Genomic DNA, 56,966 nt, shown 5'->3' with positions numbered 1-56,966 from the left:
ATCCCGCCGGTTATTTACTTTCGGCCATGCAGTTTGAAAAACAATATTTCCCATTAAAAGATCATCCGGCTCAAAGTAGAGCTTATTTGGCGTTTTTGGAACTTACTTACCAACTAGCCTTCGAGGCATACGAACGCAATCCAAATGACCAAGAAGCCGTATTTTTCTGCATCTCGTCCTTGGGATTTTTAGCCGCGTATGAAAATGATTATCAAAATTACGTGAAGGCAGTTAATCATACCCGAAAAGCCTATTCCCATTTGAAAATAGGCTTGCGAAATACGGATCGCCAACCAGAATTTTTGTATTCTGCGGGACTTTACAATTACTACCGCATCGTATATCCAGAATTACATGCCGCAATTCGTCCCTTTATGGTCTTTTTTGAAGATGGGAGTAAGCGCTTGGGTATATCTCAGCTAGAAGCAGCGATTAAGAAATCGGTTTTTGTTAAAAATGAATCGACCTTTTATTTAGCCTATGTATATAATAAATACGAAGGCACCCCAAGCAAAGGACTTCCCTACTCGGAAATGCTCGCGAACAAATACCCAAACAACCATTTATTTAACATGCAAAGAGCTGAGTTATTGACGCTTTCTGGTCAATATGAAGCTGCTGAAGAATTCATCCAAAAACTAGAGAAATCAAAATCCCCCTATATGATGGGGGCGGCGCACGTATTTCGTGGCATGCGCGAGGAATTTGAAAAGAAAAGATATAACGTTGCCGAAGCGCATTATGGCAAAGCCATGCAACATCCCTGGGAAGAACGATTTACCAAAGATATTCATGGACTAGCCCTCATGGGTATTGCTCGCATTGAAAAACGGAAAGGAAATGGGGCAAAAGCCTTGATTTGGGCCAAAAAAGCAGCTGAATTTGTCGAATATAAAAATTCGATCGACGAACAAAAAAGACTTGTCAACGCATATGGAAAGTAGAGAAGCAGGCATCGAACGCCTTTATCCGAAGATCTGGGGACGCATGTCCGCCCGCTATTATTACTTGCACCAGCTCCGCAAGCAACTCGAACGGGTTATCAGTTTATATGTGAGGCATTCGCCACATCAGTTGATTGCCGACTACGGTTGCGGAAATAAACCCTATGAACCCTTATTTGCCCCATTTGTGGAGCAGTATATCGGATTAGATTTGGCATTTAATACGAAAGCGGATGTCATTGTAGATCCCAAAGGTATTATCGATATGCCCAATGAGACCGTGGGTTTTGTATTATCTACCCAGGTACTCGAACACGTAGAAGACCCAAAAGCGTATTTAAAAGAGGCACACCGTATTTTAGCGAACGATGGAAACTTGATTTTGTCGACACATGGCTATTGGATGTTTCATCCGGACCCAACGGATTTTTGGCGCTGGACGTCGACAGGCCTGAAAAAAATCGTTCAAGAAGCTGGATTTGAAGTGGTTTATTTTGAAGGTATTTTAGGACGTTCCTCGATGGGCCTTCAGTTGTTTCAGGATGGCATTCTTTTCAAGCTACCTAAATTTGCTCGGCCCGTTTTATCCATCATCATGCAACCGCTCATTATCTTTTTTGATAAGATTATCGGATCAAAATCACGAAATGAAGATGCGTGTACCTTTATTCTCGTAGCGAAGAAAGTCTAGCTTGTTCGTACGCATAGGTTTTTTCGAATGCTTCAGCCAAAGGACTGAGCGTAAAAGAAATCATTGATTTCAGTTTGCTTATATCCAAACTTACTTGTTGGACATCCGTAGGCATCGCCTCCACAAATTCTACCTGAAAATGCGGTATGCGTTGTTTCACCAAATCGATGATTTGGACTAAGGAAAGTGTTTGGCCTGAACCGATATTAATGGTTTGATTTTTAACATCAGAAGCCATCAATTGCATCAAGGCCTGCGCAATATCCTCTGCAAACAAATAATCTTTCGCCTGGCTTCCATCGCCCCAAACCACAAATGTCTCGCCCTTCAAGGCCTTACGAATCGCAATGTTAATGACCCCTTGCGTTTCAGATCTGTGATGTAAACCAAATGGGTTTGATAAACGTAAAATCAAATAATCGATTTGATATAAATTCGCATATAGACGAATGTAATGCTCAACGGCCAATTTAATAATGCCATAGGAACTAATCGGTTGGCATGCTTGATCTTCTTTTTTATGACTCGGCTCCTCATTTCCATACACCGCACCACCCGAAGAAAGGTAAACAATTTGCGTACAACCAAAGGCCTTCATCACCTCCATCAAACCGATAGTTGGCAATAAATTTGTCTCTACATCGGCCTGAATATTCTGCGTAGACAACGCTGGAATAATCGAACTTGCAAAATGAAAGACATGTGTAAAGGGATGTTTTTCGAACAAATGCTGTAGCAAATCAGCATCTGCATAATCGCCTTTTACAAATATCACATCCGGAAATTGGATCGAAGATTCTGGGATTTCTTGGGAAAGAACAACAATCTCAGGCGCGCTACCTGCTTGTTTTTGAACAAAATCAAGCAAATTATACCCTAAGAAACCAGCACCGCCTACAAGTAGAATTTTATCCATGACCACAGTATGTAAAGCAAAAATAGGGTAATTTCGTAGAAAATACCCCCAGCTATATGAATTTGCTTATTGCCCGTTCGAATTTCCACTCCTATTCCGAGACGTTTATCGACGAACAAATCAAGCAATTACAACCGGTAGAAGTCCTGTATGAGGGCTGGCTCCCCAACCAAACCTATAGCGGAAAATCCATTTATCCATTTCCACTTACACAGCTAGCTGTTCGTGGTAGTTTGAGAAATCTAGTACCTGGGCTTTATCGAAAAATCTATCAGTATTACCTGAAAAGATTTTTACGCGTAAATCATATCGATGCATTTTTAGCCAATTACGGTCCCTTGGGAAGTAATATTTACGAAGCTTGCCTTGCGTTAGGGATACCCTACTCGATCGTATTTTTAGGCTTTGATGCCAATGAAAAAAAGACGTTGGATACCTACCGGGCCCACTATGCAGCAATGCTGCCGAAAGCCCAAGCGGTGATTGTTGTCGCGGCTTCCATGCGCGCAAATTTAGAAGCGATCGCAGGACCTTTGTCGAATTTACATGTGATTCCTTGTGGAGTAGATGTGTCTACATTCAAAACGGGAGGGTTAATATCAGAGCGATTCACTTTTATTTCAGTCGCGCGATTTGCCGAGAAAAAAGGACCTATTCATACGCTTCGGGCGTTTGAAATGGTGATAAAGCAATTTCCTGAAGCACGCTTACAAATGATTGGCGATGGTCCCATGTGGGAAGAGGCGAAGGCATTTGTTCGTGAAAAGGGATTATTGGAACATGTTGAATTTTTAGGCGCCATGTCGCAGGCTGAATATTTACCTTATTTACAAGCGGCAGATGTATTTGTCCAGCATTCCATTATTACAAAAGCTGGAGATTCGGAGGGAACACCGGTAGCGATTTTAGAAGCGGCGGCTTGTGGATTGCCAACGGTTTCAACCCGACATGCCGGCATACCGGATGCGGTAATTGAAGGTGAAACAGGCTTACTCACGGACGAACATGATGTACAAGGTATGGCGAAAGCGTGCATGTTTCTAGTTCAAAACAAAGAAGACCGTTTGCGCATGGGGGTGTCGGCTCAAAAACATGTCGAAATGAACTACAATGTTGTCAAGCTCAGTCAAAAAATCAAAAGTGTTTTAAAATTTGTAGTTTTGTAGCTTATTCAAATCATGCATGGGAATCGTCATTCGGCAAAGTCTTAAAGCCTCCATCGTCACCTACTTGGGTACCGCGATCGGGACGTTCAATGTCATCTTTCTCTATAATCAGTTTTTAAGTCAGTCGGAAGTAGGTTTGATCGCGGGCGCCTTAGTCAGCATTCCGCTCATTTTTGCCTCATTTACACAGCTGGGTATTCCGCATATAGCCGTTCGATTTTTCCCACATTTTGATGATCCTTCGAATGAGCATCGCGGGTTTTTCTCGTTTTTATTAATCTCTCCTTTAGTGGGCTGGGGACTTTTTACCTTAGGCTACATCGCCCTGCGGGGTACATTTAATGCCATTTACGCAACCAATTCCCCCCTATTGCCCCAATATTTTTATTACATCATTCCACTGACAGGAAGCTTTTTATATATGTCGGTGCTCGAATCCTACGCCCGCGTCCACCTACGCATCGTCGTTCCAGCCATCATTCGGGAGTTGTATTTACGTGTTGCAAATGCTTGTTTAATCTTGGGTTTTGGATTAGGCTATTTAAACTTTGACCAGTTGGTGCAAGGCATTACCGCCTCCTACCTTGTGGCGGTTTTAGCCTTATTACTGTACATCAAACAACTGAAGCGATTTTATACCAAATTAGATTTCTCCTTTGTACGAAAACCGATATTCAAGGAAATGGTGGCTTATGGCGGTTGGGTGATTTTAGCGGGAGCAAGTTTCACCTTGATTCAGCATGTGGAAAAAATCATGCTTCCGGCGTACACAGGTGGATTGGGGACGACAGCTATATTTGATATTAATTCCCGGATGGGTTTGATGATTGCGATACCACGCAACGTTATTGCGGCGATTAGTGCCCCGTTATTAGCCCAAGCTTGGAAGCGTAACGATACCAGCCAAATCGAAGACATCTACAAAAAGTCATCACTCAATTTACTCTTAGTGGGCTGCTTTTTGTTTTTGCTTATCTGGTGCAATTTAGATTTCATCTACCAAATCATCCCCCGGCATGAAGTCTATGAAGCTGGTCGCTGGGTGGTTTTAATGGTGGGCATTTCGAAGATTATCGATATGGGTACGGGCTTAAATTCGGAGATTTTGATTAACTCCAAATACTACCGATATGACCTTTTATTCTATATGATATTGGCGGCTGGTATTGTGGTGGGTAACTTAATTTTCATCCCCTTGTATTCGTACAATGGTGCGGCACTTGCCTCATTAATTGCGCTGGCGGGATATAATGCCATTAAGTATTTTTTCTTGTGGGCCAAAATGGGCTTGCAACCTTTTGAGTGGAAAACGGCCTGGATCGTGCTAATGAGTCTTGGGGTTTGGTATGTGGTGTCGATTATTCCCGTTTTAGGCGAGGGAGATTGGATCGCTTGGATTCTAAATTTAGGCGTGCGTTCTACTGCGGTTGGCTTGTTATTTTTCTTTGCCGGATGGGCACTGGATTTATCCCCCGATTTATCGGCTATGATTAAAAGTAAATTGAGCAAATGAAGTTGATGTCATTAGCGGGAGGTTTGCCGCATTATTACAATTTGGTCTTAAATAAACTTCAGCGCGAGATGGGTGTGGAGGTTTGTGTGGTAGTGCCCGCAAGTAAGGGGGCGACCTTGGGGGCTGGTGTTTTTGAGAGTAAAGATGGCATTGAGTTCAAGGTGTTTTATCAGGAAGAATATACGACCTATTATGGAAAGAAGTTTTTCCGTGGGTTAAAGGAATTGATATTGCAGGAGAAGCCAGATGTATTGATGGTCAATTGGCCTTACCAAGCTTCATTTGTCTTTTATCCAAGTTGGTATAATTTCTTACGCCGAAATAACGTGGCACTCATTTCCAAGGAAATACCATTTCAGGTACCTCATTACAACGAGGCAATTTCGTACTATTTACAAGGTGGAGGTGTGACGGAGAATAATCAGGCGCACCAACAAAACAAGTCGATTCTGGCGCGTGTCAAATTCATGATTGTACGGGAGACGCGTCGCTTATTTAGTAATCTAGTGGATGCGCATATTAATTATTTGGATGAGGCGGTGGCGATGCATGCGTCGTATGGCGTGCCGGCGGAGAAGGTTTTTGTGACGGCAAACTCACCGGATACAGATGCTTTATTGGCCACAGCTAATGAACTAAAAGATATTCAAGCTAACCCTTTTCGTCTGTTACACATCGGACGTTTAGTGAAATGGAAGCAAGTGGATGTGTTGATCGAAGCGGCCATTGCATTGCATGCAAAATATCCACAGACCGAACTTAGTATCGTGGGTGATGGACCTGAATCGGAAGCTTTAAAATCTCAAGCGGCAGGATACGATTTCATCCAATTTCATGGCGGTATTTATGACCCTACCGAATTAGGCAAAATTACGTGCGAATCAGGCATCTATGTCTTGGCCGGTATGGGTGGTTTATCCATCAATGAGGCGATGTGTTTCTCGAAACCAGTGGTTTGTTCCGTAGCAGATGGCACCGAAAAGCGTTTAGTTCGTGAAGGATATAATGGCCACTTTTTCGAGTCAGGATCTGTGGCTAGTTTAACATCGGTCATTGAAAAGCTTTTTGCAGACCCGGCACAAATCGCTGTGATGGGTAAGCGCTCACAAGAAATCATTGAAAAGGAAATCAATATTCATACGGTGCTGGGGAATTATATGGAGGCTTTTCATTTTGCCATCGCAAAGCGATAGTAAAATGAAAAAGTCCGAAGTCCGGAGGCAGCCGAGTTCCTTTGGCAATCCTACCAGGTTTGCCAAAGCTTGAGACGCGAATGCGTCGATTCCCTGGGCTGAAGCCTAGGGTTATAAATCATACAGAGTCGCATTCTTTGATAAGTAAGCCTAAATTACCCTGCTTAACTCTTAATTCTTCACTCTTATTTCTCAACTCATTTCCTTATCTTTGTCCCCATCATTTCCTACAAAGATTTCTAAATGAAAGTAATTCAGGTAGTCGGCGCACGGCCAAATTTCATGAAAGTCGCACCGCTGCATCGCGCGATTCAAAATCTTGCCAACTGGACTTCCAAAATAGTACATACCGGGCAGCACTTTGACGCTAAAATGAGTGATGTTTTCTTCACGCAACTTGAATTACCCAAACCCGATTTCTTCCTAGGTATCGGCGGAGGTACCCATTCCGAAGTAACAGCCAAAATCATGTTGGCCTTCGAACCTATTTTATTAGCGGAAAAACCAGATCTTGTCATCGTCGTTGGTGATGTCACCTCCACCCTCGCTTGTACCCTCGTCGCCATCAAAATGGGCATTCCATTAGCGCACGTGGAAGCTGGACTCCGTTCGGGAGACCGGTCCATGCCTGAGGAAATTAATCGGATTTTGACTGATTCTGTGGCCAATTACCTATTTGTTACCGAACAAAGTGGCATCGACCATTTGAAAAATGAAGGGGTACCCGACGAAAAAGTATTCTTTTCGGGTAACGTGATGATCGATTCACTTGTGCGCTACCAAGAAAAAGCAAAAACCAGCCCAATTTTAGAAGACCTTGGTCTAACGTCTAACGTCCAGCGTCCAACGTCTTATATAGTCATGACTATGCACCGCCCGGCCAACGTCGACACGGAGCAAGGACTGAAATCCATTTTACGCCTCATTGAATTAAGTACCTCGCAAACCAAAGTCGTTTTTCCCATCCACCCACGTACGCGTGCCCACATGGATAAATATGGTTTAAGTGAACAACTGAATAATAACCCGAATTTAATTTTAACCGAGCCTTTAGGCTATTTGGAATTCATCCAATTGATGAGCCATGCGCAAGCGATCTTAACCGATTCCGGTGGTATTCAAGAAGAAACCACCTACCTCGGGGTACCTTGTTTAACATTCCGCGATTCCACCGAAAGACCTATTACGGTAACCTTGGGAACGAATCAGTTATTGGCCGACTTAGACCCAGACAAAACATATCAAGCACTATTAAACATCTTGCAAGGAAATTGCAAACTAGGTCAAATACCACCACTTTGGGATGGAAAAGCCGCGGAACGTATCGCACAAACATTAGACGAAATCTATAAAGCCTAATGTCAAAAGCGCTCAATATCGTCCTCCTTTCCTACCACAACCAAAATGGGGGTGCGGGAATTGCTGCGGGCCGGCTCCAACAAGCGCTTCAAAAAGCAGGACACAACGTCACTTACTTGGTCCAAGAAAAATCAGGGGATGATGCGTCTGAATTGATTCGATCAGGCCTTTGGTGTAAACTTTGGAACTGGATTCGTTTCATCATGGAACGCCTTTATTTTCTTCCAAGTGAAAAAAGTAAAGCCATTCGATTTCTATTTAATACAGGATTATTTGGGCAGGATATCAGCCGACACCCCGCCATTAAAAATGCCGATATTATTCATTTGCATTGGGTCAACTTTGGTTTCTTGTCCATCAATAACATTGCGCAACTACTCAAACTTGGAAAACCCGTTGTTTGGACCTTACATGATATGTGGGCTTTTACAGGAGGCTGTCACCATAGCGGAGAGTGCGAGAACTTTCAAACCAATTGTGGGTCGTGTAAATTTGTCAATAAACCCGAGCGCTGGGATATTTCACATCGCATGTGGGCGCGTAAAATCTATGCGTTCGACTACCCCAATTTACACATCATTACCTGCAGCGACTGGCTAAAATCGCGCGCAGAAAGGAGCACCATTCTTGCCTACCACAAAATTGAATCGGTCCCAAATGCAATCAATACAGAAAACTTTCAACGCATTAGTGATGCCAAAAATATACTTCAACTCAACCCCTCAAAACACTACATTCTTTTTGTAGCGATGCGAGTGAATACGCCAACCAAAGGGTTTGGTTACCTAAAAGACGCACTAGAAATTTGGAAAAACGAAAACCCAGAAGCAGCAAAAAACACCGAATTGTTGCTTGTGGGTAATGTCTTAGACACCTCCGAAATCAAGGCACTTCCCCTACTGGCAACAAGCTTGGGCCATATCGCTGATCCAACGAAAATGCGTTCGGTTTATTCCGCAGCCGATGTATTTATTACACCGTCTTTGGAAGAAAATTTGCCCAACACCATCATGGAAGCGATGGCCTGCGGAACACCTTGCGTCGGCTTTCACGTAGGCGGCATCCCCGAAATGATTGACCATGAAATCAACGGCTATGTCGCAGAATACTTGTCGGCAAAATCACTCGCCTCCGGAATCCAATGGTCACTGAACCACACACCTAATGAGGCTGCACGTGAAAAAGTAATGCATAGCTATCAGGAAGATATTATTGCTAAAAAGCACAGCGATCTCTACCTCAAATACCTCTCGGATGGCCAAGCTTAGCATAATCACGATTACGTACCAGGCAGAGAAATTTCTGGAACGCACCATCCAAAGTATCTTGGAACAGGGGCACCGACCTGAAATTGAATATGTTATTGTGGATGGAGCTTCCACGGATGGAACGCTTGCGCTAATTGATACATATCGGAAAGACATAGATCATGTAATCTCAGAAAAGGATCGCGGAATATATGATGCCATGAATAAGGGTCTTCAGGTAGTCAACGGTGAATATGTGCTTTTTTTGAACGCGGGAGACACTTTTGCAGCTAAAAATACATTAGAGCATTTACTAAAATCGCTGGATTCAAATCCAGATATCCTCGTAGGAGACGCCATGTTTGTTGACATGCATGGACAGGAAATAGGCCTGCGAAGCGTCGTGACTCCCCACCGTATTCCAGCCAAACTTACTTGGAAATCATTTAAAAAAGGCATGGTTATTTGCCATCAATCCTTTATTGTCAAACGTGACCTCGCCCCTCGATTTAATCTAGAATACCAATTAAGTTCGGATATCGACTGGGAAATCAAATGCCTTAAATTGAGCCAAAAAACGATGCAGTTGGCTGAGCCAATTTGTCAATACCTCATGGGAGGTGCCTCTGTACAAAATCTAAAAAAATCTTGGAAGGAACGTTTTCATGTCATGCAAAGCCATTTTGGTTTACTACAAACGATCCTTGCGCACGTATGGATTATATTTCGCGGAATCCGATTTGCCCTGAGGAAAGGTGGTAAATATTGGTAAACATATGAAATTTCAACTCATTCTATTTTTAGTGCTTATTTCTATGGCGCCTACAAGCGGCCAAAAATTTCGCTTTGCCACCAGCCTTGGTACAAGTTATATTAACTGGTCTCAGAATCAAGTGAGTTTAACTACGAGTGCTGCTTTACAATTTCAAAAACCGGGTAAACCAACGCAACTATACGGTCATTTACAAGTCATCGGAAATATGCAAAGCACACGCATAGGCGACCAAAGCGTGGCCTTTCGAGGGGGAAAGGGAGAAATTGGTGTGAACCAATTTACGAAGATTGGCTTATTTGCAACCACAAGTGTTTATAGTTTGAGCATGGCAAAAAAGACGATCACTGCGAACAAAGACTTCCTATCAGATGAGAAATTTTCACTTCATGGATTACGCGCAGGACTTGGTTTTAAATCGAATGGAAAAGTAAAGACGACAGCTCAGGTCAAGGTTTTTAAACCTTTTTTAGCCAAGGTGAGTTTACAAGGCTGGGAAAACGAACAAAGTACCACACCAGATAATCCAATAGGTTATCAGGCTAGCGTTGAATTCCGACTAACCGACTGGTCTTTCGGAATTGACTATGAAAACATTCGGTATGGGAGAACTTATGCCAACTTAAAACTAACAAGCGCCCAAGTAACTTACTTTTTTTAATATGCTTCTTTCTATTTTGATTAGCTTAATGAGTTTCAATGCTGACAGTACAATCAAAACGACTGAGCTAAATGAAGTAGTCGTTCGTGTTTTTGAACAAAAAAAATCCACCTTTTCAAGTCCCGATGCCATTGCTATTTTGAATGCGCAAGACTTGACTCGTACAAATAATACTAGCTTCGTGACCTCACTAAACATGCAAGCCGGTGTGCGGATGGAAGAACGATCACCAGGCTCGTACCGAATGGCAATTCGTGGAAGTGCGCTTCGTGCACCGTTTGGCGTACGCAATGTGAAGGTATATTGGAATCAAATGCCCCTAACGGATGCCGGAAACAATACCTATTTGGCATTGATTGACCCCGATTTTTTCAATGAACTAACGATAATCAAAGGGCCAAGTGGCGGATTGTACGGTGCCGGAACAGGTGGGGTCATGCTATTCAACAGTCCAAGTGCCACGCAGAAAAAAATAATTCATCAGCAGGTTGCCAATAGCCTTGGAGGCTATAAACAAAGCTGGGATTTACAGACAAATGGGCATCGCATATATGCGAGTTATTGGAATCAAGAGGGCTACCGGAAACAATCAGATATCAATAAACAATGGATTTCGTATGAATTTCACAAAGAATTAGGTCGAAATACACAACTGGATATAGTCACATACCTTGGCCGCGTTACCTACCAAACACCCGGAGGTCTTACCTTAAAGCAATTCCAAACTGACCCCCGACAAGCTAGGCCAGCTGGAGGCCCATTTTTAAGTGCGGCGGACCAACAAGCCACATTCCGATTACAAACTTTTGGCGCAGGAGTTCAACTGACTAGTCGGTGGAATGAACATTGGAGTGCGACAAGTAATCGGTCAATGCAACTAAATTTTATCGAAAACCCAACCATCCGTAACTATGAAATTCGGAAGGAGCTCAATTTTAGTAGTCGCAATGTCATTCACTACAAAAATGATAACCTCAGCCTAGACGGTGGCCTTGAATTCCAAACAGGCGTATTTGATAGCCAAACCTTTGGAAACAAAAAAGGAACTAAAGACACACTTCAGATCACGCAAAATACCACCTTGCAAAATGCCAGTTTGTTTCTGCAAGGAGAATATAAAATTAATAATTCCTGGCATCTGACCCTGGCCGGAAGTTACAATCAATTTTGGACTGAGTTTATCGGCAATGAAGGTATCTTTTCGCCACGCATCGCCCTATTACACAATATAACACCACGGCAAAACCTAGTTGTCAAATTCGTTCATGGATATTCTCCTCCTAGTCTGGGTGAAATTCGCCCATCTGCGGGCATCATCAATAGATCCCTTCGCGCAGAAAAAGGCTGGAACAAAGAGGTGAGTTGGCGCGGCAAATCCAAATACCTGCAATGGAACCTGAGCATATACCAATTTGACCTGGATGAAACCATTGTGATTCGTCGGGCAGCTGATGGGTCCGAGTATTTTGATAATGTGGGAAAGACACGCCAACAAGGAATCGAATTGAGCCATGTGTGGAAAATAGGGCAAAATCTTGAGCTAACTAATGCGGAAACAATTCAAAACTTTCGCTTTGTCAACTATCAAATTGCGGGCAAAGACTTTTCAGGAAACCGGTTGACGGGAACGAGTCCGTTCCAACATGCGAGTACGGTGAGTTATGCGTTTTCGCAATGGATTCGTTGGCATATTCAATACACCTACACCGATAAAATTTACCTCAATGATGCCAATACGGACCAATTACCAGCGGTTCATTTATGGAATTCTAAGGTTGAGTACCAGCGTGGAAAATGGAATGTTTGGCTAAGTGTAGAGAATATAGGTGATACAATGTACACGTCCGGACCTGATTTAAATGCATTAGGAGGTCGATATTATAATACGTCAGCGGGACGCAATTTTACACTGGGACTTAAACTTTCATTCAACTAGGGCGCCTTGCTAAATATCTTTACAAAATCTTAAACGTCAGCTTAGTTTTGGGAAACGAGCCTAAGCTACAAATTCAAAAACTCAAAATACCACGCGCAAAATTCAGTCGACTAAGTCCTATATTTCGACAATTATGGATATAAAGTATACTAATCGCTACATTACATACGTTAGTCCTCATATTACTTAAATGCATCGAATGCACTTAGGTAAGTTCACAACTAACACTAGTATTCGAAAAAACAAACACACCTATGCTCAATTCTATCCGCCTAACAGCCTTATGCCTTGGATTATTTGCCCTGAATGCGCAAGCCCAAGAAACGACTAGTTCGCCCATTGTCATCAAAAAAGACAGCAGCTCATCCAATAAAGCCAAAACGCTTTTTGGAACATCGAACAAAAATCCAATCAAAACATTTGGAGTAAGTTTTTCCCCTATTGTGCAATTCGGCCAATTAGGTAAACAAGCTGGTTTATCAGCAGCAATACACATCAACAATTCATGGGAAATTGGCGCTATTTTCTTACGTTCAACACGTGATGAGAACTCGACAAAAGCACCTCAAGCTTTTCACGCATTTACGATTGCATATACCCCAAAAGCAAATTCATTAATTCATGTGAGTTTCCCTTTATCGATTGGTGCAATTAGTGAACAACAAATTCGCTTATCCGACCCAATCGCAATACCAGACCCTTATTCAAGAAAACCAGGCTCCATGCGTATGCGTAAAGATTTCCATGATCGTGATCGTGATCGTGATCGTGATGGAATTCGCATGGGATTTCGCGGTCCGAAAGCATTAGGTATTCAACCTGGTGTTCAATTAGAATTAAATGTCTTACGAAATGTTCGTTTAGTTACGGGGGCAAATTACCGCTTCGCATTGGGTGATAACAGCACAACTGACATGCAAGGATTCTCAGGGCAGATTGGCCTAAAATTAGGAGTATTCGACCATAAATTTGGGTTCAAAAAGAAAAAATAACTGAATTGATCTACTCCCAAAACTAAAAAGCGAGCTCTTTCGGGCCCGCTTTTTTTATGTCGTATAGAACCTAGAAGTTGCGCTCACCTGCTTCGCGCTTACCTAAAAGTACCGCGCCGACCATCGCCACAAAGAACAGAATAGATACCAATTCAAATGGCAGTAAATATTCCGAATACAATATTTTTCCTAAGTTTTCCACCATACCTGTTTGCGATGAAAACCCAACGCCTTCAGCAGTGGGAGCTGGCATGTTATTCTTATGAAATGCTGCGATGAAAATTACGAGCAAAACACCTGAGACAATCACACTGGCTAATTTAGTCAAGGGTGATTTCGAATCAGGTTTGTTCTTACGCAAATCCAACATCATGATGACAAACAGAAATAAAACCATGATAGCTCCTGCATAAACAATGATATTCACCGCCATCAAAAACTGAGCGTTTAATAACACGTAGTGCCCTGAAATGCAGAAAAAAGTAAAGACCAAATACAAGACCGAGTGAATCGGGTTTTTGGCTAACACAACCATCAGGGCGCTTAGCAGCGTCAAACCTGATAAAAAGTACCAAATATATGAAATATCCATAGGGTTATTATTTCCAACCATCACGCAAATAGCGCTGATCCATTTTTTCAACTAATTTATCTTTGCCATAAATGACTTCGTCCCGTGAATTAAATACAGGGACCATGGTATCGTGACGCAAGAAGATGGCTTCTTTTGGACAAGCTTCCTCGCACAAACCACAAAAGATGCATCGCAACATGTTGACCTCGTAAACTTTGGCATATTTCTCCTCTCGGTATAAGTTTTCTTCGCCTTTTTTACGTTCTTCAGCCACCATCGAAATAGCTTCCGCCGGACAAGCAACCGCACATAATCCACAAGCCGTACAACGCTCAGCACCCTGCTCGTCTCGCTTTAAGATATGTTGGCCACGGTAAATAGGCCCCAAATATCGTGTTTGCTCCGGATAACGAATCGTTACCGGCTTCGAGAAAAAGTGCTTTAGCGTGGTTGCCATTCCGCCAACAATCGCCGGAAGATACATACGCTCAGCCAAGGTCATTTCACCCTGCTCGATTACCTTTGTTTTAGTGCTTAATTTCATATACCTAAGCTATTTTTTTCTTTCTAAAGATCGCGTCATTCAAGAATAAACCCGCGATTAAAATCACAACTCCTGCAATTCCTGCAAGTATCGGTTGGCCTATTAAAATACCAAATCCCGTCACCACCACATTAAACATAGCCAACGGAATCAAACCTGTCCAGCCTAAACCCATTAATTGGTCATACCGGAAACGTGGAAGCGTCCAGCGCACCCACATAAACACAAATACAAATAATAAAGCTTTACCAATTAATGCACCCATGCCAACGAAAGCAGCTACAGTTGTACCAAATTGTCCAGTTACAAATGTATATCCCGGATAGTCATATCCACCGAAAAATAAAGTCGCCATAACCGCTCCCGAAATAAACATGTTGATGTATTCCGCGAATAAATAAAAACCAAGTTTCATCGACGAGTACTCCGTATGATACCCACCAATTAATTCCGTCTCACACTCCGGTAAGTCAAACGGCGTACGATTACATTCCGCAAACGAACAAATCAAGAAAATCAAAAAGCCCAAAGGCTGCTGTAAAATATTCCAATGACCAGCTTGTTGGGTCTCTACAATTGTCTTCGTAGACAATGACCCCGTAAACATTAAAATCGCAATGATCGACATACCCATTGCTAATTCGTATGAAATATTTTGTGAAGCCGCACGAATAGCGCCCAAAAGCGAATACTTATTATTAGATGCCCAGCCGCCAATCAATATTCCGTAAACGCCTAAAGATACAATTCCAAAAACCCACAGAATACCAATGTTAACATCGATACCTTGCAAATCAAATGTCACACCTGCCACAGTTACGGTATCTCCGAAAGGGACAACGGCTGAAGTCATGAGCGCTGTCAACATTGACAAGCATGGGCCTGCAATAAATAGCCATTTGTTTGAGTTAGCCGGAATAAAATCTTCCTTCATGAACATCTTAACTGCATCAGCTAAGGGCTGCAAGATTCCAAAAGGCCCCGCCCTATCTGGACCGATTCGATCCTGCATAAATGCAGCGATCTTCCGCTCAAAATAGGTGGAATAGGCCGCAATGCCGAGGGTAATTGCGAATACAATTCCAACGAAAATGGCTTTGGCCGTAAATACATCATTCAATAATTCCATAGCTTATTTCTTTGCGGGCAAAATTGATTTAATTTCTATTGAACTGCGATCGCGGTTATCATCGATTAGTTTGAAATCACGCGCAGCTTGTGCAATTGGGAATGCTGGATGTATCAAATTCGCACCATACTTATTGGCCGAAATCACCGAATGTCTTGCCACTTGCGTAGGTCCTTCAATCACCCAATCCGATGTTTTCTTCCGATCAAAACGACACGTATTGCAAATAAATTCGTTTAACTCACCCCACTGATTTTTACGTCCCGTCACACGAATCACTTCATCTCCACGATACCATAAAGTTACATTACCCGAACATTTATCACATGAACAATGTGCTTCCATCGGCTTCGAGAACCACACCCGACTCTTAAAACGATAAGTTTTGTCTGTCAAAGCACCCACCGGGCAAACATCGATAATGTTTCCGGAGAAATCATTGTCAATTGCTTTCTCGATGTACGTACTAATTTCCGCATGATCTCCGCGATTCATGACACCATGAACACGGCTATCTGTGATCTGATCCGCCGTGTAGACACAACGGTAGCACAAGATGCAACGATTCATGTTTAACTTGATGTTTTCACCTAGGTCCACCGGCTCAAAGGTATTGCGTTCTTCGACCGTACGGGTAGAAGAAACCCCATGTTCGAAAGAAAAATCTTGCAAATGACATTCCCCTGCTTGGTCGCAGACTGGGCAGTCCAACGGATGGTTCAACAATAAAAATTCAACAATTCCCTTACGTGTTTCTAGCACGGCCTCATTCACCGTGTTTTCCACAATCATGCCATCTTGAACAGCTGTAATACACGCCGGAACTAATTTAGGCATCGGACGTGGATCCTTCTCAGAACCAGCCGTCACCTTAACTAAGCAAGCACGGCATTTACCACCAGAACCCTGCAAAGGCTCATAGTAACACATAGCTGGTGGCGCAACCTCAGGTCCGATCATTCGAGCGGCTTGCATGATGGTTGTTCCCGGTTCTACATCCAAGGTGATGTTATCAATCGTTACTTTCATAATCTATCATATAACAGGTTCGCACCTGATGTTATTGCTTATTCAATTCCGAAAAGCGCTGGATAAAGTTCGTTGCCGAATATCCCAATGCCTTTTCCTTCAATTCCTTTCCTAAGGCCTCACGATCTGCCAAAGGCCACGCTAAAACCGCTTCAATCTTGTTGGCCGCATGTGCTTCATCCGTATACTCCACCAACAACTCTGGATGCGATGCCAAAAAATCATTGACTCCACCCGCACCTTTAAATCCAATAATCGGCGTGGCCGCATACCCTGCTTCTAACATCACAAGCGGAAATGGATCCTCCCGCGATGACAAGAAAAACAAGTTGGCCATATCAAAATACGGCTTTGTTGTCGGTTGCTTGGATACCAAATGCAAGCGATTTTCCGTATCCCAGTTGGCCTTCTCAGTCTTTAAATCAGCCGAAAAGGGCTCATTTCCAACGCCCACCCAGACCAGATGTAGATCTGCATGTTTGGCTATCAATTGCTTCGCAACCCGAACAAAAATATCCGTTCCCTTCCGCCATTCCGCTAGTCCGCAGCCTAAAACAACTAGCGCATCCATCGGAATTCCCAATGCCTTGCGTTGTTCTTGTCCACGATCCTGCTGTTGTTTAGGCAATTCCACAATAGGTGGCAAAATTGCCAATTTCCCATTTGGTACCGAATACGTTTCATGCAAGACTTGTTGGACCTGCGCTGAAACGGCATAAACGCGCCGACAATCATTTCTCAAAAACGCCATGTCTTCTTTCGAAGCATACATTTTTAGCGAAAAATCAAGCTCATGTATATACGCCTCGAAAGGCACATTCAGAGTGCTCAATCTCCGCATTAAACCCAAAGAAGCCACCGTATTTCCTAAAACCAAATCAAACTTTTCGCGCTGAAAACGCGTCATTAATCGCTTGATTTCAGAATCAGTTGGTTCCCGATTTACCCGTTCCTCACGTTTGAGCAACGGTATTTTTTTTACCCATTTGGCCAATCGGCTAGGACCTTTCTCCCAAACCCAGACCTGAGCGTATTTTTGATACGTTTTGAGCAGCACACCCCCCCTTGCCAACAATAAATAGGGTTTATTACCCCGAGCAGCCTCCGCTTTAATCCAATGTAAAAGTACTAATTGCGCACCTGCGCGGTTGGCATCATGACCCACAAATAAGACCTTGTTTGCCATGAAACTAAGTTAGTTGGCCCAACTAGCACCCGCGCGCATAAACACCGCACCTGGTTTTGTTGCCTCTTCTGGGTGCGTAATATGCCATTCAAATTCATCTCTAAAGTGACGAATCGCCGCAGCCACAGGCCACGCCGCTGCATCACCTAACGGGCAAATCGTGTTTCCTTCGATTTTCTTAGCTACGTCAACTAATAAATCGATGTCTTCGATGCGACCTAAACCCGTCTCAATACGCTTAATAACTTTGTCCATCCAGCCAGTACCTTCCCGACAAGGAGAGCATTGACCACATGACTCGTGGTGGTAAAAACGCGCAAAAGTTAAGGTGTTATGTACGATGCAAGTTGTCTCATCCATCACGATGAATCCACCGGAACCTAACATGGTACCTGTCGCAAATCCACCTTCCGAAAGTGACTCATACGTCATTAAACGTTTATCACCTGCATCAGTCGTTAAAATATTATCTGCCGATAAAATAGGCACGGAAGATCCTCCTGCCACAACAGCTTTTAATTTATGTCCATCACGGATGCCTCCGCAATATTCGTCTGAGTAGATAAATTCCTCTACGGTAATTCCTAATGGAATTTCATAGACACCTGGTTTTTTGATATGACCTGATGCAGAAATTAATTTAGTTCCTGTACTTCTCCCTACCCCAATCGCCGCATACGCATCTCCCCCGTTATTCACAATCCAAGAGGTTGCTGCAATGGATTCTACGTTATTCACGACCGTTGGGCATTGCCACAAACCTTTCACCGCTGGGAATGGTGGCTTATTGCGTGGATTTCCGCGTTTCCCTTCTAAAGATTCCAGTAAGGCTGTTTCTTCTCCACAAATATATGCTCCACCACCTGGCTGTACAAAAAGGTCTAAGTCATACCCAGACCCCAAAATATTTTTTCCTAGTAATCCTTTGTCGTACGCTTCCTGAATGGCTTTCTCGAGAATATTAATGACATACATTAACTCTCCGCGCACATAGATGTAGGAAGTATTTGCTCCCAAAGCAAAGCTGGAAACGATCATTCCTTCGATCAAGGTATGAGGAGATTTCATCATCAAATAATGATCCTTAAACGTACCTGGCTCCGACTCATCTGCATTGCAAACTAAGTAACGAGGCACACCTTCTGGCTTCGCCAAAAACGACCACTTCATACCCATAGGGAAACCTGCACCACCACGACCACGTAAACCTGATTTTTTAACTTCTTCCGTTACCTCATCTGGCGTCATCGTTTTGATCGCTTTCTCCACCGCCATATACCCTCCATTTTTCATGAAAACGTCGATGGTCTCAATTCCTGGTACGTCAATATGTTGCGTTAATATCTTCATCCTCGGCTTATTTGCTTAATTCATCAATAATCTCATCCACTTTCTCATTCGTCAAATGCATGTGGTACTTCTCGCGAATTTGGAATACAGGACCCCATCCACAAGCAGCTAAACATTCCACTTCTTTGATCGTAAACTTCCCGTCTTTCGTCGTCTCTCCCGTTTGGATTCCCAAACGCTTTTTCAAGTGGTCATATACTTCAACGCCACCCATGAGACAACAAGGACCAGTCCGACAATACTCAATCACATGCTCGCCCACTGGCTCTAAATGAAACATGGTGTAGAAAGACGCGACCTCATATACTTCGATCGGGCTGATCGAAAGCAAAGTTGCCACATAATCCATCACGGCTGGAGAGCACCATTTCCACTCCGCTTGCGCAAGGTGAAGGATGGGCAAAATGGCCGACTTCTGTTTCCCGTCCGGGTAACGTGCAATAATTTTTTTAATTAAATCCAGCGTTTCTGCTGGGAAAACAATGTTGCTCATGTCTTAAGTATCTAACTCTCCCGCAATAACATTCATAGATGACATCGTCACAATGGCATCCGATAAACTCGTTCCTTTGATCATCTCAGGGAACGCTTGGTAATATATAAAGCCTGGTCGGCGGAATTTCAAACGATACGGCGTCCGTCCTCCATCTGAAACCAAATAGAAACCTAGCTCGCCATTTCCTCCCTCAACCGCGTGGTACACTTCACCTACCGGCGCATCGATTTCGCCCATCACAATTTTAAAGTGATAGATCAATGCTTCCATGTTGTGATATACATCCTGCTTTTCTGGCAAATAATAATGTGGCGCATCCGCGTGATACGGACCTGCAGGCAAATTATCCATGGCTTGTTGGATAATGCGTAAACTTTGCCACATCTCCTCCTCGCGAACTAAGAAACGATCATACGTATCACCCTTTGTTCCTACTGGAACATCAAATTCAAAATCTTCATAGGATGAATATGGATTCATCGCCCGAACGTCGTAATCAACACCGGCAGCACGCAAATTTGGCCCTGTAAATCCGTAGTTTAACGCGCGTTCAGCGGAGATTCCACCCACGTTTTGCGTACGATCCATAAAGATTCGGTTACGCATCACTAAGCCTTCAAATTCCTTTAAGGCAGCTGGTAATTCTTTCAATAACTTCTGGATTTTATCTATGGCCACAGGTGTAAAATCACGCTCCATACCACCAAAACGACCCATATTTGTTGTCAGACGTGCACCGCACATCTCCTCATAAATCTCATAAATAAATTCACGCCACTGATACACATACAAGAAACCTGTCAAGGCTCCCGTATCTACTGCAAGAATGGAATTACAAACAATGTGATCCGTTAAACGCGCTAATTCCATCATGATCACACGCATGTATTGCGCACGCTTTGGAACTTCAATGCCCAATAATTTCTCGACCGTCATATGCCAGCCCATGTTGTTGATCGGCGCGGAACAATAGTTCATCCGATCCGTCAAGGTGGTGATTTGGTAGAAAGGGCGACGCTCTGCGATTTTCTCGAAGGCGCGGTGGATGTAACCTACCGTTTGTTCTGCGTCCACAATTGTTTCTCCATCCATCGTTAAAATGTTTTGGAAAATCCCGTGGGTTGCAGGGTGTGTAGGCCCCAAATTCAGCGTAGAAAGCTCATTTACATAAGGACCGCCTTTTTGCGTCTTATCTAAACCAACGTTGGGGTTTTGTACTAAGGCTATTTCAGACATGTCTAGTTATTATCGTCCAAATAATTCATCAATTTTATCGTGACGCGTCGCATCCTCTAATGGATACTCTTTACGCATCGGATGGTAATCCATCTCATCCATATTCAGGATACGTGTCAAATTCGGGTGGCCATCAAAAATGATCCCGTAAAAATCAAACGCCTCACGCTCCATCCAATTCGCTGATGCATATAAGTCGGTGATCGTTGGGAAATGTGGTGCTTCAATAGGCGCATACGCCTTAATCCACAGACGCACATTATTCTCCAAACTGTGCAAGTGGTAAATCACCCCAAGTTCTTGCCCCTTCGCATCTGGAAAATGAATCCCTGCTAAGTCAGTCAAAAACTGAAATTTAAATACCGGATGCGCATATAAAAAGTGAATCATCGGAACGATGGTCTCCACCGTCGTAGTCACTTGTAAAATCCCATGCGATTCGCCTATGCCAAAAACATCATCTGCCCCAAATTGAGCAAGTAGCGCATCTGTGATTTGTTGGTTTTCCATGTTATTATTCGATACCGTATGAGGCCAGCAACGCCTTGTACTCAGGCTCGTTTCTGCGGCGTGTAGTTTCTTTTTTGGCTAATTCTTGGATTTGCATAAAGCCATCTAAGATTTGCTCGGGACGTGGTGGGCAACCAGGCACATAAACATCCACTGGTATTATCCGGTCAATTCCTTGCAAAACTGAATAGGTATCAAAAATGCCACCTGAGCAAGCGCAGGCACCTACAGATAATACCCAACGTGGCTCGGCCATTTGTAAATACACTTGCTTAAGCACTGGTCCCATTTTTTTAGAAATCGTACCCATCACCATCAACACGTCGGCTTGACGCGCAGAAAAGCTCAAACGCTCCGCACCGAACCGGCCGATATCATAATGAGATGCCATGGTGGACATAAATTCAATCCCACAACATGAGGTAGCGAAAGGTAATGGCCAAAGGGAGTTGGCACGTGCTAGGCCAACTAAACTATCTAAACTTGTTGCAAAAAAACCTGCTCCCTCTATTCCAGGAGGCGCTTCTGCGACGTTTACTGTTGATGAATCACTCATATTACTTAGTTGTTGAACTCTTAAAACAAACCCATAACCGGATTGTTTATTTCTCCCACTTTAAAATTCCTTTTTTGATAACGTATATAAAACCGATTAACAACAAGCCCATAAATACAAGCATATCGTAAAATCCGGTCCAAGATAATTCTTTGAAATTAACGGCCCATGGATACATAAATACAATTTCGATATCAAATAGGACGAATAAAATGGCTACCAGGAAATACTTAACCGAGATCGGCGTACGCGCATCCCCCACCGACTCAATACCACACTCAAATGTGTCATCTTTCTTAGCCGAATGCCTTTTCGGGCCCAACGAATGCGTGGCAACCATCGTGGCAACAATAAAAGCTAATGCAGCAAGTAATTGAACAAATACGGGAAGAAAGTCCTGTGGTTGATAATTCATATAAGGCCTACTAAAATGAAGCCGCAATTTACGCACAGAAATCTAAAATAGAAGAATTTTTCACAAAAATACTTTGGTAAAAATCCATAAAATATAGTGTCAACTTTCATTAAAATGATTTTTCACTCAGATTGCTCAAAATCCAAAAAAATCATGTAATTTTGTCCGGCAAATAAGAGTAGTTACATGCTCCATATCTTGATTTGCTATGCTTGATTCCAATAAATTTCTTTTTGAGGCCTTGACGTACGATGACGTATTGTTGTTGCCCGCGTATTCGGAGGTTTTACCTCGAGAGGTAAGTACACAATCACGCTTGACACGAAACATCTCCTTAAATATTCCCATTGTTTCAGCTGCGATGGATACGGTGACAGAAGCAGCTCTAGCCATTGCTTTAGCGCAAGAAGGGGGAATTGGTATTATTCACAAAAACATGACGATTGATCAGCAGGCTGCACAGGTTCGCAAAGTAAAGCGATCTGAATCTGGTATGATCATTGACCCTGTTACGTTAAAAGACGATCAAACTTTGGGTGATGCGCAACGCATCATGAAAGAATTTAAAATTGGCGGCATCCCTGCGATTGATGACAATGGTCATTTAGTGGGGATTTTAACTAACCGCGATTTGCGTTTCCAAAAGCAAACTTCGCGCCCGGTGGCCGAGATAATGACCAAAGACAATTTGATCACGGCCAAAGAAGGAATCAGCATGGAAGAAGCTGAGAGCATATTGCAAGAATATAAAATCGAAAAACTTCCGATCATTGATAAAAACAGCAAGTTGATAGGTTTGATTACCTACAAAGATATATTGAAGCGTAAATCTCACCCATTGGCATCCAAAGATTCCTTAGGCCGTTTGCGTGTTGGAGCGGCGGTGGGCGTTACACCTGATTTACTCGATCGGGTACAAGCTTTAGTGACTGTGGGCGTTGACGTTATCTCCATTGATACGGCTCATGGGCATTCCAAAGGGGTAATCGACGCGTTGAAATCGGTCAAAAAAGCATTTCCAAATTTGGACGTTATTGTGGGGAATATTGCCACGGGTGAAGCAGCCCTTGCCTTGGCAAAAGCGGGCGCGGATGCGGTCAAAGTGGGTGTGGGTCCAGGAAGTATTTGTACGACGCGAATTATTGCGGGTGTGGGTATGCCTCAATTAACGGCCGTTTATGAAGCAGCGAAGGCATTAGCGAAATTTGATGTGCCGGTTATTGCGGATGGTGGAATACGTTATTCGGGTGATGTGGCCAAAGCAATTGCTGGTGGCGCAAGTACGGTCATGATTGGATCCTTGTTGGCGGGTACGGATGAAGCACCTGGTGAGATGATTATTCTAGAGGGACGTAAGTTTAAATCTTACCGTGGGATGGGTTCTTTGGAGGCCATGGAAGATGGATCGAAAGATCGTTATTTCCAAGATGCGGAAGATGATATTAAAAAATTAGTTCCGGAAGGAATTGTGGGCCGTGTCCCTTTCAAAGGTTCGGTGACTGAGATTTTATACCAAATGGTCGGCGGATTAAAAGCCGGCATGGGATACTGCGGAGCTTCTTCTATTGAAATTATGCAGCAAGCCAAATTTGTTAAAATTACATCTGCTGGGGTGAAAGAAAGTCATCCACATGATGTGAGTATTTCTAAGGAAGCGCCAAATTATTCGGTTAAATAAATGATAAGGCCTCGTTCATCGCGAGGCCTTTTTTTATGCTTGGTAATTTTGAATCGTATCCACGAAACACTGAACTTTATCGGGGTGAATATCTGGATAAACGCCATGACCTAAGTTGGCAATATAACGCTGCGTACCAAAAGCCCTCAACATCGCCTTCGTTTCCGCCTCTACTGTTTTGAAATCACCATATAGCGCGCACGGATCTAAGTTGCCTTGTAAGGTTTTATTGGGGCCCACAATGTTACGTGATTCTTCAATATCCATATTCCAATCCAGGCCAATGGTCGCGCAGTTTAATTGGGCCATTTCTGCACGGGCAAAGAAAGCTCCTTTGGCAAAAAGTGTTACGGGAACATCCGAAATAGCATCACAAATTTGCTTCAGGTAAGGAGTAGAAAAAGTACTGTATTGAGCTGGGGATAATATTCCTGCCCACGAGTCAAAGATTTGAAGTAAGTTGGCCCCTGCCCCTACCTGTGCTTTCAAATAAGCAATGGTCGAATCTGTAATTTTTTGCAATAGGGCATGCGCTAACGCAGGGTCTGCGTAAAGCATTTTTTTCGCTTGTGAGAATGTTTTCGAACCTTTTCCTTCGACCATGTAGCAGAAAATGGTGAAGGGTGCACCGGCAAAGCCAATTAACGGAACGCGCCCGGCTAATTCTTTTTTGACGATTTTAATGGCGTCCAAAACGTATTTTAAATCTTCTTCGGGATTTGCGTCTCGAATTTTGGCTAAATCTGCTTGGGAACGAATCACCTCTGGAAAAACCGGTCCTTTTTGTTCCTCCATCAAATAGGGCAAGCCCATCGCTTCTGGAACAACGAGGATATCGGAAAAGATAATCGCAGCATCTACACCAAACCGGTCGACCGGTTGTAAAGTCACCTCGGCTGCTAGTTCCGGATTCGTGGCTAGGCCAATAAATGAACCGGCTTTCGCACGTACTTCTCGGTACTCAGGTAAAATCCGTCCCGCTTGTCGCATCACCCAAACAGGGACACGTTCTACAGGTAAGCCTTGCGCGGCACGAAGCAGGAGGTCGTTTTGAAGTTTTTCCATATCGAGCACAAAGGTAAAAGAAAATAGTCCGCAGGGAAAGAGTCCGGAGGAAAATAGTCCGAAGGAAGAGAGTTCGGAGGGGATTAGTCCGAAGTCCGAAGGGATATCAGTTTGTCGATACAATAGAAAGCAGAAAAATCGTTTGATAAATAAACGTATGCGTGTTTCTAAATTTGAGGACCTACTTGTTTGGCAAAAGTCTATTGACTTAGCAATTATAGTTTACAAACTATTTGAAAAGAATCAGGATAGGGGGTTTAAAAATCAAATTCAAAGGGCATCAGTTTCAATTGCAAATAATATCGCTTGCAAATAATATCGCTGAGGGCTTTGACCGAAGCTCGGATAAAGAGTTTAAACGGTTTTTATTTATAGCATTAGGCTCCGCAAGTGAAGTACGTTCAATGAATTATCTGGCATTGAAACTTAACTATGTTTCCACGGAGGAATATATAAAATGCAATAATAGCTTAATTGAAATCTCAAAAATGTTAAATGGTCTATCTCGATCTCTTAACCGAAACGAAGTAAAGTATCTTTAAGCCTCAGGACTTATCTCCTCCGGACTCCTTCCCTACGGACTTCACCCCTACGGACTAACCCCCTTCAGACTACCTCCCTTCAGACTACCTCCCTACGGACTAACCCCCTCCGGACTACCTCCCTCCGGACTAACCCCCTCCGGACTAACCCCCTCCGGACTACACCCCTCCGGACTTCGGCCTTTTTTTCTTACCTTTGCCCCCACCATGGCCCAACTATCCGCGCGCTTTATTACAAGCAACACCGATTTTAAGAATTGTCCACCTGCTCGCTTCCCTGAATTTGCCTTCATTGGCCGATCAAATGTGGGTAAATCCTCATTGATTAATTCGCTTACCTTTCACAAAGGCTTGGCGAAAACATCACAGACTCCCGGCAAAACCCAACTCATCAATCACTTTATGATTGACGACAAATGGTACTTAGTCGATTTGCCAGGATATGGTTTTGCCAAAGTAAGTAAAGAAAAGCGCAGGGATTTTGAGAAAATGATCTTTGACTATTTGACCAACCGCGCAAGTTTAACCTGCCTATTTGTATTAATTGATATCCGCCTCAAGCCACAAGCTGTGGACATCGAATTTATGAATCGCATGGTCGAGGCTGAAATACCTTTTTACATTGTTTTTACCAAAGCCGATAAACTGTCGCAAAAACAAGTAAACGAAAGCGTAGATGCCTACACCAATTTCTTGCTTGAAAGTTGGGACGAACTACCTAAATTCTTTATTACCTCGGCTGAAAAACATGTAGGTCGCGAAGAAATTTTAGCCAGCATTGATGAATTAATTAAATCATCTCCCTATAAAGTAGGTAAATCTTAATACTTTTGCCCCCATCATTAGCTAAACATACATGGAATTATTGAATGAAGTTGCCCACATCTCTGGTAAACCTGGGTTATTTAAAGTGTTAAAGCCAACAAGAACCGGTGTAATCGTTGAAACCCTTGACGCTGCCAAACAAAAGTCAGTGGTTAGCGGCCAAACACGTATCTCCGTATTGAAAGACATCTCGCTTTATTTGGCAGATCACCAAGACAGCACACTTCCATTAGCAGATTTGTTTTTGCAAATTCATGCTAAATTCAATGGCACACTACCAATAGAGCCTAAAAAAGCGAACGATACCGAACTATATGCCGCCCTTGCCGAAGTAGTTCCTAATTATGACGCTGATCGCGTTTTCGCTTCCGATATCAAGAAAATCCTTAATTGGTACCTAATTTTATTCACATTCGTTCCCGAACTTTTCCCTGCCAAAGCTGCTAAAGCACCTAAAGCTGAAAAAGAAGAAAAGGAAGTAAAAGAAGTGAAAAAACCAGCCGCAAAAAAGGCCGATAAAAAAGCTAAGTAATTCCCGCACATGCAGGAGGCTATCCAAATACGAGCCATTGCCCCAGAAGACAATCGCGCACTCGCACAGGTTATTCGAACAGCCTTGGCTGAATTTGGTGCAAATAAACCGGGAACGGTCTATTTCGACCCTACGACAGATGCTCTGCATGAACTTTTTCGTACGCCAGGCTCAGCCTATTTTGTGGCTATACAAGCAGATCAGCTACTTGGTGGATGTGGCATTTTCCCCACAGAAAACCTGCCAGACGGCACCTGCGAACTCGTTAAACTATACATTGATAAATCATCCCGTGGACAAGGTTTAGGCAAATTACTCCTCGAAAAGTCCATGAACTGGGCAAAAGAAAATGGATTTACCCACGTCTATCTCGAGTCCATGCCCGAACTATCCAAAGCTGTTTCCATCTATAAAAAATTGGGATTTATGGACCTACCTGGGCCATTAGGCAACAGCGGACATGACGGATGCGATATCTGGATGATCAAAACTTTATAAAAAAAGACCTCGAATTTTTTCGAGGTCTTTTGATTTGAAAGAGTTTAAATTCCTATTTCAAAGAATTAATGTACTTCGCTAATTTCACCGCATCTTCCTTGGGCACATTAGCCATTGGAGCCATTGGCGGATAACCTGGCCAGTTAGACGGCTGAGGTTTTGCAATTAAGGCAACGATCTTATCCACGGAATATTTCTTTTTTGCCACATCCTTATAAGCAGGGCCCACTAAACGCGTATCCACTTTATGACAAGCAAAACACGTATATTTTTGCATTAATGGCTTAATATCAGCTGGAAAATCTTCCGCTTTCGCTTCGAAACCAAAGGCAACAGCAGCTAACGCCACAGACATAATTAATTTAGAGTAAGTTTTCATATAGTATAATTCGTTAAACACTCAGGCCTAAGCCAATTTAATTACTAAGCATTTGTAATCTGAATCGCAAATTAATAGATTAAATCTAATTTACTATCCCTTTTTCACAGAATCCACGGCATTTCGTACACTTCCATGGGTTTCAAGCAAATTTGCTGCTATTTCCTCCGACACACCCGTAGCCTCGCATACCATCCGAATCGCACGCAAAACTAATTTGTGATTGCTCAATTGCATGTCAACCATCTTATTTCCCCGCACCTTGCCCAACCGAATCATCACCGTCGTCGAAAGCATATTCAACACTAATTTCTGTGCCGTTCCCGACTTCATGCGCGTACTTCCTGTGACATATTCAGGGCCAACCAACACCTCGATAGGGTAATTAGCTTCCGCAGCAATCACGCTTCCACCATTGCAAACAATACATCCAGTCAAAATTCCGTGCGCATTGGCCGCCTTCAATCCACCCACCACATAGGGTGTCCGACCAGAAGCCGCAATCCCAATCACCGTATCCAAAGGACCAATTCCAAACGCTTCCATATCTTTCCATGCCTGATCCGGATCATCCTCCGCATTCTCCACCGCCTTGCGAATCGCTCCATCCCCTCCTGCAATAATACCAATCACTAAATCAAATGGCACACCATACGTAGGTGGACATTCAGAAGCGTCCACAACTCCTAGTCGGCCTGAAGTGCCCGCACCAATATAAAACAAGCGACCCCCTTGCTCCATCCGAGGTACAATTTGATTAACCAAAGCCTCAATCGCTGGAATGACTTTTTCAACAGCAAGAGGCACCGTCTTATCTTCAGCGTTCATTTGGCGCAAAAGCGTGTCTACCGATTGCTTATCTAAGTCTTCGTAATGAGAAGCTGATTCCGTCGCCAGCAAAGTTAAGTTTTCAGCCATTTGTTAGTTCGATAATTTTGCCAAATTCGCAAAGAAATGTGGAATCGTTTCAATTCCTTTATAAAAATTAAATAAGCCGTAATGCTCGTTTGGCGAATGAATTGCATCCGTATCTAATCCAAATCCCATCAGTATCGACTTCATACCTAATTCCTTCTCAAATAAGGCAACAATAGGAATACTACCCCCTCCACGTGTAGGAACGGGCTCTTTCCCAAACGTCGTCGCTAACGCATCTGATGCCGCTTGAAACGCAATACTATCGGTTGGCATTAAATATGCCTCTCCACCATGGTGTGCTTTAACTGTCACTTTCACCCCTTTTGGCGCAATCGACAAAAAATGCTTCGTAAACAATTGCGTAATTTCTTCAGAACGCTGATTAGGCACTAATCGCATGGAAATTTTTGCATGAGCCATCGATGGCAAAACCGTCTTGGCTCCCTCGCCCGTATACCCACCCCAAATACCATTCACGTCTAAAGTAGGCCGAATTGAAGCACGCTCAATCGATGAATACCCTTTTTCACCATAAACCGTTTGAATCCCTAAATCTTTCTGATACGCATCCAAATCAAATGGGGTCTGTCCCATCGCCGCTCGATCTGCCGCACTCAGATCAAGTACTTCATCATAAAATCCTGGAATAGTGATGCGATTAAATTCATCATGCAGCGAAGCAATCATTTGGCATAAAATATTAATTGGATTCGCAACCGCTCCTCCATATACGCCAGAATGTAAATCACGATTAGGCCCTTGAACCGATACCTCCATGTAACTCAAACCACGTAAACCCACATCGATCGACGGGGTATCATTGGCAATAATGGCCGTATCTGAAATGAGAATAACGTCAGCGGCTAGTAACGCTCTGTTTGAGGAAACGAATAAACCTAGATTATCAGATCCTACTTCTTCTTCACCCTCGATCATAAATTTAACGTTGCAGGTCAACTCACCGCTGGCATGCATCGCCTCGAAGGCTTTGATGTGCATGAAAACTTGACCCTTGTCATCACAAGCACCACGTGCGAAAATTTTCCCGTCTTTAATAATTGGCTCAAATGGGGGATTGTCCCATAAATGTAAGGGATCAGCTGGCTGGACATCGTAATGGCCATAAACCAAAACAGTAGGCGCAGCAGGATCAATCATTTTCTCCCCATAGACAATTGGAAAACCAGCCGTCTCTTCCAAACGCACATGATCAGCTCCTACTTTACGTAAACTTTCAGCGACCCATTCGGCCGTTTGACGAACAGAATCGGCATATGCTGGATCAGCAGAAATGGATGGAAGACGTAAAAATTCTAGTAATTCTGCCAAAAAACGATCGTGATTGGCCTGTATAAAATCTTGTGTATTTTTCATGGGTTGTCGGCGGAATCGAATGTACATTCCATCAACAAATATAAAAAAATAAAATCAAGCTTTACTTTTTAGCGGGGATAAGGTACATACGATTTTCGGTACCTTGAAAAATTCGAACAATGTTCATTCGATGCGTAAAAACAACGAGTACGGCGATGAAAACACCAAAGTAAATTATCGCAGGTTCCACAGGTCCAAAAACACCTAAACTAAGTAAAATCGGAAATAAAATAGAGGCAACCATTGACCCAAGGGATACATAATGAGAGATCCCAAAAACAATTAAAAATATCAAAATACTGGCAATTGCTGCTTCTGGGTGCAAAGCAAGCACCATACCCAAGGTGGTTGCCACACCTTTTCCTCCTTTGAAATTGCAAAATACAGGAAGCAAGTGACCGATGATCGCAAGGAAACCGAAAAATATTTTAAGCATCACACACGTTTGCCAGTCGACCTGGTGCATGTAAAACAAAATAGAAGCTAGACTGGTGGCCAAAAAACCTTTGAGCGCATCAACAAATAACACAATAGAACCTGCTTTTTTGCCTAATACACGAAAGGTATTGGTCGCACCCGCATTTCCACTCCCGTGGAGTCTAATGTCAATGGCATGATACGTATTTCCATACCAAATAGCCGTGGGAATAGATCCTAGTAAATAACTCAATAAAGAAAGACCGGTAATAATTAAAATCATAAATCGGCAATAAAATCGCTATTTAGCGTCAATTCAAATATAGGTTGCTAATCTGCCAAAATCAAATAGTTGAAAAAAGTTCTTGAAAAGTTTAAATTTTGGTCTTTATAATATACTAAAAGTGAAAATTTATCGACCCCATCAAACGAAATAGATCTGGATTACCATGATCCAAGTAACTCAACCGATGGAATGCTTGCAATCTAAAAAGTTTGAAAATATTATCGATTCCGTAACCCACTTCAACAAAAGCTTTTTTAGGATCCAAGGAATCAAAATCGTAGCGATCCAGGTAGCGCGAGTCCATAGGCCGATTAACCTCTTTCATGAGCTCTCGATTTGACGTTCGTTGGCTACCATAAAGCACGTTTGCGCTCGCAATAAACCTCCATTTTAATTTTTTAATGAGGGGTATCCGATTGAAAAATAAACCTTCAAAGTTGTGATTGTATTGCAACGAAGCGAAGCGGTCACTGACAAATTCAAAATAGTTCATGGTGGAAAATGCACTCCGAACAAACATAAATGTCTCATTCCCCAAATGTGGAAATAAGAGCGGCGCAGGAAGATTGGAAGGGGTGTATCCGGCCAATAGCGTGTAATCTGATCGACCGTATTTCCCGAATCTAAACGTTTGGTATGCTTTAATTGTAAATCGCTGATAGTTGAAATCGCCACCTAATAAGCCCCTAAAGCCTTGCTGATACCGAAATGTAAGCACCGGGATGCGGCGGGTAGCCAGCGTGACTTTCTCATTCCCATTTAAAATAAAGGTTTCATTTTTAGCAAAACGTGCCTCTAGTGTAAAAAATGTATAATTATAATGATCCTGCACGGGCGATTCCATTCCTAACTCGGGTTGGAGTCGGTATTGAAAACGGAATAAGGGATCAAAGGAACGCATGTTCATGGAGCCAGTTAACCGAAAACCCCGAATAAATTCAGTGGAAAAAAATGCTTCCGAGTCTCTCCTAAAAAATGCCCCCGAAAATGAACCCCAACGCGTAAATGCATAAAATAATTTATTGTCTCCAATCAGATCTGGGGTTAATCCAACACGCTCTAATTCATAACTATGCTTGATTCCAGCCACCGTCCATTTACTTTTGGAGAATAAATAATTCACCTCCCCTGAATATTTGGGAATCAAATCCTTGGTACCAAAACTGGCGTGCCCTCTAAAAATCCAACTTGAATCAAATAGCGCATTTGTCCGAAAACCCAAGCGCACCCGAGCCCCCTCAACTTGATTCATTGCCAAACCTGAAATGTAGGGCCCCACATCCATATCATTGAACTTACGATAACCACCCAGTACGACATCAGCAATCTCCACGTAGGTTCGCACGGCGGGCACCGACTTCACCGAATCAATCATCGAAAAAGCAACTAAGTCTTGTCGGCTTAGCGACTCATGACGCGCATTTTTCCAGTATGTTGGATTCGCATCCCGCGCATCCTCCGCCACCTCGGATGTTCGATCATAAAAATTTAACGGATGCGGCTTATTGATCACAAAATCTTTATTGGAGATATACATCTTCAACAACATCCCGGCAGAGCCCTTCGAAATTTCCTCAAGATCAATCAAGAAACGTGTCCGCGCTGGCAACCATACGCCATCAGATGTTTGCTCAAGCTCTTGCGAAATCTTTACTTTTTCAATAAAATTAAGGTTGGCCGCTTTCCCCACGGTGGCGTCAATTTGCGTTAAAGCAAAGTGCGTTGTATCAATCCACATTTGACCAGTGTACGTTAAATCTGCGGCGTTTTTGGGTTCAAATTCAATTTGATAACATACCCTTCCTTCTACTTGTACCGTGTCTAGCAAAAAATACTGATACGTTTGCCTCCATTGTTCCCCAATCGGGCTAGCAAAATCCTTACCAAAAAAGCTGATGAAGTTTTGATAAAAATTATAATTCGTCACCAAATTTCCGCCAACAAGTTGGGAAATAAGTCCCCCATCGCCCATGCCCACTCCTTTGATGTTTGTTTTTAAAATATGCTCTCTGCGGCGACGAGGCGATTCGAGGTAATAAAATTTACTGACAGTTTCCGTGATGTAGGTGGGAATCACCAACTTACCATCTTCTCCGGCCTGCTGCTCAAATTTTTTAATTGACGAAGCAATAGCTTGCATCACTTTTTTCCCTTTGAACTTTTCGGAAATATTATCCACATCCAACTCCATTTTCGCGTATGAATCATATTCATAGGCCGAGAGTTGGACCCGATCATTGCGGAATTTCTGTGCCTGAACCGCTCGTAAAATACGAAAAGCAGGATTCTCTCCCGAATACACTTTAACCTCTGATAAATTGGATGAACTGGGATTTACTTGAAAATCTACTTCATTTATGCCGGGAGATTTAGAAACTGATTTGACCCGTCGGGTATACCCCACCATCGAAACAAACAAAGAATCAGCAGCTACGTTAGATTGAAAGGAATAAACCCCTTGAAAATTAGTTTTACCTCCGCTATTCACCCCCTTGATTCCTACAGACGCAAAGGGAATTGGATCTCCCGAATCTGCATCCGTTACTAATCCCTTATAGACAAATTGAGCCTTTACATGGGAAGCGAGGAGTAGAAAAATAAACACTAGCCAACGGCTATTGCGACACAAAATCATCCTGTAGTTATATTTACTAAATTTCAATTTGATCAATGTCCCTCAAAAATCTGGTCATCCAAAACAAATTTTTTGAATTTCTGAAGGGCACGAGCACGATGTGCTATTTGATTTTTTTCGGCCAAACTCAACTCTGCGAAGGTTTTCGTTAGACCTTCTGGAACAAAAATAGGATCATATCCAAATCCATTAGATCCCCGTTGTTCCGCTTCAATATGTCCTTGTATCTCGCCTTCAAATACATAAAATTTACCCTGATGATGCAATGTCAAAATTGTCACAAACCGTGCCTGACGATTAACCGAGCCAGTTAATGCATGCATCAACTTCGCCATATTCGCCGAATCACTTTTGTGCTCACCTGCATAGCGTGCAGAATAAACACCTGGAGCTCCTCTTAAGGCCTCCACTTCCAATCCTGAATCATCCGCCAAACACGTAATTCCTCCAAAATTTTGCGCAATATATTGTGCTTTTTGCCTCGAGTTTTCAGTTAAGGTTTTTCCCGTCTCCGGAATCTCAAAAGCTAAGCCTAAATCAAAAACCGTCCGAAAATCAAAAAGATCTCCTAAGAGATCCTTGATTTCATCTATTTTATGCCTGTTTTGTGTCGCTAAATAAATAATTGGTTTCATTATCCCTAGGGCGCAATAACCGAAATTTCAAAATACAAAGGAGAATAGCCCGGTATCGCCGAGTTCCCTGCTGTACCATAACCCAATGAATATGGAATTATAACGGCTGCTTTCTCCCCAGCACGCATCTTTTTCAATGCCTCTGTAAATCCAGGAATCAAATTATTTTGACTCAAGACAAAAGGGACCGTTGGGGTTCCTAACGTCCCCGACCCAAAAATAGGATTGTAAACAAATGCACCTGATACATCTGAATGAACATAACTGTAAGACAAACGACCCGTGTAATTTACTAAAACAGGCGCATCAGCTGATACAGCAGCACCTGTTGGATTCGCTACTAATTTCTTAAAAACTAGACCGTTACTCAATCTTTCCGGATTTTCAATACCGTATGTTTTTTCAATCAAGGCAATTTGAGCCGCCTCATCTCGAATAGCATCAATTGTTAACTCCAAAACAATGACCGAAAAAGCAGGTACATCACCCAATTGGGAACTCCCAAAAGCCAAAGCTGACGGGATTACAAACAAACCACTTTCCCCTTCATTGAGCAAACTTAAAGGCAAACTAAATAGCGATTGAGATGTATTGACACCCCAAACAAGTGATCGATTAATGTTTTTAGTTCGGGAAGTGGAATCGATTATTTTACCATCCAACAAGCTCATTTTGTAATGAAAAGTAACTAGCTCGCCTACAATTTTAGGTTTTACATCAACTCTTAGAGTAGGGGTTTGATAGTGCAACCCTTCAGGACTCTTTTTCAAGGTTAAATTCTTGAGCTTGATGTATTCTTGAATCTCAACCTCATTCTTATTCGAAGGGTCTTCTGGCGTTTCGAGCGTACAGCTACTAAATAAAACGGAACAGATACATACTAAACCAAAAATATATTTCATCTACTTTATTGAATTTTGGCAACGTAAATTTCAAAAACTAAGGGTGTAAAGCCAGGAATGGTCGTACTCGATCCTTTTTCACCATATCCAAGAGAAGACGGGAAAACGAGAACAGCTCGCTCGCCAAGACGCATCTTGGCAACACCTGCTGAAAAGCCTTTAACCGTCTGCGAACTACCTATCGTCACAGAGAAGCTATCTGTACGCGCCATATTTCCATCAAATGCAATTCCATTTAATAAACGGCCTGTATACTTCAATTTAACTACTTTCCCGGACGCAGGAACGTCACCTGTTCCAGGAGTCAAACTAATGTAGCGTAAGCCATCAGCCGTTCTTTCCTTAACTGTATATTTCTTTGCCGCAATATATTCTTCAATACGATCATTTTGACTGCGAACAGAATAATTCTTTATAACCACCTTCACAGGCGTAAATGCAGGAAGCCCATCAAAAGATTGTGATGTGCCCGGTAAGCCCATAACAGCCTCTTCTCCATCCTTTAGATAGGACATCAAACGCCCAAAAATGGGATTCAAATACCCAAATTGATACACCAAAGGATCCTTTGGACTTTCAATAATCTGACCTGTTAGCAAATTTGAAAGTTCATAGTGCATTTGAAGCGTATCTGCCTTGGAGGCTAGTTCGCCTGTGGAATTTGTTTTAGTCAGCGCGTAATAAGCGCCATTTTCAATCGCAATAGGAGACTGATTTTGTTTCGCAAAAAAAGCTAGAATTTGGGCCTGATTTTCTTTGGCCTTTACTTCATCTGCTAATTCCACATTGGACAAACACGAACTCATCGTCCAAACGGCAAGAATTGCCCAAAACCCTTTTTGAATACTACCTATCATAATCTTTTCTAAACGAAAAAAACATTTCTTTCGTATCAATCAAAATTAAGGGGGAACAAATCTCCCCCTCAACAATTTATTTTTTGCTCAATACTTCAACCTCAAAAACTAAAACTGAATTAGCTGGGATTGGACCACGACCTTGATCACCGTAGGCCATTTGAGAAGGAATAACAAAAACTCCTTTTCCGCCTGCCTTTAATAAAGTTAACGCTTCGTTAAAACCTGGGATCATCTGACCTAAAGGCATTTCTGTATTTGAACCCTTATCAAATTCTTTTCCATCTAAAAATGTGCCACGGTAGTTAACCATCCATGATTCTCCCATTTTAGGCGATGCACCTTGACCTGGCTTTTCAATACTTGCAAGCAATCCTGAAGCCGTTTTTGTAAATTTCTTACCTGATTTAGCCACGTATGCATCAATCATAGCAGGTTGTTGGGCAAGTAGTTTAGCAGCATCTGCTTTCGCTTTCTCTGCTTGGCCAGCCATTTCTTTTTCAAATTCAGCTTTTGATTGAACTTTCAAAATCTTTACCGTATACTTTAAATCAGTCCCCGGCTTCAAGAATGGAGGCAATGGAGCTTGTACTGTTTTCGCCAAGCTATCGATCGGAACCAAAATTGTGGCCGAATCCCCAATAGACAATAAACGAAGTCCATTTTCAAATGTACCCTTAAATGCTCCTGGAGCAGCTTGCGGTGCCTGAACCATCCCTTTTCCTGGTTGGCCATCCTTACGCGTATCCTGCAAAACAGAATCAGCGCCATTTTTGATCACCAAATCAAACGTAATGATGTCCCCATCTTTCAACTTTTTAGCATTGTTGTCATGACTGTGGATTTGAATTTTTACTCCTTCAATTACTTCTACTTTATCCTTGGTACAAGCTGTCATTAAAACAGTAGCAGAAAATAGGACTCCTAAGATTTTACGCATGATTTCGTTGTTTATTTTTATAAATTTTTAACTCGATTAATTTCAGAAAGGTACAAAGGTAACACTTCTAGCAATTTTTCCTTCGCTTCTGTCAAACCGCCAGAAGAAAATCGTCCGCCAGACGCATTTTTATGTCCACCACCCTCAAAATAAGTAGCGGCAAATTGGTTCACTGCAAAAGGCTCAATCGACCGAAAAGATAGCTTTACACCATCTGGACGCTGAATCATACAAATAGACCAAATTGCTCCGGCCAACTGTAAGCCATAATTCACAATGCCTTCCGTGTCACCAGGTTGCGAATGAAATAGTTTTTGATCTTCCTCCGTAATCCACATAAAGGCTAAATGATAATCAGGTAAATATTCCAAGCGGTTTGCCAGCACATGACCCATAAAGCGCAAACGTTGCAAACTCGCCGAATCAAATACCTTGCGATGAACCGCGTTTGTATTCACTCCTATTTTAATCAACGCTGCAACAACTTCGTGCGCATGTGCTGTCGTATTTGGATGTCGGAATGATCCCGTATCCGTCATAATTCCCGAATATAAGCATGACCCCATATCCGTATCAATTAAGGCTTCGTCGCCCCATTCTTGAATCAAATCAAAAATCAACTCACAGGTAGACGCCGCAACTGTCCGATGATAATAATAATCGGCAAAATCCTCCGGATCCAAGTGATGGTCAATAACTACCTTCTGGCAACGAGCCGCTTCGACCCATTTCGCCAAGCCATGCAAACGCTGCATGCCCGAGAAATCAAGGCAAAAAATCCAATCCGCCGACTGTATCAATCCGTCAATTTGAACCTTGTGTAAAATATTTTCAAAATCAAGTATATCAGCAGCGCCAGGCATCCACAATAGATTTGCCGATAACCCGGAAGGAACAACAACAATTGCATCTAAACCCTTCTTAATCAAATACTTCTGCCAGGCTAATGTAGAACCAATGGCATCAGAATCAGGATTAAAATGCGTCGTAATAATAACTTGTTGGCCCGGAACTAAGGCAGCACGTAGTGCAGAAATTGATGACATAAAGTTGGATAAAGTGCTTATGATTTGGGCGTTCGCAAAGTTAAAGATAAATTTGTTGAAAAGTAATAAAAACGAGATGCCAACAAACAGAACTTTTACCATGATTAAACCCGATGCCATTGTAGATGGATTTACGGGACCTATCATTGAACAAATTGAAGCCGCGGGATTTAGAATCGTCGCGATGAAAAAAGTGCACCTGAGCATGGAAGAAGCAGGAAAATTTTATGCAATTCATCAAGAGCGCCCATTTTACGGTGAGCTTTGTGAGCACATGTCTTCCAATCCAATCATTCCCATGGTCTTGGAAAAAGAAAATGCCATAGAAGAGTTTCGAATACTAATCGGAGCAACAGACCCAGCCAAAGCGGCAGAAGGCACAATTCGTAAGCAATTTGCCCGCTCAATAGGATCAAACGCGATTCATGGATCTGATTCGGACGCAAATGCAGCAATCGAAGGAGCTTTCTTCTTTACGCCCAATGAACTTAAATAAGCCTATTTGTGCTTGTAGAATAAAAAACCATTCTCTTCCTTGATCAAAATCAAGTTGGGATGGTACTTGTAGCGATCCTCGGCATTCGTCTTCATCACCAAATAGGTGGGACGATCTGTCGAGGATTGTTTCATTAACTCCTCACCCGACGGACTATACGCCTGCTTTTGAAAATACAGTAGGTGCGCGAAAGATTTGAAGCCAACTGGCTCGATGTAGACCTTTTGACCTACATGCGAAATGTAAAAATCTAGCGGTGTTGCCTGCGTATATCCCTCAATTTTGGGAACGACTATGGCCATGTAAGCCATAATTATACTAACTCCAGCTCCCATCAAACGCATGATATGTTTAAATTGTATTTTTTTTTGCCAAACCGTAACTAACACCACAAGCCCCAAAACCATGCCAATTACAACTTCCCAGCCCTCCCAATAAACGGGAGCTTGTAAATTACCCTGCACAAAAACATCTTTGATATACACGCTGTAAGCGCCTGCATGCATCCCAATCCAAGGGACAAGCGTTAAAACCAAGGCTAAAATTACCCCAACGCAAGTTAGAAAAATCGTATACCCACGCTTCCATGTCCAATCTCCCGTGGACCAATCATGCAAAACGAGCGCAGAGAAATAAGTTAATGGCAACCAGCACATACTCGAGTAATGCACAATTTTAGTCTTGACTAGGCTGAACAAAATCAACACAACCCAAAACAAAACTTGCATCCATTGACTTAAACTAGCTGGTTGATTTCGCGAAAATAACCGCGGACCCGCCCAAATCGAAATGGGAAAACAACCCAAGAGTAAAACAAAAAAATGATAATAAAACGGTTGGCCATGACCGGCATCACCTGTCGTCAACAAGCGTATTTGATAAGCAAAAAAGTCAAGCAAAATTCCCCATCCGAAATGCCAAACAATCAAGGCGTACCACGTGACAAAAAGGGCAATTGCCAGTATTGCGGCCAATATTACCCCGGAAAACAATCGTTTGAAATTGGCAAAAACCTCAGCCCGATGAATCAAAGCAAAAACAAAAATCGTCAACACCCACAGTAAAAGTGCCACGGGGCCTTTGGTCAACATACCTAATCCGATGCATATACCGGCCCAGAAAGCAGGTTGAAAGGAATTGGGATTCGCGTAAAACCGACTTATCAAATAAACGCCCGAAAAAATAAAAAGATTAAATAGCGGATCAATGATACCCGAACTTGCATAAACGTGTGGCGTGATGGCTGCCATGTAGGAAAATGCCCAGAGGTGGCCCATGCGTTCGGACACATGCTTCGACCCGATTCGATAAACGACTAATAAGGTTGCGATGCCAATTATTGCATTTGGAAAGCGAGCAGCAAATTCCATGGACGTCCATGCCGATTCCGTAAATGTGCCAAAAAACTGAAAACTCAACACTTGAAGCCACATGAACAAGGGTGGCTTTTCCCAAAACGGCTGAAAGTTAATTTGTACGCTGAGGTAATCACCGCTGACCAACATCTCACGCGCTGATTCCGCAAAATTAATTTCGTCCCAATCAAATAAATGCGACGCCCCTAAGAAAGGAATAAACACGATTGCCCCAATAATCGACCACATTAAATAGGGTTTACGCATTATGTTTGACATCATTCTCATTTGGTTTATACAGCATAAAATAATACACAAGTGCAGAACTTAAAAAACCAATCCCCGCACCGAATGTGACATCAATCGGAAAATGCTGCATCAGGTAAATCCGTGAATAAGCGACTCCTATGGCCGCAAGTGCCATAAATAGTCCCCAAAGACGCGATTTGCCCAATAAAGCAAACCAAAAAAACATAAACCAAGCTGCGGAAGTATGTCCCGAGGGAAAGCTATTTTGCGTGTGAACGTCCACCCCTGGAACTAGATACCAGGATAAATGTAGGTTAGCAAAATAGGCAATTGGCCGCAAGGCATTCGGGAAAATCAGATGCTTAATTCCTTGAATAATAAGCGTAGAGACGGCATATGAAGTCAAAAAAGGGACAAAAAAAACTCGTTTTCGATTGTAAAAATAGATGGCTAGGGCTATCGGCAAGAAAACCTCAGCGAGTGACGTAAAGAAACGAAACATATAATCCGCCCAAAGTGCATGATGCGAATTCACCCATGTCATTTGATCAAGCCGCGTAGATGATATTAAAACTACCATACATAGACATTCAAAAGCCATAAAGGCTACACTAAACGTCCATAAAGATTTTTTCGACTGGGTCATCTGTTCAAAGGTCGTAAGATTTTATGAAAAAGGTAAGCGTCTTACTTGCTGTTTCCGAAAATTTACCTAATTTTGCATTCCTTTTTTTAGCACAAGCCGTGTCATGAAAGTATTAGAAGCGTACCAGATACCCATAATTTCATTAGAAGATAAAGCGTATCAATACACTTTTAGCGGGAATGATACATTTTTTGCAGCTTTTGAGCAGGATTGGGTAGAGAAAGGCACATTTAATGTGACGGTTGACTTAACGAAGTCGGCCTCAATGATTCAAGTTCAGTTACAGATTACGGGTTCAATAGAATTGACTTGTGACCGATCGCTGGAGCTCTTTGATTATGCACTTGCGGTGAATGAGAAACTTATTTTTAAGTATTCAGACCACAATGAGGACATGGGGGACAATTTATTTTTGTTGGACCGCAAAGAACCCAAATTAAACTTATCGCAAGATATATTTGATTTTATTGCGTTAGAGGTTCCTATGAAGAAATTGCATCCGCGTTTTTTAGTAGAAGGAACGGATACTGAAAGAGATGAATTTATTTACACGACAGATCGTGCGGATGCAAATCAAACGAAGTCGGCAGAGGAAGCAACGGACCCACGCTGGGCTGCACTTCAAAAATTAAAAGATTTAAAATAAAATTAATTAACAAATACGATGGCACATCCTAAACGAAAAATCTCTACTACGCGTCGTGATACGAGAAGAGCGCATGATTTCGGAACTCCTAAGCATTTAGGCGTAGACCCACAAACAGGCGAAACTCACCTGTATCACCGTGCACACGTGCATGAGGGAAATTTATATTACAAAGGTAAAATGATTGTAGAAGGATATTCTGCACGTTAATTTTGCTTGGATCAAAAAAATCAGTTTTTTTTGAGTTTTGCCAAAAAGTCCCGTTAAAATACTATTTATTGACTAAAATTAATACTATTTTTGTCCTTAGATTTAGTATTTAAACACCTAGTAAATGAACATAGCAATCGACGTAATGGGCGGGGATTATGCCCCCGAAACAATAGTTGATGGGATTCTTTTAGCGATTTCAAATTTAGCCCCGGAAGCAGTTATTCTTGCGGTTGGCCCAACGGATATACTAAATACATTATTGGCTGAACGCGGATATGCGGGCGGTCAGATTCGTATTATTCACGCGGATCAAGTTATTGAAATGGGAGAACATCCCACCCGAGCATTAGCACAAAAGCCCAATTCCAGCATCGGAATTGGGTTTGCGCTTTTAAAGGAGGGCAAAGCCGATATTTTCGCATCGGCAGGAAATACGGGTGCCATGATGGTAGGCTCCTTATTCTCTGTCAAAACAATCGAAGGAATTCAGCGTCCTGCTATTGCCGGATTTATCCCACAGACGGATGGCACACATTCGGTGATGTTGGATATTGGGGCGAATGCCGACTGCAAACCTGAAATGCTCGCTCAGTGGGCGGTATTAGGTTCAGCTTACGCAGCGGCCACACGCGGAATTGAAAGTCCACGCGTCGGATTATTGAATATAGGCGAGGAAGAGCAAAAAGGTTCCACGTTGACGCAAGCGACCTATGCTTTACTGAAGGCAAACGAAAAATTAAATTTTGTTGGTAATTTAGAGGGGAAAGATATTTTCCGCGGGAAAGCAGATGTGATTGTCACGGATGGTTTTACCGGTAATATTGTCCTTAAAATGGGTGAATCCATTTACAACATCATGAAAGAAGAGGGCATGATGAACGAATTTGTGGATCGTACTAATTACGAGAATTACGGAGGAAGCCCTATTATTGGCATCAATGGAAATGTTATTATTGCCCATGGGGCTTCAAGTCCAAAGGCCATTATGAACATGATTAAATTATGCCAAAACATAGTAAAATCGAATGTTTGCCAAAAAATTAAGGCAGCCGTCGAAAACAACTAATACGATATGTCAAATAAAATAAGCGCAGCCATAACGGGCGTAGCCGGATACGTCCCTGATTATGTGCTAACGAATGAAGAGTTAGAAAAGTTAGTAGATACAAATGACGAGTGGATTACCTCCCGCACAGGAATTAAAGAGCGTCGCATCTTAAAAGGTGAAGGACAAGGGACTTCTGTCATGGGAGCCAAAGCGGTAGAAGAATTACTTCGGAAAACGAATTCAACTCCTGAGCAAATTGATTTATTGATTTGCGCAACGGTAACTCCGGACTACTTATTTCCGTCGGCATCCAATCTGATTTGTAAGTCGGTAGGCATCAACGAAACAGCATCTTTCGATTTAGCAGCAGCATGTTCTGGATTCTTAAATGCACTAGCTGTTGGCTCTGCATTCATCGAAGCTGGCCGTTACAAAAAGGTCATTGTCGTTGGCGCAGATAAAATGTCGGCCATCGTTGATTACACTGACCGCACCACGTGTATTCTTTTTGGTGATGGTGCAGCCGCAGTGCTATTGGAGCCCAATACAGAAGGTTTAGGCGTTCAAGATTTCATCTTGAAATCTGATGGTGAAGGCTGTGAAAGTTTAATGCAAAAAGGTGGCGGTAGCGCTTACCCTCCAACGCATGAGACTGTTGAGCAAAAACTACATTACATCCGTCAGGAAGGACAAGCTGTTTATAAATTTGCGGTGACCCGCATGGCGAATGTTTCCGCGGAGATAATGGAGCGCAATGACTTAGTGGGCGATGACATTCGGTTTTTGGTGCCACATCAGGCCAACAAACGGATCATTGATGCCACGGCGAGTCGGATGGGCATCGGTGAGGAGAAGGTTATGTTGAATATCCAAAAATATGGCAATACGACCGCGGCGACGATTCCATTATGTTTATGGGATTATGAAAGTCAATTAAAAAAAGGAGATAAATTAATTTTGGCGGCCTTTGGTGGCGGCTTTACGTGGGGTTCCGCTTACATAACGTGGGCATACGATCCAAAATAATCAACAAAACACAATGGCAACTACAGCAGATATTAAAAATGGCATGGTGATCAAGTACAATGACGATTTGTTTTCGATCATTGAATTTCTTCATGTAAAACCAGGAAAAGGTCCGGCATTTGTTCGGACTAAATTACGCTCATTGAGCTCTGGAAAAGTATTAGATAACACCTTTAACTCAGGTGTGGCTATCTATCCGGTGCGCGTTGAGCGCAGAAAATTCCAATTTATTTACAAAGACGAATACGGCTATAACTTTATGGACCAAGAGTCTTTTGAGCAAATCCTCCTAAATGAAAATCTATGCGTCATGGCCGATTTGATGAAAGAGGGTCAAGAAGTTGAGATTTTGATTAATACGGAAAATGATTCCGCACTTTCTTGCGAATTGCCTCCATTTGTTGAATTGAAAGTTACGTATACGGAACCAGGCGTACGCGGAGATACGGCGAACTCGCCTAAAAAACCAGCTACAGTGGAGACAGGGGCAACAATTACGGTTCCTATCTTTATTGAGCAAGATGAATTAATCAAAGTAGATACAAGAACTTATTCATACGCGGAGCGCGTCAAATAATTTTATATACATTTGTCAAAGTAAAAACGGTCACCTATTAATAAACCGAAATGGATACGAAAGAAATACAACGATTGTTAGATTACATCGCAAAATCTCCCTTAGCGGAAGTGAGCATTGAAACTGAGGGTTTAAAAGTTTCAGTGAAAAAAAATAGCGCGGTTGCTCCAGTAGTAACAGTTGCTGCTACTCCAGCTCCAGTAGCTGCAGCACCGGCGGCGGCGGCACCAGTTGCTCCAGTGGCGGCGCCGGTTGCCGACAACCTTTTTACAGTCAAATCCCCAATGATAGGCACATTCTATCGTGCAGCTGGTCCAGATAAAGGTAATTTTGTGGAAGTTGGCACAGAAATCGCACCCGGAAAAACCTTGTGCATGATTGAAGCAATGAAGTTATTCAACGAAATTGATTCAGAGATTTCTGGAAAAATCGTGCAAATTTTAGTGGAAAATGCAAGCCCAGTGGAGTTTGACCAACCATTATTCGTAGTAGAAAAAGCTTAATTATGAGCCTGCCGCATACCCCGTTTGGATTAAGTATGCACACAGACAAATCAAATTATATGTTTAAAAAAATACTCATTGCAAATCGAGGTGAGATCGCGTTACGCATCATTCGTACCTGCAAAGAAATGGGCATCAAGACAGTTGCTGTTTTTTCAACTGCTGACCGTGAAAGTTTACATGTTCGTTTTGCCGACGAGGCCGTGTGTATCGGACCTCCTCCAAGTCGTGATTCGTACCTCAGCATTCCAGCCTTAATTTCTGCGGCTGAAGTGACTGGCGCAGATGCTATTCACCCAGGCTATGGTTTCCTATCTGAAAATGCAGAATTTTCGCGCATTTGTTCCGAGCATAGCATCAAGTTTATTGGCGCTTCCGCGGAAATGATCAACCAAATGGGCGACAAAGCCACGGCAAAGAATACGATGAAGAAAGCGGGTGTACCAGTCATTCCTGGTTCAGATGGCTTATTGGACACCGTTGAAGAAGCCATTGAACTAGCGAAAACAATTGTTTACCCAGTCATCATTAAGGCCACAGCCGGTGGTGGTGGACGTGGAATGCGTATTATTCGCGAAGAATCTGAATTTCGTAAATTATGGGACGATGCCAAAATGGAAGCAGCAGCGGCATTTGGTAACGACGGTATGTACATGGAGAAATTCGTGGAAGAGCCACGTCACATCGAAATCCAGGTGGTAGGTGATAAATTTGGAAAAGTATGTCACCTCTCCGAGCGTGATTGTTCCATCCAGCGTCGTCACCAAAAATTATGTGAAGAAACACCTTCTCCTGCTTTAACAGATGAATTACGTACTAAAATGGGAAATGCGGCCATCGCAGGCGCAAGCGCAATTGGCTACGAAGGCGCAGGTACCATCGAATTTTTAGTGGATAAACACGGTGATTTCTACTTCATGGAAATGAATACCCGTATCCAAGTGGAGCACCCAATTACGGAAGAAGTAACCGATTTCGATTTGATAAAGGAGCAAATTAAAGTAGCTGCTGGGATTCCGATTTCAGGACAAAATTACTTCCCGAAATTATATGCGTTAGAGTGCCGGATTAATGCAGAAGATCCAGCCAATGGATTCCGCCCTTCTCCAGGTAAAATCACAAATTTACATCTTCCTGGTGGTCATGGGGTACGTATAGACTCGCACGTATATTCAGGCTACACTATTCCACCCAACTACGACTCCATGATTGCGAAAGTGATCGTGAGTGGTCAAAGTCGGGAAGAAGTGTTGCTTCGTATGAAGCGTGCTTTACAAGAATTTGTAATTGAAGGAGTAAAAACAACAATTCCATTCCACATTAAGCTGATGGATGACCCTGGTTTTAAATCAGGTAAGTTCACGACGGCATTCATGGATACCTTCGATATGAGTGGTATCTAGTGTTTAAAAGCACTTTTGAAGAAGGAGGCCTCGGTCTCCTTTTTTTATTCACAAATAATTTGGAATCAGGCTTGGATATTAGTTCTTGAATTTCTAAATTTGCACTCCCATTTTTCGATTGAATGCCCGTTTGAAAGATAAAATAGGTCATAATCAAATCCTTAAGGCAAATTCCGTGGTCTTGGTGGAAATGATTCAACAGTTAAACATTAATACTAGTGGATACTTTAAGTTACAAAACGATCTCTGCCAATAAAGCCACGGTTCAAAAGGACTGGGTGGTAGTAGATGCAGAAAACCAAATTTTAGGACGTCTTTGCTCAGAAATCGCGAAAATCATTCGTGGTAAGCACAAGGCTTCGTATACGCCTCACGTAGATTGTGGTGATCAAGTAATTGTCATCAATGCAGAGAAAATTCGTTTGACAGGTAAGAAAATGACTGACAAGGTTTACATCCGTCACACGGGGTATCCAGGTGGTCAGCGTTTTGCAACACCACGCGAGGTTTTAGTTAAAAACCCAAGAGGCGTTGTTGAAGCAGCTGTAAAAGGTATGTTACCTAAGAATCGTTTAGGACGTTCTTTGTTCAATAACTTATTTGTGTACGCAGGATCAGCGCATCCACATGCAGCACAGCAACCTAAAGAAATCAAGTTTTAACGGACATTTAAAATGGCAGAAATAACAAGTAAAATCGGTAGAAGAAAGACGGCAGTAGCGCGTATTTCGATGACACCAGGTAAAGGCCAAATGAAAATTAATGGCCGGACATTAACGGATTACTTCCCTTCTGAGATTCTTCAGATTGTGGTAAACCAACCGTTCGCATTAACGAACACGGTCGGTTCTTTTGACATTACAGCCAAAATTGATGGCGGTGGTATCAAAGGTCAGGCTGAAGCGCTTCGTATGGCGATTTCACGTGCACTTCAAACGCAAGATGCTGAATTACGTTCTCCTTTGAAAAAAGAAGGATTCTTAACGCGTGACCCTCGTATGGTTGAGCGTAAGAAACCAGGACGTGCGAAAGCTCGTAAGAGATTCCAATTCTCTAAGCGTTAAAAAGAGTTCGTGGGAAAGGCTTGTCTGTTGCCGATGCCTTTTCCACATTTTTATTTTTCACATTCTTAAACAACCAAAATGGCACAATTAAGCTACAACGACTTGCTTGACGCAGGCGTTCACTTCGGTCACTTGACACGTAAGTGGGATCCAAAAATGGCTCCATACATCTTTATGGAGAAAAATGGTATCCACATCATTGATCTTAACAAAACTATTTCTAGCCTTGAAGAAGCATCTGCAGCAATGCGTGCTATCGTACGTTCTGGTCGTAAGATCATGTTCGTTGCGACGAAGAAACAAGCGCAAGAAATCGTAACAACAGAGGCAGATAAATTAAAGATGCCATACGTAACTGACCGTTGGTTAGGTGGTATGTTGACAAACTTCGCGACTGTACGTAAGTCAATCAAGAAAATGTCAAGCATCGACAAGATGTTAAAAGACGAAGTTATCGTGAAAACTCTTGCGAAACGCGAGCGTTTAATGATGACGCGTGAAGAGGAAAAATTGAAGCGTGTGTTAGGTGGTATCACCGAATTGACACGTCTACCAGCGGCATTGTTCGTGATTGACGTGAAGCGTGAGCACATCGCTGTATCGGAAGCAAAGAAATTGGGTATCCCAGTTTTCGCTATGTGTGATACAAACTCTAATCCTGAATTAGTTGACTACCCAATCCCAGCGAATGATGATGCGTACAAATCGATCGCAGTGATCGTAAAATCCATCAGCCAAGCGATTGAAGAAGGTTTATCTGAGCGTAAGCAAGATAAAGACGACGCGCGCATCGCAGAAGAGGAAGAAGCAAAACGTTTATTAGACGCAGATGCACAAGAAGCAGCTAAGGTAGCTGCCAAATATGAAAAAGAAGCAGAACAAGAATAACTAATATTCCAATTATGTCAATTACAGCCGCAGACGTTAATAAATTACGCCAAATGACTGGCGCCGGAATGATGGATTGCAAGAAAGCTTTGATAGAAGCCAATGGCGACTTCGAAACAGCCGTAGATATCCTTCGCAAAGCAGGTCAAAAAGTAGCCGCGAAACGTGCCGACAATCAAACGAATGAAGGTGTTGTTTTAATCGCGATGAACGCTGACCATTCAAACGGTAAATTAATCGCCCTTGCATGTGAGACTGAGCCAGTTTCAAAAGTAGATGCTTTCAACGATTTAGCTAAAAATATCTTAGATGCTGCTGTGAAATCTCACGCTCCATCTGCACATGATTTATTAGCTGAGCCTTTAGCTGATGGCCGTTCTATAGAAGGACACATCATCGACCTAACTGGTAAAATTGGTGAAAAAATCACGTTAGCAGCTTACGAAAATATCTCAGCTGAAAAAGTAGTTTCTTACATTCACTCCAACAATAAAATCGGTGTTTTAGTAGCATTCGAAAATGTTCAAGGTGCCGATGTTCAAGAAGTAGGTAAAGATATCGCGATGCAAATCACGGCTATGAAGCCAGTTGCTTTGGACAAAGACGGCGTTGATGCTGAAACAATCGAACGCGAAATCGAGATTGGAAAAGATCAAGCACGTCAAGAAGGAAAGCCAGAGGCTATGTTGGAGAAAATCGCTGTAGGTAAATTAGAGAAGTTCTATAAAGAACAAACTTTATTGAACCAACAGTTCGTAAAAGATTCATCTATTACGATCCGTCAATATGTAGAATCAACGCAAAAAGGTCTTACGATCGCGTCATTCAAACGTATCGCTTTGGTATAATTCAGCCAACAATAAAATCAAAAGACCAGCCGAAATGCTGGTCTTTTTTTTGTGTAAAAAATCAATCAGATGCCGCAAATCTCGTTTGAAAAAATGACATACATTTTCTAAATTGTGACCAAATTACGTTTAGTCAAAATCAGCGCGCATGAGCCATATAGTCATTTTGGGAGGAGGAGAAAGTGGCGTTGGCGCGGCATTACTAGCCCAATCAAAAGGCTTTAGCGTTTTTCTTTCCGACCAAGGAAAACTAAAAGAACATTACCAAGATCAATTACGCAGTCAAGCCATTCCTTTCGAATCCGAAAAGCATACCGTATCCGAAATTTTAAAAGCGGACGAAATTATCATCAGCCCGGGAATAACCGAAAAAAGCGAACTCGTACAAACAATCAAAAAACAAGGAATACCACTCGTTTCTGAAATTGAATTCGCCGCGCGTTACACAAAAGCAAAATTGATCGCCATCACCGGAAGCAACGGCAAAACAACCACAACCCTACTCACCTACCACTTGCTCAAAGAGGCCGGATTCAACGTAGGATTAGCAGGTAATATTGGTCAAAGTTTTGCCAAACAAGTAATGGAAGATTCCTTCGACTATTATGTACTCGAAATATCCAGCTTTCAACTAGATCGCTGCTTTGATTTCAAACCGGATGTGGCTGTACTCATCAACATCACGCCTGATCACCTCGATCGCTACGACTATAAATTCGAAAATTACATTCACTCCAAATTTCGAATCTTCCAAAATGCGAACACGCAAACCGCGTGTATCTATTGGGGAGACGACGAAGTGATCCAACAATACAAGGAATTAATTCCTGCAGCAGTAGCGCACCAGCGGGTCATTCATTTTGATAAATCGTCTGGCGCAGCAAATATCACGGATGATGCGATTCAGTTTGCGTTTGGCAAGATTGTACGAGCCACTGCCCCGATTCAAGGACCACATAATGCCATCAACATGGCCGCTGCAGTTTTAGCAGCTACCGAAGCTGGCGTAGCTTGGTCGGATATTCAAGCAAATCTAGGATCGTTTCAAAATGCACCACATAGATTAGAACCTTGCGGCAATTGGCATGGAATTCAATTCATCAATGACTCGAAAGCAACCAATGTGGACGCTGTATTCTATGCGCTAAATTCATTTAAAAAGAAATTAATTTTGATCATTGGTGGCGTAGATAAAGGCAACGAATATGACGTCCTAAACGATTTAGTCAAGTCAAAAGTGAAAGGTATGATTTGCCTTGGGACAGATAATGCTAAATTAATGGCACATTTTGGCGACCGAGTACCTCAGATCATGTCGACAGATTCATTGGAAACTGCCGTGTCAACGAGTATGCAATGGGGCGAATCAGGCGATATCGTACTCCTTTCTCCTGCATGCGCTAGTTTTGATTTATTTAAAAATTACGAAGACCGCGGGGATCAATTTAAGGCGACCGTTAACCGATTAACTCATGGAAGCTAGAATAACCAATTTTATCAAAACCCGCTTAGCAGGCGACTACCAAATTTGGTTCATCGTTTTTTTGCTCAATATTTTTGGACTACTCATTCAATTTTCTGCCAAAGGAAAAATGTTCATGGGCGGCCCTATGGTCCCCATTTTAAACATTGGGAAATCAATATTTTTATTAGCTGGTTCCTTTGCCTTAATGTCCTGGATATCGCGCCAAAACTATTTGAAAGTCGCTAAGTACAGTAATATCTTCCTGATTTTCTCTTGGATTCTTATCCTAATTGCCTTCTTTTTCGGCGAAAACAAAGGTGGGGCGAGCCGATGGATCGACCTCGGATTTATCAGTTTTATGCCCTCAGACATGGCTAAACTTTGCTTAACCATGAGTTTAGCTAAGATATTTTCAACCCGACAGGCTGATCAAAGTTCCTATAACATCGGCGTAATCACCGTTATTTTAATCCAAATAGGTATCACTTGCTTTTTGGTTATGCTATCCAATTTCTCTACGGCAATCCTAATTTTCTTAACCAGTATTGTTCTTATGATCTTTGGCCGCGTACCCTTTAAATCCATATTCCTTATCATGGGCATCGTCGGATTTATCGCAGGCTCCGTTGTTACACTCGGTATCGGACAGCGCGCTGCCACCGTAAAAGCACGTTTGGCAACGTATGCACAAAGGACATTATCTAACTCAAATGGCCTTAAAAACCTAGAGGATAAAGATGAAAACTACCAACTAAAACGAAGCTGGTACGCCATCGCAACGGGCGCGCTTATTCCTAAAGGCCCCGGAAATAGTCAATACAGATTCATCTTATCACAAGCAGAATCGGATTTCGTTTACGCCATTATTTTAGAGGAATATGGGCTCATTATGGGCTTGGCCATTCCACTCCTATTTTTGTGGTTTATGTGGCGAGGCTCCTCCGTTATTCGCTATAGCGGTAAACCCCTAGGTGGTCTACTATCAGCGGGTTTGACATTTTCCATTGTGATTCAAGCCTTCATTAATATGCTTGTGGCCGTGGGTGCTGGACCGGTAACGGGCCAACCGATGCCCATGATTTCTGCGGGAGGCACGTCACTTTTATTTACAGCCATTAGTATTGGCTTAATTTTATCCATCAGCCGCGACAAGGAAATGGAAACAAAAGACCTTAAATCCGTTATTTAGTGGGCATCAAACGAATCATCATTTCTGGAGGCGGAACCGGTGGACATATATATCCTGCAATCGCCATCGCAACGGCACTTAAAGACCAAGACCCCTCCCTCGATTTTCTATTCGTGGGTGCCGAAGGCAAAATGGAAATGGAAAAAGTTCCCAAAGCAGGTTTCAATATTCAAGGTTTACCGATCGTTGGCATCAACCGCCAGCACATGGCTAAAAACCTATTGTTTCCCTTTAAGCTGATTCAAAGCTTGCTCAAAGCATTTCAAATTATTGCCGAATTCAAACCGGATGTGGCCATCGGTGTGGGCGGTTATGCCTCTGGACCCATGTTAATTGCCGCTTGGATCAAAGGAATTCCCTTTTACATTCAAGAACAAAATTCGTTCGCAGGCATCACCAATAAAGCACTAAGCAGCAAAGCCAAACATATTTTTGTCGCCTACCCCGGTATGGAAAAATTCTTCGGAAAAGATAAAATGACACTCTCCGGAAATCCAGTCCGCAAAGACCTTATCGACCTGGCTGGGAAAAAAGAAAAAGGCACTTCGTTTTTTGGACTAGATCCGAAGAAAAAAACGATCCTGGTCATCGGCGGAAGTCAAGGCGCACGAAGTATCAATCTGGCCATCCAGCAAGGATTAGCTGAGGTTGCGGAAGCAGATGTCCAACTAATTTGGCAAACAGGGGTGTCCTTCGAAAATGAGGCAAAAAAGACCTCCGGGGCTACTAAAGGACTCAAAAGCTATGTTTCGGCATTTATTTATGAGATGGATTTAGCGTATGCAACGGCAGACCTAGTTGTTTCTCGCGCAGGAGCACTCAGTGTTTCCGAAATTTGTTTGGCAGGCAAACCAAGTATTTTGGTTCCTTTCCCAAATGCCTCCGAAGATCATCAAACTGAAAATGCAAAAAGTCTGGTTACCAATGGAGCAGCACGTTTAGTCGTAGATAAAGACGCACAAGCTGATTTGGTTCCTACCGTATTAAAGACATTGAAAAATACAGAAGTATTAACGGAACTGGGACTACAAAGCTTAGCCATGGGTAAACCATACGCAGCCACAGAAATCGCCCAAGCCATCTTAAACGAAATGAACGCATGCGCATAAACGTTTCCATGGCCGACTTAAAACAAGTCTACTTTCTAGGCATCGGAGGTATCGGGATGTCGGCCATCGCCCGCTGGTTCTTGCACAATGGATATCCGGTTGCTGGATATGATAAAACCGAAAGCCCGCTAACGCGCACGCTATCAAGCGAAGGAATGGTCATTCACTATGAAGATTCTGTAGACCTGATTCCCGTAATCTGCCTAACTGAACCTGATTCATGTTTATTTATTTATACTCCGGCAATCCCAGCCAACCACATTGAAAAGAATTATTTGTTGGCCGCCAACATCCCCTTATGGAAACGTTCCCAAATTTTGGGTTGGATCACGGAACAAATGCCAACGCTTGCTGTCGCAGGTACGCATGGAAAAACTACTACGTCATCGTTATTGACCCACTTATTGGTTCATGCAAAGCAAAATGTAACGGCATTTCTAGGTGGCATTACCCAAAATTATGGAACAAATTTCATTCCAAATCAAGGACGTGAAAACATGGTTTGCGTGGTAGAAGCGGACGAATATGATCGCTCATTTTTGACATTGCATCCTACGGCTGCGGTCGTAACATCGACGGATGCAGATCATTTAGACATTTACGGTGGGGCTGAACAGGTACTAGAATCGTTCCAATTATTTGTCGACCAAATCAAACCGGGTGGATTCTTTATCCAAAAATCAGGTTTGACACTCGTTTCTGATGAAAAAGATTACACCTTTGGCATTAATCAAGGGGATTATCAAGCAACAAATATTCGCATTGAAAACCACCGCATGGTGTTTGACATGCTTTACCTAGGTGGTCAAATAACGGATATTCCAATGCGCATTCCTGGCTTTCATAACATAGAAAATACGTTGGCAGCAAGTGCCTTAGCCATGCATCACGGCGTGGGTCCGGCAGATATAAAAGCAGGAATTGCGTCCTTTAAAGGTGTGAAGCGTCGCTTTGAATACCATGTGGAAACGGAAGAGCATGTAATGATTGATGATTATGCGCATCATCCTACAGAAATTAGTGCTTGTCTAACTTCAGTCAAAGCCTTATATCCAGATGAAAAAATTGTTGCTGTTTTCCAGCCACATCTATTTTCGAGGACGCGTGATTTTTTAGAAGATTTTGGCAAGAGCTTGGCAATTGCTGATGAAATATTTTTGTTGGATATCTATCCAGCACGCGAATTACCAATTCCCGGAATTACATCTGAATTGCTTTTAAGTAAAATCCCAATGGAAAAAAAGTGTGTCATTGGCAAAGAAGACTTTATTCGGCGGATGCAAGCGGAAAAACCTCGATTATTAATCACGATGGGAGCAGGAGATATCGACTTGCTTTTGAATGATTGTAAATTGGCCTTAACTTCGTAGCATGAGTCCCTCCACAAAATTTAAAATACAGCGTTTAAAAAAGATCCTGAGTATCGTCATACTCATGGGATTAGCGATTGCCACTGTCATCTATGAGGAGATTAGCTATAATGATGTTACCTGCACTGGAATTGTAGTTAAGTTAGACTCAGAAAATGAAAAACCCTTATTAGGCAAGCAAGATATTAACTTGATGGTTACCAATCAGGGGAGTGACTATTTCTTAAATAAGCCCTTGAATGAGATATCGTTGCATCTCTTAGAGCAACGTGTCAAGCGGATCCCGCTGGTAAAATCGTGTGAAGCGCATTATGATTTTAGTGGGAAAATAACTATTTCAGTTAAGGAATATAGCCCTATTGCCCGTATTTTGCGTTTTACAACGGGCGCTTCGAATTTACGAGATCAGTATGTCACGCAAGAAGGCCGACTAATCGCAACGAGTGATTTGTTCACCCCACGAATTTTGGTTGTTTCAGGCCCATTCTTTAAGGATAGTCGGCGCGACCTACGAGACGAACGCGGAAAAACACTTTTACCATTTTTTGAATTCATACATCAAGATGAATTTTGGAAAGCTCAAATCGCACAAGTTATTGTTGCCGAAGATGGCGGCATTATCATGGTGCCGACCATGGGAAAAACATATATCGACTTCGGTTTGCCGATACACATCGAGACAAAATTCAAAAAGCTAGCTTTATTTTATAAGAAAATCATCCCAAATAAAGGTTGGGATACCTACTCATGGGTACATCTAAAATATAAGAATCAGGTAATTTGTGATTATTAGTCATTTTAGGTAATTTCAAAACTAAATCGCCTTTTGGGGGCGTGTTCATTCTACAATACATTATATTTTATGCGGAACGATTTGATCATTGGACTCGATATTGGTAGTTCATTTATAAAGGCTGTAGCAGGCAAGCAAAATGCACAAGGTTTATTAGAGATTGTTGCGACAGGAAAAGCTACTACGACAGGCTTTATTTTACATGGTGAAATCGTCAATATCAATAAAACTTCAGCCGCTATATCTGAGGCAATTAATCAAATCGCGGTAGCACTTCCCGGGAAGACTAAAGAGTATTATTTCTCATCCAACTTGTCTGGCAGTCATATCAATGTAAGTCCTTATACGATTACGAAACAACGTAAAAACACATCCGATCCGGTAACTGTAAAGGAGATTTTAGAGATTACGGAGGAGGCAAAAAAATCAATTTCGGAGAAGAATCCGTGTGTATTACACACATTACCGATCGGTTTTGTCGTGGGTTCTTTGCCTGAAACTTTGGATCCTATTGGCCAAGTGGGCGCACGACTGCAAGGAGATTTTATGGTGATTACCGCACGTCAAGATAAATTCGATTTATTCCGAAAAACCTTAGCATCTGCTGAGTCTGATCACATTAAAGGGGGTAATTTATATTTTAGTCCATTAGCAAGTTCTAGTTCCGTTTTAAGTGCAGAGGAAAAGCAGCAAGGGGTTGTATTAGTGGATATCGGCAGTGGAACGACTGAAATAAGTATTTTTCAAAATAAGCGATTGAAGCACGCCACCGTTTTAAACTGGGGTGGAGATCGCATAACTGAAGATATTAAAGTGGCTCTTGATGTGACCTTAGAACATGCAGAAGCACTCAAGGTTAATTTCGGTTCTGCCTTACAAAAATTAATTGAGATCAATGAAGTTGTCATGATTCCAGGCATGGCGGGACGTAAACCGACGCCTGTTTCAGTACGGAATTTGGCGATAATTATTGAGGAGCGCATGAAGGAATTAGCAGCAATTATTGTTGCTGAAATTCAAAAAACAACGAATATCACCCCATTACGTGGCGGTATCGTCCTTTGCGGCGGCGGTGCAACCTTACCATATATCGATGAATTATTCCAAAAAGTGACGGAGCTTGAGACGCGTGTCGGCATACCTAATGCCACCGCCTCAGACGAAATCAAGGACCCATCTTACGCTACGTCGGTAGGTCTTGTCCAAGTTTATTTTGACCAACTTGAAAATTCAGATGATTCAGCGCCTGAGACAAGTTCTCAGTCTGAGTATAGCACAGTAAATGGGAATTCATCGAAGCAAAAACCACCATCAATTAAATCGATTTTTGGTAGACTAGTGGAATCGCTTGTTGGCAGTGATGAAGAAGGCGGAGAATATTAGTCCTTTTTTCGCCACGGTTTTTTCTTGCCTCCTTTGTTGAAACCTCCACCTGAAAAAGCAGGCTTTTTTGTCTCTGGGGAATAATCTGGAACAGGGCCAAATTCTTCTGGAACCGGTGATTTGGTTACTTCTTTTTCCAATAAGCGTTCAATCGCGGCGAATTTCCGTTGCTCAGCTTCTGTAATTAATGTGTAGGCAGTACCTTTTGTCTGCGCGCGGGCTGTTCGACCAATCCGGTGAATGTAATCTTCCCCGTCGTTCGGTACATCATAATTCACGACTAATTCTATTTCATCGATATCAATACCCCGGCTCAATATATCCGTTGCCACCAAAATCTTGGTCTTCTTATTCCTAAAATCTTGCAATACTTGCTCGCGTACTTCTTGCTCCAAATCCGAATGAATTTCCTCAACCGAGAACCGTGCACGCTTTAAGTCGGCCGTCAACGATTTTACATTCTGCTTGCGAGAACAAAAAACAATCACACGGGTATAATCTTGGCGTTTCAATAAATGTTTCACCAAAGGACTTTTTTGATTTTCATACACCACAAAGGCTTCTTGAACAATGGCCTCTGGGGGTTTTGAAACTGCGATATTTACTTCGACAGGATTTTGCATCAACTTACGAGCGAGGTCGCGCATTTTGGGCGGCATGGTCGCTGAAAACAACAGATTTTGACGCACCTTGGGTAAATGTCCCGTAATTTTCATTAGGTCATCGTGAAAGCCCATGTCCAACATCCGGT

The 56,966-nt window shown here is 42.5% G+C and carries 62 protein-coding genes (1 of these 62 running past the window's edge); 35 read left to right on the top strand and 27 right to left on the bottom strand.

The annotated features are described in order from the left end of the window. Positions 1 to 944, top strand: partial view of a hypothetical protein gene (locus AC1W6K_RS04050; protein WP_481946534.1) — the 3' portion only. It extends 175 nt beyond the left edge of the window; 944 of the gene's 1,119 nt are visible here — the last part of the coding sequence; its start codon lies beyond the left edge, outside the window; its stop codon occupies positions 942 to 944. Beyond that, positions 934 to 1,635: a class I SAM-dependent methyltransferase gene (locus tag AC1W6K_RS04045; RefSeq protein ID WP_481946533.1), complete on the top strand. Its 702-nt coding sequence runs from the start codon at positions 934 to 936 to the stop codon at positions 1,633 to 1,635. The genes AC1W6K_RS04050 and AC1W6K_RS04045 overlap by 11 nt, the downstream gene beginning before the upstream one ends. Here the strand turns inward: AC1W6K_RS04045 and AC1W6K_RS04040 are convergent. Further along, positions 1,610 to 2,551, bottom strand: coding sequence for an NAD-dependent epimerase/dehydratase family protein (locus tag AC1W6K_RS04040; protein ID WP_481946532.1), 942 nt, complete (start codon positions 2,549 to 2,551; stop codon positions 1,610 to 1,612). The genes AC1W6K_RS04045 and AC1W6K_RS04040 overlap by 26 nt on opposite strands. Positions 2,552 to 2,607: 56 nt before the next feature. On the opposite strand from AC1W6K_RS04040, the gene AC1W6K_RS04035 reads away from it, so the two are divergent. From AC1W6K_RS04035 to AC1W6K_RS03995, 9 genes are all read left to right on the top strand, one after another. Next, positions 2,608 to 3,717, top strand: a complete 1,110-nt coding sequence (locus AC1W6K_RS04035) for a glycosyltransferase (protein WP_481946531.1) — start codon at positions 2,608 to 2,610, stop codon at positions 3,715 to 3,717. Positions 3,718 to 3,733: 16 nt separating this feature from the next. Beyond that, positions 3,734 to 5,230, top strand: coding sequence for a lipopolysaccharide biosynthesis protein (locus AC1W6K_RS04030; protein WP_481946530.1), 1,497 nt, complete (start codon positions 3,734 to 3,736; stop codon positions 5,228 to 5,230). Continuing rightward, entirely contained in the window at positions 5,227 to 6,423 is a 1,197-nt protein-coding gene (locus AC1W6K_RS04025; RefSeq protein ID WP_481946529.1) for a glycosyltransferase family 4 protein, read from the top strand. The genes AC1W6K_RS04030 and AC1W6K_RS04025 overlap by 4 nt, the downstream gene beginning before the upstream one ends. 243 nt (positions 6,424 to 6,666) lie before the next feature. After that, positions 6,667 to 7,782 carry a non-hydrolyzing UDP-N-acetylglucosamine 2-epimerase gene (gene wecB / locus AC1W6K_RS04020; RefSeq protein WP_481946528.1) on the top strand — a complete coding sequence of 372 codons (1,116 nt, stop codon included), beginning with the start codon at positions 6,667 to 6,669 and terminating at the stop codon, positions 7,780 to 7,782. Continuing rightward, positions 7,782 to 9,050, top strand: coding sequence for a glycosyltransferase (locus AC1W6K_RS04015; protein ID WP_481946527.1), 1,269 nt, complete (start codon positions 7,782 to 7,784; stop codon positions 9,048 to 9,050). The genes wecB and AC1W6K_RS04015 overlap by 1 nt, the downstream gene beginning before the upstream one ends. After that, positions 9,037 to 9,801, top strand: a complete 765-nt coding sequence (locus AC1W6K_RS04010; protein WP_481720465.1) for a glycosyltransferase family 2 protein — start codon at positions 9,037 to 9,039, stop codon at positions 9,799 to 9,801. The genes AC1W6K_RS04015 and AC1W6K_RS04010 overlap by 14 nt, the downstream gene beginning before the upstream one ends. 4 nt (positions 9,802 to 9,805) lie before the next feature. After that, on the top strand, positions 9,806 to 10,462 hold the full coding sequence (locus AC1W6K_RS04005) for a hypothetical protein (RefSeq protein WP_481946526.1): 657 nt from the start codon (positions 9,806 to 9,808) through the stop codon (positions 10,460 to 10,462). Position 10,463: 1 nt separating this feature from the next. Further along, positions 10,464 to 12,398, top strand: coding sequence for a TonB-dependent receptor (locus tag AC1W6K_RS04000; RefSeq protein ID WP_481946525.1), 1,935 nt, complete (start codon positions 10,464 to 10,466; stop codon positions 12,396 to 12,398). A 254-nt stretch (positions 12,399 to 12,652) separates the two neighbouring features. After that, a complete protein-coding gene (locus tag AC1W6K_RS03995) occupies positions 12,653 to 13,390 on the top strand; it encodes a hypothetical protein (RefSeq protein ID WP_481946524.1) in 738 nt (245 codons plus the stop codon). 70 nt (positions 13,391 to 13,460) lie between these two features. On the opposite strand, the gene AC1W6K_RS03990 is transcribed toward AC1W6K_RS03995, so the two are convergent. Genes AC1W6K_RS03990 through AC1W6K_RS03940 form a run of 11 tightly spaced genes read right to left on the bottom strand, consistent with a single transcriptional unit; the run spans position 13,461 to position 22,415 of the window. Further along, positions 13,461 to 13,982: an NADH-quinone oxidoreductase subunit J family protein gene (locus AC1W6K_RS03990; protein ID WP_481946523.1), complete on the bottom strand. Its 522-nt coding sequence runs from the start codon at positions 13,980 to 13,982 to the stop codon at positions 13,461 to 13,463. A gap of 7 nt (positions 13,983 to 13,989) precedes the next feature. Further along, positions 13,990 to 14,508 (bottom strand): NuoI/complex I 23 kDa subunit family protein, encoded by a 519-nt coding sequence (locus tag AC1W6K_RS03985; protein ID WP_395785367.1) that lies wholly within the window; start codon positions 14,506 to 14,508, stop codon positions 13,990 to 13,992. 4 nt (positions 14,509 to 14,512) lie between these two features. Next, complete coding sequence (gene nuoH, locus AC1W6K_RS03980) at positions 14,513 to 15,637, bottom strand: NADH-quinone oxidoreductase subunit NuoH (RefSeq protein ID WP_481946522.1); 1,125 nt, start codon at positions 15,635 to 15,637, stop codon at positions 14,513 to 14,515. A gap of 3 nt (positions 15,638 to 15,640) precedes the next feature. Beyond that, complete coding sequence (locus AC1W6K_RS03975; RefSeq protein ID WP_481946521.1) at positions 15,641 to 16,666, bottom strand: NADH-quinone oxidoreductase subunit G; 1,026 nt, start codon at positions 16,664 to 16,666, stop codon at positions 15,641 to 15,643. A gap of 31 nt (positions 16,667 to 16,697) precedes the next feature. Continuing rightward, positions 16,698 to 17,852, bottom strand: coding sequence for a glycosyltransferase (locus AC1W6K_RS03970; RefSeq protein ID WP_481946520.1), 1,155 nt, complete (start codon positions 17,850 to 17,852; stop codon positions 16,698 to 16,700). A gap of 9 nt (positions 17,853 to 17,861) precedes the next feature. Next, positions 17,862 to 19,202 (bottom strand): NADH-quinone oxidoreductase subunit NuoF, encoded by a 1,341-nt coding sequence (gene nuoF / locus AC1W6K_RS03965; RefSeq protein ID WP_481946519.1) that lies wholly within the window; start codon positions 19,200 to 19,202, stop codon positions 17,862 to 17,864. Between the two features lie 7 nt (positions 19,203 to 19,209). Further along, positions 19,210 to 19,695 (bottom strand): NADH-quinone oxidoreductase subunit NuoE family protein, encoded by a 486-nt coding sequence (locus tag AC1W6K_RS03960; RefSeq protein WP_481946518.1) that lies wholly within the window; start codon positions 19,693 to 19,695, stop codon positions 19,210 to 19,212. A 3-nt stretch (positions 19,696 to 19,698) separates the two neighbouring features. Beyond that, positions 19,699 to 20,934 (bottom strand): NADH-quinone oxidoreductase subunit D, encoded by a 1,236-nt coding sequence (locus tag AC1W6K_RS03955; RefSeq protein WP_481720443.1) that lies wholly within the window; start codon positions 20,932 to 20,934, stop codon positions 19,699 to 19,701. 9 nt (positions 20,935 to 20,943) lie between these two features. After that, the gene (locus AC1W6K_RS03950; RefSeq protein ID WP_481946517.1) at positions 20,944 to 21,444 is read right to left on the bottom strand and encodes an NADH-quinone oxidoreductase subunit C; all 501 of its coding nucleotides are present in this window, start codon (positions 21,442 to 21,444) and stop codon (positions 20,944 to 20,946) included. Between the two features lie 4 nt (positions 21,445 to 21,448). Beyond that, entirely contained in the window at positions 21,449 to 22,000 is a 552-nt protein-coding gene (locus AC1W6K_RS03945) for an NADH-quinone oxidoreductase subunit B (RefSeq protein ID WP_481720439.1), read from the bottom strand. A 46-nt stretch (positions 22,001 to 22,046) separates the two neighbouring features. Next, on the bottom strand, positions 22,047 to 22,415 hold the full coding sequence (locus AC1W6K_RS03940) for an NADH-quinone oxidoreductase subunit A (protein ID WP_481720437.1): 369 nt from the start codon (positions 22,413 to 22,415) through the stop codon (positions 22,047 to 22,049). A gap of 208 nt (positions 22,416 to 22,623) precedes the next feature. Between AC1W6K_RS03940 and guaB the strand changes: the two genes are divergently transcribed. After that, positions 22,624 to 24,093 (top strand): IMP dehydrogenase, encoded by a 1,470-nt coding sequence (guaB, locus tag AC1W6K_RS03935; protein ID WP_481946516.1) that lies wholly within the window; start codon positions 22,624 to 22,626, stop codon positions 24,091 to 24,093. A gap of 33 nt (positions 24,094 to 24,126) precedes the next feature. Here the strand turns inward: guaB and hemE are convergent, their stop codons facing one another. Further along, the gene (gene hemE, locus AC1W6K_RS03930) at positions 24,127 to 25,158 is read right to left on the bottom strand and encodes a uroporphyrinogen decarboxylase (RefSeq protein WP_481946515.1); all 1,032 of its coding nucleotides are present in this window, start codon (positions 25,156 to 25,158) and stop codon (positions 24,127 to 24,129) included. A 157-nt stretch (positions 25,159 to 25,315) separates the two neighbouring features. On the opposite strand from hemE, the gene AC1W6K_RS03925 reads away from it, so the two are divergent. After that, on the top strand, positions 25,316 to 25,474 hold the full coding sequence (locus AC1W6K_RS03925; protein WP_481946514.1) for a four helix bundle protein: 159 nt from the start codon (positions 25,316 to 25,318) through the stop codon (positions 25,472 to 25,474). Next, a complete protein-coding gene (locus AC1W6K_RS03920; protein WP_481946513.1) occupies positions 25,449 to 25,700 on the top strand; it encodes a four helix bundle protein in 252 nt (83 codons plus the stop codon). The genes AC1W6K_RS03925 and AC1W6K_RS03920 overlap by 26 nt, the downstream gene beginning before the upstream one ends. A 92-nt stretch (positions 25,701 to 25,792) precedes the next feature. On the opposite strand, the gene AC1W6K_RS03915 is transcribed toward AC1W6K_RS03920, so the two are convergent. Further along, on the bottom strand, positions 25,793 to 25,993 hold the full coding sequence (locus AC1W6K_RS03915) for a hypothetical protein (protein ID WP_481946556.1): 201 nt from the start codon (positions 25,991 to 25,993) through the stop codon (positions 25,793 to 25,795). On the opposite strand from AC1W6K_RS03915, the gene yihA reads away from it, so the two are divergent. The 3 genes from yihA to AC1W6K_RS03900 are packed head-to-tail and all read left to right on the top strand — an operon-like array spanning position 25,908 to position 27,555. Further along, a complete protein-coding gene (gene yihA, locus AC1W6K_RS03910) occupies positions 25,908 to 26,525 on the top strand; it encodes a ribosome biogenesis GTP-binding protein YihA/YsxC (protein WP_395786276.1) in 618 nt (205 codons plus the stop codon). The genes AC1W6K_RS03915 and yihA overlap by 86 nt on opposite strands. A 31-nt stretch (positions 26,526 to 26,556) precedes the next feature. Next, positions 26,557 to 27,057, top strand: coding sequence for a DUF5606 family protein (locus AC1W6K_RS03905; protein ID WP_481946512.1), 501 nt, complete (start codon positions 26,557 to 26,559; stop codon positions 27,055 to 27,057). 9 nt (positions 27,058 to 27,066) lie between these two features. Next, a complete protein-coding gene (locus AC1W6K_RS03900) occupies positions 27,067 to 27,555 on the top strand; it encodes a GNAT family N-acetyltransferase (RefSeq protein WP_481946511.1) in 489 nt (162 codons plus the stop codon). A 52-nt stretch (positions 27,556 to 27,607) separates the two neighbouring features. Here the strand turns inward: AC1W6K_RS03900 and AC1W6K_RS03895 are convergent, their stop codons facing one another. The 10 genes from AC1W6K_RS03895 to AC1W6K_RS03850 form a co-directional block, all read right to left on the bottom strand. After that, the gene (locus AC1W6K_RS03895) at positions 27,608 to 27,934 is read right to left on the bottom strand and encodes a c-type cytochrome (RefSeq protein ID WP_481946510.1); all 327 of its coding nucleotides are present in this window, start codon (positions 27,932 to 27,934) and stop codon (positions 27,608 to 27,610) included. Positions 27,935 to 28,027: 93 nt separating this feature from the next. Next, entirely contained in the window at positions 28,028 to 28,852 is an 825-nt protein-coding gene (gene murQ, locus AC1W6K_RS03890) for an N-acetylmuramic acid 6-phosphate etherase (RefSeq protein ID WP_481946509.1), read from the bottom strand. A gap of 3 nt (positions 28,853 to 28,855) precedes the next feature. Beyond that, a complete protein-coding gene (locus AC1W6K_RS03885) occupies positions 28,856 to 30,226 on the bottom strand; it encodes a dipeptidase (protein ID WP_481946508.1) in 1,371 nt (456 codons plus the stop codon). A 61-nt stretch (positions 30,227 to 30,287) separates the two neighbouring features. Then, positions 30,288 to 30,926 (bottom strand): glycerol-3-phosphate 1-O-acyltransferase PlsY, encoded by a 639-nt coding sequence (plsY, locus tag AC1W6K_RS03880; RefSeq protein WP_481722429.1) that lies wholly within the window; start codon positions 30,924 to 30,926, stop codon positions 30,288 to 30,290. A 115-nt stretch (positions 30,927 to 31,041) separates the two neighbouring features. After that, complete coding sequence (locus AC1W6K_RS03875) at positions 31,042 to 33,564, bottom strand: DUF5686 and carboxypeptidase-like regulatory domain-containing protein (protein WP_481946507.1); 2,523 nt, start codon at positions 33,562 to 33,564, stop codon at positions 31,042 to 31,044. Between the two features lie 32 nt (positions 33,565 to 33,596). After that, positions 33,597 to 34,199: an RdgB/HAM1 family non-canonical purine NTP pyrophosphatase gene (gene rdgB / locus AC1W6K_RS03870; protein ID WP_481946506.1), complete on the bottom strand. Its 603-nt coding sequence runs from the start codon at positions 34,197 to 34,199 to the stop codon at positions 33,597 to 33,599. A gap of 5 nt (positions 34,200 to 34,204) precedes the next feature. Beyond that, positions 34,205 to 35,101 carry an FKBP-type peptidyl-prolyl cis-trans isomerase gene (locus tag AC1W6K_RS03865; protein ID WP_481946505.1) on the bottom strand — a complete coding sequence of 299 codons (897 nt, stop codon included), beginning with the start codon at positions 35,099 to 35,101 and terminating at the stop codon, positions 34,205 to 34,207. A 5-nt stretch (positions 35,102 to 35,106) separates the two neighbouring features. Next, the gene (locus AC1W6K_RS03860) at positions 35,107 to 35,958 is read right to left on the bottom strand and encodes an FKBP-type peptidyl-prolyl cis-trans isomerase (RefSeq protein ID WP_481722283.1); all 852 of its coding nucleotides are present in this window, start codon (positions 35,956 to 35,958) and stop codon (positions 35,107 to 35,109) included. 76 nt (positions 35,959 to 36,034) lie between these two features. Further along, entirely contained in the window at positions 36,035 to 36,898 is an 864-nt protein-coding gene (locus AC1W6K_RS03855) for an FKBP-type peptidyl-prolyl cis-trans isomerase (protein WP_481946504.1), read from the bottom strand. Positions 36,899 to 36,915: 17 nt separating this feature from the next. After that, positions 36,916 to 37,944 (bottom strand): DHH family phosphoesterase, encoded by a 1,029-nt coding sequence (locus AC1W6K_RS03850; RefSeq protein WP_481946503.1) that lies wholly within the window; start codon positions 37,942 to 37,944, stop codon positions 36,916 to 36,918. A 76-nt stretch (positions 37,945 to 38,020) separates the two neighbouring features. Between AC1W6K_RS03850 and AC1W6K_RS03845 the strand changes: the two genes are divergently transcribed. Further along, a complete protein-coding gene (locus AC1W6K_RS03845) occupies positions 38,021 to 38,440 on the top strand; it encodes a nucleoside-diphosphate kinase (protein WP_481946554.1) in 420 nt (139 codons plus the stop codon). Positions 38,441 to 38,442: 2 nt separating this feature from the next. Here the strand turns inward: AC1W6K_RS03845 and AC1W6K_RS03840 are convergent, their stop codons facing one another. Together AC1W6K_RS03840 and AC1W6K_RS03835 are read right to left on the bottom strand one after the other, a co-directional pair. Beyond that, complete coding sequence (locus AC1W6K_RS03840) at positions 38,443 to 40,077, bottom strand: ArnT family glycosyltransferase (protein WP_481946502.1); 1,635 nt, start codon at positions 40,075 to 40,077, stop codon at positions 38,443 to 38,445. Continuing rightward, positions 40,055 to 40,624, bottom strand: coding sequence for a phosphatase PAP2 family protein (locus AC1W6K_RS03835; RefSeq protein WP_481946501.1), 570 nt, complete (start codon positions 40,622 to 40,624; stop codon positions 40,055 to 40,057). Before AC1W6K_RS03835 ends, AC1W6K_RS03840 begins: the two co-directional genes overlap by 23 nt. 169 nt (positions 40,625 to 40,793) lie before the next feature. On the opposite strand from AC1W6K_RS03835, the gene AC1W6K_RS03830 reads away from it, so the two are divergent. From AC1W6K_RS03830 to ftsA, 17 genes are all read left to right on the top strand, one after another. Further along, positions 40,794 to 41,336 carry a YceD family protein gene (locus AC1W6K_RS03830; RefSeq protein WP_481946500.1) on the top strand — a complete coding sequence of 181 codons (543 nt, stop codon included), beginning with the start codon at positions 40,794 to 40,796 and terminating at the stop codon, positions 41,334 to 41,336. Between the two features lie 18 nt (positions 41,337 to 41,354). Further along, a complete protein-coding gene (rpmF, locus tag AC1W6K_RS03825) occupies positions 41,355 to 41,546 on the top strand; it encodes a 50S ribosomal protein L32 (protein WP_315577081.1) in 192 nt (63 codons plus the stop codon). A gap of 124 nt (positions 41,547 to 41,670) precedes the next feature. Beyond that, positions 41,671 to 42,615 carry a phosphate acyltransferase PlsX gene (gene plsX / locus AC1W6K_RS03820; RefSeq protein ID WP_481946499.1) on the top strand — a complete coding sequence of 315 codons (945 nt, stop codon included), beginning with the start codon at positions 41,671 to 41,673 and terminating at the stop codon, positions 42,613 to 42,615. Between the two features lie 6 nt (positions 42,616 to 42,621). Further along, positions 42,622 to 43,623 (top strand): beta-ketoacyl-ACP synthase III, encoded by a 1,002-nt coding sequence (locus tag AC1W6K_RS03815; RefSeq protein ID WP_481946498.1) that lies wholly within the window; start codon positions 42,622 to 42,624, stop codon positions 43,621 to 43,623. 13 nt (positions 43,624 to 43,636) lie between these two features. Beyond that, entirely contained in the window at positions 43,637 to 44,200 is a 564-nt protein-coding gene (gene efp / locus AC1W6K_RS03810; RefSeq protein ID WP_395784786.1) for an elongation factor P, read from the top strand. A 50-nt stretch (positions 44,201 to 44,250) separates the two neighbouring features. Beyond that, positions 44,251 to 44,703, top strand: a complete 453-nt coding sequence (accB, locus tag AC1W6K_RS03805) for an acetyl-CoA carboxylase biotin carboxyl carrier protein (protein WP_481946497.1) — start codon at positions 44,251 to 44,253, stop codon at positions 44,701 to 44,703. A 59-nt stretch (positions 44,704 to 44,762) separates the two neighbouring features. Next, on the top strand, positions 44,763 to 46,106 hold the full coding sequence (gene accC, locus AC1W6K_RS03800) for an acetyl-CoA carboxylase biotin carboxylase subunit (RefSeq protein ID WP_481946496.1): 1,344 nt from the start codon (positions 44,763 to 44,765) through the stop codon (positions 46,104 to 46,106). A gap of 218 nt (positions 46,107 to 46,324) precedes the next feature. Continuing rightward, positions 46,325 to 46,768: a 50S ribosomal protein L13 gene (gene rplM, locus AC1W6K_RS03795; RefSeq protein ID WP_395784789.1), complete on the top strand. Its 444-nt coding sequence runs from the start codon at positions 46,325 to 46,327 to the stop codon at positions 46,766 to 46,768. Positions 46,769 to 46,780: 12 nt separating this feature from the next. Next, on the top strand, positions 46,781 to 47,170 hold the full coding sequence (gene rpsI, locus AC1W6K_RS03790) for a 30S ribosomal protein S9 (protein WP_481722177.1): 390 nt from the start codon (positions 46,781 to 46,783) through the stop codon (positions 47,168 to 47,170). Between the two features lie 78 nt (positions 47,171 to 47,248). Then, positions 47,249 to 48,058, top strand: a complete 810-nt coding sequence (rpsB, locus tag AC1W6K_RS03785; RefSeq protein ID WP_395784791.1) for a 30S ribosomal protein S2 — start codon at positions 47,249 to 47,251, stop codon at positions 48,056 to 48,058. A 14-nt stretch (positions 48,059 to 48,072) separates the two neighbouring features. Then, entirely contained in the window at positions 48,073 to 48,906 is an 834-nt protein-coding gene (gene tsf, locus AC1W6K_RS03780) for a translation elongation factor Ts (RefSeq protein WP_481946495.1), read from the top strand. A 148-nt stretch (positions 48,907 to 49,054) separates the two neighbouring features. Beyond that, positions 49,055 to 50,389, top strand: a complete 1,335-nt coding sequence (gene murD / locus AC1W6K_RS03775) for a UDP-N-acetylmuramoyl-L-alanine--D-glutamate ligase (RefSeq protein WP_481946494.1) — start codon at positions 49,055 to 49,057, stop codon at positions 50,387 to 50,389. Further along, complete coding sequence (locus AC1W6K_RS03770; protein ID WP_481722184.1) at positions 50,379 to 51,560, top strand: FtsW/RodA/SpoVE family cell cycle protein; 1,182 nt, start codon at positions 50,379 to 50,381, stop codon at positions 51,558 to 51,560. The genes murD and AC1W6K_RS03770 overlap by 11 nt, the downstream gene beginning before the upstream one ends. Then, on the top strand, positions 51,560 to 52,669 hold the full coding sequence (murG, locus tag AC1W6K_RS03765) for an undecaprenyldiphospho-muramoylpentapeptide beta-N-acetylglucosaminyltransferase (RefSeq protein ID WP_481946493.1): 1,110 nt from the start codon (positions 51,560 to 51,562) through the stop codon (positions 52,667 to 52,669). Before AC1W6K_RS03770 ends, murG begins: the two co-directional genes overlap by 1 nt. Then, positions 52,660 to 54,039, top strand: a complete 1,380-nt coding sequence (gene murC, locus AC1W6K_RS03760; protein WP_481946492.1) for a UDP-N-acetylmuramate--L-alanine ligase — start codon at positions 52,660 to 52,662, stop codon at positions 54,037 to 54,039. The genes murG and murC overlap by 10 nt, the downstream gene beginning before the upstream one ends. Position 54,040: 1 nt before the next feature. After that, entirely contained in the window at positions 54,041 to 54,832 is a 792-nt protein-coding gene (locus AC1W6K_RS03755) for a cell division protein FtsQ/DivIB (RefSeq protein ID WP_481946491.1), read from the top strand. A gap of 69 nt (positions 54,833 to 54,901) precedes the next feature. Further along, the gene (gene ftsA, locus AC1W6K_RS03750) at positions 54,902 to 56,215 is read left to right on the top strand and encodes a cell division protein FtsA (protein WP_481946490.1); all 1,314 of its coding nucleotides are present in this window, start codon (positions 54,902 to 54,904) and stop codon (positions 56,213 to 56,215) included. Here ftsA and AC1W6K_RS03745 read toward each other — a convergent pair. Beyond that, the coding region (locus tag AC1W6K_RS03745) for a helicase-related protein (protein ID WP_481946489.1) at positions 56,212 to 56,966 on the bottom strand (755 nt) is incomplete at its 5' end. The genes ftsA and AC1W6K_RS03745 overlap by 4 nt on opposite strands.

The organism is Aquirufa sp. (assembly GCF_964796385.1).
Note: the sequence above shows the minus strand (reverse complement) of the source record. Positions and strands in the feature narration are given on the sequence as shown.

Bases quoted from the DNA above. Each gene is read 5' to 3' on its own strand.
- AC1W6K_RS04045 (WP_481946533.1), top strand. From the start codon at position 934: ATGGAAAGTAGAGAAGCAGGCATCGAACGCCTTTATCCGAAGATCTGG.
- AC1W6K_RS04040 (WP_481946532.1), bottom strand. From the start codon at position 2,551: ATGGATAAAATTCTACTTGTAGGCGGTGCTGGTTTCTTAGGGTATAAT.
- AC1W6K_RS04035 (WP_481946531.1), top strand. From the start codon at position 2,608: ATGAATTTGCTTATTGCCCGTTCGAATTTCCACTCCTATTCCGAGACG.
- AC1W6K_RS04030 (WP_481946530.1), top strand. From the start codon at position 3,734: ATGGGAATCGTCATTCGGCAAAGTCTTAAAGCCTCCATCGTCACCTAC.
- AC1W6K_RS04025 (WP_481946529.1), top strand. From the start codon at position 5,227: ATGAAGTTGATGTCATTAGCGGGAGGTTTGCCGCATTATTACAATTTG.
- wecB (WP_481946528.1), top strand. From the start codon at position 6,667: ATGAAAGTAATTCAGGTAGTCGGCGCACGGCCAAATTTCATGAAAGTC.
- AC1W6K_RS04015 (WP_481946527.1), top strand. From the start codon at position 7,782: ATGTCAAAAGCGCTCAATATCGTCCTCCTTTCCTACCACAACCAAAAT.
- AC1W6K_RS04010 (WP_481720465.1), top strand. From the start codon at position 9,037: ATGGCCAAGCTTAGCATAATCACGATTACGTACCAGGCAGAGAAATTT.
- AC1W6K_RS04005 (WP_481946526.1), top strand. From the start codon at position 9,806: ATGAAATTTCAACTCATTCTATTTTTAGTGCTTATTTCTATGGCGCCT.
- AC1W6K_RS04000 (WP_481946525.1), top strand. From the start codon at position 10,464: ATGCTTCTTTCTATTTTGATTAGCTTAATGAGTTTCAATGCTGACAGT.
- AC1W6K_RS03995 (WP_481946524.1), top strand. From the start codon at position 12,653: ATGCTCAATTCTATCCGCCTAACAGCCTTATGCCTTGGATTATTTGCC.
- AC1W6K_RS03990 (WP_481946523.1), bottom strand. From the start codon at position 13,982: ATGGATATTTCATATATTTGGTACTTTTTATCAGGTTTGACGCTGCTA.
- AC1W6K_RS03985 (WP_395785367.1), bottom strand. From the start codon at position 14,508: ATGAAATTAAGCACTAAAACAAAGGTAATCGAGCAGGGTGAAATGACC.
- nuoH (WP_481946522.1), bottom strand. From the start codon at position 15,637: ATGGAATTATTGAATGATGTATTTACGGCCAAAGCCATTTTCGTTGGA.
- AC1W6K_RS03975 (WP_481946521.1), bottom strand. From the start codon at position 16,666: ATGAAAGTAACGATTGATAACATCACCTTGGATGTAGAACCGGGAACA.
- AC1W6K_RS03970 (WP_481946520.1), bottom strand. From the start codon at position 17,852: ATGGCAAACAAGGTCTTATTTGTGGGTCATGATGCCAACCGCGCAGGT.
- nuoF (WP_481946519.1), bottom strand. From the start codon at position 19,202: ATGAAGATATTAACGCAACATATTGACGTACCAGGAATTGAGACCATC.
- AC1W6K_RS03960 (WP_481946518.1), bottom strand. From the start codon at position 19,695: ATGAGCAACATTGTTTTCCCAGCAGAAACGCTGGATTTAATTAAAAAA.
- AC1W6K_RS03955 (WP_481720443.1), bottom strand. From the start codon at position 20,934: ATGTCTGAAATAGCCTTAGTACAAAACCCCAACGTTGGTTTAGATAAG.
- AC1W6K_RS03950 (WP_481946517.1), bottom strand. From the start codon at position 21,444: ATGGAAAACCAACAAATCACAGATGCGCTACTTGCTCAATTTGGGGCA.
- AC1W6K_RS03945 (WP_481720439.1), bottom strand. From the start codon at position 22,000: ATGAGTGATTCATCAACAGTAAACGTCGCAGAAGCGCCTCCTGGAATA.
- AC1W6K_RS03940 (WP_481720437.1), bottom strand. From the start codon at position 22,415: ATGAATTATCAACCACAGGACTTTCTTCCCGTATTTGTTCAATTACTT.
- guaB (WP_481946516.1), top strand. From the start codon at position 22,624: ATGCTTGATTCCAATAAATTTCTTTTTGAGGCCTTGACGTACGATGAC.
- hemE (WP_481946515.1), bottom strand. From the start codon at position 25,158: ATGGAAAAACTTCAAAACGACCTCCTGCTTCGTGCCGCGCAAGGCTTA.
- AC1W6K_RS03925 (WP_481946514.1), top strand. From the start codon at position 25,316: ATGCGTGTTTCTAAATTTGAGGACCTACTTGTTTGGCAAAAGTCTATT.
- yihA (WP_395786276.1), top strand. From the start codon at position 25,908: ATGGCCCAACTATCCGCGCGCTTTATTACAAGCAACACCGATTTTAAG.
- AC1W6K_RS03915 (WP_481946556.1), bottom strand. From the start codon at position 25,993: ATGAAGGCAAATTCAGGGAAGCGAGCAGGTGGACAATTCTTAAAATCG.
- AC1W6K_RS03905 (WP_481946512.1), top strand. From the start codon at position 26,557: ATGGAATTATTGAATGAAGTTGCCCACATCTCTGGTAAACCTGGGTTA.
- AC1W6K_RS03900 (WP_481946511.1), top strand. From the start codon at position 27,067: ATGCAGGAGGCTATCCAAATACGAGCCATTGCCCCAGAAGACAATCGC.
- AC1W6K_RS03895 (WP_481946510.1), bottom strand. From the start codon at position 27,934: ATGAAAACTTACTCTAAATTAATTATGTCTGTGGCGTTAGCTGCTGTT.
- murQ (WP_481946509.1), bottom strand. From the start codon at position 28,852: ATGGCTGAAAACTTAACTTTGCTGGCGACGGAATCAGCTTCTCATTAC.
- AC1W6K_RS03885 (WP_481946508.1), bottom strand. From the start codon at position 30,226: ATGAAAAATACACAAGATTTTATACAGGCCAATCACGATCGTTTTTTG.
- plsY (WP_481722429.1), bottom strand. From the start codon at position 30,926: ATGATTTTAATTATTACCGGTCTTTCTTTATTGAGTTATTTACTAGGA.
- AC1W6K_RS03875 (WP_481946507.1), bottom strand. From the start codon at position 33,564: ATGATTTTGTGTCGCAATAGCCGTTGGCTAGTGTTTATTTTTCTACTC.
- rdgB (WP_481946506.1), bottom strand. From the start codon at position 34,199: ATGAAACCAATTATTTATTTAGCGACACAAAACAGGCATAAAATAGAT.
- AC1W6K_RS03865 (WP_481946505.1), bottom strand. From the start codon at position 35,101: ATGAAATATATTTTTGGTTTAGTATGTATCTGTTCCGTTTTATTTAGT.
- AC1W6K_RS03860 (WP_481722283.1), bottom strand. From the start codon at position 35,958: ATGATAGGTAGTATTCAAAAAGGGTTTTGGGCAATTCTTGCCGTTTGG.
- AC1W6K_RS03855 (WP_481946504.1), bottom strand. From the start codon at position 36,898: ATGCGTAAAATCTTAGGAGTCCTATTTTCTGCTACTGTTTTAATGACA.
- AC1W6K_RS03850 (WP_481946503.1), bottom strand. From the start codon at position 37,944: ATGTCATCAATTTCTGCACTACGTGCTGCCTTAGTTCCGGGCCAACAA.
- AC1W6K_RS03845 (WP_481946554.1), top strand. From the start codon at position 38,021: ATGCCAACAAACAGAACTTTTACCATGATTAAACCCGATGCCATTGTA.
- AC1W6K_RS03840 (WP_481946502.1), bottom strand. From the start codon at position 40,077: ATGATGTCAAACATAATGCGTAAACCCTATTTAATGTGGTCGATTATT.
- AC1W6K_RS03835 (WP_481946501.1), bottom strand. From the start codon at position 40,624: ATGGTAGTTTTAATATCATCTACGCGGCTTGATCAAATGACATGGGTG.
- AC1W6K_RS03830 (WP_481946500.1), top strand. From the start codon at position 40,794: ATGAAAGTATTAGAAGCGTACCAGATACCCATAATTTCATTAGAAGAT.
- rpmF (WP_315577081.1), top strand. From the start codon at position 41,355: ATGGCACATCCTAAACGAAAAATCTCTACTACGCGTCGTGATACGAGA.
- plsX (WP_481946499.1), top strand. From the start codon at position 41,671: ATGAACATAGCAATCGACGTAATGGGCGGGGATTATGCCCCCGAAACA.
- AC1W6K_RS03815 (WP_481946498.1), top strand. From the start codon at position 42,622: ATGTCAAATAAAATAAGCGCAGCCATAACGGGCGTAGCCGGATACGTC.
- efp (WP_395784786.1), top strand. From the start codon at position 43,637: ATGGCAACTACAGCAGATATTAAAAATGGCATGGTGATCAAGTACAAT.
- accB (WP_481946497.1), top strand. From the start codon at position 44,251: ATGGATACGAAAGAAATACAACGATTGTTAGATTACATCGCAAAATCT.
- accC (WP_481946496.1), top strand. From the start codon at position 44,763: ATGTTTAAAAAAATACTCATTGCAAATCGAGGTGAGATCGCGTTACGC.
- rpsI (WP_481722177.1), top strand. From the start codon at position 46,781: ATGGCAGAAATAACAAGTAAAATCGGTAGAAGAAAGACGGCAGTAGCG.
- rpsB (WP_395784791.1), top strand. From the start codon at position 47,249: ATGGCACAATTAAGCTACAACGACTTGCTTGACGCAGGCGTTCACTTC.
- tsf (WP_481946495.1), top strand. From the start codon at position 48,073: ATGTCAATTACAGCCGCAGACGTTAATAAATTACGCCAAATGACTGGC.
- murD (WP_481946494.1), top strand. From the start codon at position 49,055: ATGAGCCATATAGTCATTTTGGGAGGAGGAGAAAGTGGCGTTGGCGCG.
- AC1W6K_RS03770 (WP_481722184.1), top strand. From the start codon at position 50,379: ATGGAAGCTAGAATAACCAATTTTATCAAAACCCGCTTAGCAGGCGAC.
- murC (WP_481946492.1), top strand. From the start codon at position 52,660: ATGCGCATAAACGTTTCCATGGCCGACTTAAAACAAGTCTACTTTCTA.
- AC1W6K_RS03755 (WP_481946491.1), top strand. From the start codon at position 54,041: ATGAGTCCCTCCACAAAATTTAAAATACAGCGTTTAAAAAAGATCCTG.
- ftsA (WP_481946490.1), top strand. From the start codon at position 54,902: ATGCGGAACGATTTGATCATTGGACTCGATATTGGTAGTTCATTTATA.